We start from the raw sequence: 55,220 nt of genomic DNA, 5'->3' as shown, positions 1-55,220 counted from the left end.
AAGAACAGTTACGGCAAAATCCTCAAGACTGACTTGCGGCAGTGGCTGAAAGCAGCGAGTATCGCCGCGCTTCCCTAGACCCGTTTTTCATGGACAGAACATCAGACAAGGAGTCCCTTTGATGGGCAATCAAGCGCAAGACACGGTCCGCAAGCGGCGCCGTGCGTTTCTCGGTGCCACTTCCGGTCACTTGATCGAGTGGTACGACTACGGCGTCTACGGCTTTCTCGCCGTTTACATCGGCCAGGCCTTTTTCGTCTCCGATGACCCCACCACCAGCCTGTTGGCCAGCTTCGCGGCGTTTGCCCTAAGCTTTTTCATCCGGCCTCTGGGCGGGCTGTTCTTCGGTCCGCTGGCGGACAAGATCGGCCGCCGCAAAACCCTGATCATGGCGCTGGTGATGATGACCGGCTCCACCGTCATGCTCGGCCTGTTGCCCACTTATGCAACGCTTGGCATTGCTGCGCCGATGCTGCTGATTCTGGTGCGCTGCGTGCAGGGTTTCTCGGCGGGCGGCGAGATCGGCACAGTGACCAGCTTTATCTCCGAATACGCCGGCCCCGGCCGACGCGGCTTTGCCACGTGCTGGCTGATGGTCACCGCCGTGCTCGGCCTGCTGCTGGGCGGTGCCGTGGCTAACGGCATGACCTGGATCCTGGGCGCCGAAGTGATGCAGGAATGGGCCTGGCGCGTGCCGTTCCTGATCGCCGCACCGTTGGGTTTTATCTCCATGTACATCCGCCTCAAGCTGGAAGACAGCCCGGAGTTTCTCGCCTTGCAGCGCGCCGGGCAGACTTCCCGTGCACCGCTGCGCGAAGTCTGGCAGTGGAAGCGCGCGATTGCCCTGGTGTTTTTCATCATCACCTTGCACAGCTCGATCTTTTACCTGGTGCTGACCTTCGCCTCGACCTACATGGCCAAGATCCTCAAGTTCGACAGCGGCACCACGCTGCTCTATGTGTTCGTCGCGAGTTTCTCGGCTGCGTTCGTGATGCCGTTTGGCGGCGCGTTCACCGATAAATACGGACGTAAGCCGTTTCTGATGGTGATCGGCACCCTGGCCACGCTGGCGATGTTCTGGCTGTTCAAGTCGGCGCCAACCGCCACTGCCGCGTCGTTCTTCGCGCCATTGATGGCGGTGGCGATCCTGTTCGGGCTGTATGCCTCCTCGACCTATGCGCTGATGAGCGAGCTGCTGCCCACGCGCATTCGCTCCACCGGGATTGCCGTGGCGTACAACGTCCCGGTCGCAGTGTTTGGCGGCAGCGCGCCGCTGATCTCCACCTGGCTGATCAAGGTGACGGGCGACATCACTTCACCCTGGTATTTCTACGTGGCAACCGGTGTGGTGTCGTTGATCGCACTGGTGGTGCTGCGCAAGGAAGATTTCGTCGCCAGTGGCAGCCCGATGGTGGCGCCGGCGGGGGCCGTGTTGGCCCCGGCCGCCTGATCGACTGCGGTTTTCGCAAACCCGGCTACGCTGTTTCAGGTCTCATCATTGATCAACAAGAAAGACCTGACCATGAGTGAACTGCTCAACAGCGTTACCCCAAAAAGCCTGACACTCAGCGCTGCAGCACGCCACGAAACGTTGCACTCAACGCGCGCAACGTTTCGCGCGAGCGCGCATCACTGATCCGGCTATACAGCAGCACTTCACTGACGGGTAATGCGGGCAGGCCATATTGCTCGCTCACGTCCACCGCCCCGGCCGGGGCCACGCGGTGGGCGAGGGCGGCGACCCCCAATCCGGCGCTCACTGCCGCGCCTACCGCCATTACGCCACCGCCGACAAACACTTCGGTCCAGTCGATACGCGCGGCCTCCAATGCCCTCACCGCCAGGTGCCGAACGCCACAGGGCGCGGCCATGGTCGCCATGCGCAGCGGTGCGCCGGGGCTGTGTTGCCAGTGTGGCGCCGCGAACCAGCCAAAGCGTTCCACGGCCAGCACTTCGCCGTCCTGGCGATCGCCTTCGTTGCGCACGATCACCGCGTCCAGTTCATTGCGATCAAACGCGGCCACCAGGTCGCGGGACGAGGCGATGCGCACCTCGAGAATCACCAGCGGGTCGTAGGCCGCGAGTCGGCTGAGCCAGGTGGGCAAGTCCGGCCCGGCCACGTGGTCGCTGATACCAATCACTAAACGCCGAGGCGCGTGGGCGCCCAGGTCAGCCAGTGCGCGCTCATGGGCATTGAGCAGGGCACGCGCGGCCACGATGAAGCGCTCGCCCTGGGGCGACAGCTGCACATGGCGAGGCGTGCGTACCAACAGGCGATAACCGAGGCGTTCTTCCAGGCGCTTGAGCTTCAGGCTGATGGCGGCCTGGGACGTGTCGAGCGCCATGGCGGCGCGGGTGAAGCTGGCGAAATCAGCCACCAGCACAAAGGCGTGCACGGTGTCGATGTCGAGGGGTTTGAGCGAGTCAGTCATATCCAATCCTTATCGCACTTATATTCGGCCATATCTTGTTGAAATCATCGCCAGTGCGCAAGCTCTGTCCACATCTTGCACAGGAGCTTTGCCATGTTTGCCAAACAGTATTCACACCGCCTGCCTGCCGACTACGACATGGACGTGATACGCCGGCGCGCCGCGCAATTGGGGCCGTTGTGGGAGGACACGCAAGGGCTGCTGTTCAAGGCGTTTATCGCGCAGACGCGTGGGCAGGCGCCGGGCAATGTGTATGCGTCGGTGTACCTGTGGGCCGACCCGTTGCAGGCCGCCGACTTTCTACTCGGCGAGCGTTTTCAGAAAGTGCTCGACAGCTTTGGCCGTCCGCACATCGAAAGCTGGTTGCCGCTGGATGTGCAGCGTGGGGCCGCGCAGCACGCGTTGAGCCTGTACCGAGAGGAGTGGCCGCTGGTGCCGGGGGCGGATCGGGCGGGGATCGTCGCCGAGGAAAAACGGCGCAATCAGCAGTTGGCTGACAGCAGTGACACGTTTGCGGTATGCCTGGCGCTGGATGTGCAGGCGTGGCGGCTGGTGCGCATCACCTTGTCAAGCAAGGCGCTGGATGCGGCGCATCCCGGAACGGGCTATGAGGTGTTGTACCTGGCCCGCCCCGGGGTTCAGTTCAAGGGTTGAAGCGCGCTGTTGGCTGGCTGAGCTTGCGCTCGGCCACCGCGCCAAACACCAGGCCGAGGGTGGTCCACAGCACCAACTGGATACCCAGCGACGCTACGCGGAATTTCCACAGCAGCACGGCCGAAAACGCCTCCGGCACTTCGTTGATCACCGGGAACAGGCTGCCGGCCACCGACACAATCACGATGTACAACGCCACACCCAGGATCGCCCCGGCCCAGACGCCACGGCGGGCAATCAGCTTGCGCGCGGCGTTGATCGCAATCACCGCGGCCGCCACTGACACCAGCAGCATCAGGAAGAACAGCCTGGTGCGCTGCGCGATGGTTTCGGGGTCGCCCACCGAGGGCGGGTTGGCCGGGTACTTGAGCCCTGGCACCAGGGTAATTGCCACAAATGCCGCCAGTGCCAGCAGCGCCGCCAGGCCACGCGGGCCGACCTTGCCGATGCGGCCCAGAGCGTAAGCGAACACCAGGGCGAAGAGGCCGCCCAGTGACACGCTGTACACCACCACGCCGGTGAACAGGCCGAAGGTGCTTTGCACTTCGCGGCTCACCAGTTCCTCTTCCGGCGCATCGCCGTGCATCTGTGCCATGTGGTCTTCAAAGGCGATGGCCTTGTCGATCTGCGGTTCACCAAAGGTTTTGGCGAAGCCGAAAGCCAGCACGCCGGCGAGCAAGCCCACCAGCATCCCGCGCAGGAGTAAATGCCCTGTCATGTCGTGTCTCGCTTATCGGTTAATGGCAGGGGAAACCCAGCAGGTGGCGGCCGTCGTGCACAAACTCATGCACATACATGCCTTTGAACACCGCGGTGGCGCCTTGCTCGGCGCCGACAAAATAGAGCGCCAGCAGCAACAACAGGCCGCCGAAGATCGCCCAAGGCAGAATGTCGCCCAAGGGCAGGGTGGGTAAATGCACATCAGGATTCGTTGCAGCAGTGTTAGCCATGAAAACCTCCAGGGATGACGCGTCCCGAAATGGATTGCGATTGGGCTGAAACAGGGTCTGGCTTACGGCTAAAAGGCCGAATACAGTGGCGCGACCGCGCCGGATTCGAACCGGCTTCCTCTTTCATGTTCGTTGTAACATGTTGAAACAACTTTGCCAGTCTACGCCGACTGCGCGTCGAAACAGAGTGAATTGTGATGCAGGCCACCCGGTTGACCTTGATATGCCATGCCGCCACGCCGTTGCAAAAACAGGGGCGGTTTCCCGATGACGAATCGGTAGCGATGCAGTGGCAACCCGCGGCCCTGTCCCTGGCGGGTCGTTTCAAGAAAAGCCCGCGACTGGTGTGTGGGCCCGAGGCCAGAACCCGGCAAACCGCCGGCTTGTTCGGCGATAACGCGCAGGTCGAAGACGCGTTGCGCGACGGTGATTTCGGCGCCTGGAAAGGCCAGGCCATCGCCCAGCTCGACAGCCATGCATTGAGTGACTGGCTGACCAACAGCGCCAGCGCGCCTCACGGCGGTGAGTCGGTGGAGCAGATTTGCGTACGCGTCGCTGACTGGATGAAAAGTCTCGAAACCCAACCCGGGCACGTAGTGGCTATCACCCACCCGTTTGTGATTCGCGCCGCGATGCTGTACGTGTTGCAGTTCCCTGTCTCGATGTTCTACCTGATTGATGTCGAGCCGCTGTCCGCCACCGAACTGCGCTTTAACAAGGTGTGGCGCCTGCGTCTGGAAACTCACGCCTGAGCGCGTGAACATGGCAAAATCCACGCCCCGCAATGAGAGCAACCCATGAAACGCATCCTGATCATCGGCATTGGCGCCGGCAACCCTGACTACATCACGATGCAGGCCGTCAAAGCGCTGAACCGCACCGACGTGTTTTTCCTGATGGACAAGGGCCAAAGCAAAGACAAGCTGATCGACCTGCGCCGCGAGATCTGCGAAACCTACATCACCGAGCCTGGTTACCGTTTCGTCGAGGCCGACTGCCCCGAGCGCGTGCGCGGCGATATCGACTACACCACCGCCGTGCAGGACCTGAATCGCGACAAGCAGCAGACCTTCGAGCACATGATCAATGAGCAGATGGCTGACGGTGAAGTGGGCGCGTTCCTGGCCTGGGGCGACCCTGCGCTGTACGACAGCACCATCCGCATCCTGCAGGCGATCCTGGCCAGTGGCCGCAGCGTATTCGAGTTCGAAGTGATCCCCGGCATCACCAGCGTGCAAGCCCTGGCCGCCCAGCACAAGGTGCCGCTGAACCGCATAGGTCGCTCCATCGAGATCACCACCGGGCGCCGGTTGGCGGCGGGGCAGGCGAGTGATGCGGACACCTTGGTGGTCATGCTCGACGCCGAAGATTCCTACCGCTGCGTGGCCGATCAGGACATGGACATCTACTGGGGCGCCTATCTGGGCACGCCGGACGAAATCCTCATCAGCGGCAAAGTCAGCGAAGTGGCTGAGCAAATCCAACAGGTGCGCAAGGCGGCGCGTCTGGAAAATGGCTGGATCATGGACACTTACTTGTTGCGCAAACCCTGAGGTCACTTTCCCATGCTCAAACTGTTTGCCCTGGCACTGACCCTGATGGCCAGCGCCGCCCACGCCGACTCCACGCTGCACACCGATTTGCCCCTGTCTTATCTGGAACAGACCCAGAGCGATGCGCGCAATCAGCCGTTGGTGATTTTCCTGCACGGTTTTGGCAGCAACGAGGAAGACCTGTTTGGCATCAAGGACGCGCTGCCGTCCAACTGGACCTACCTGTCGGCACGTGCGCCGATGCCCGTGGACCCACAGGGTTATCGCTGGTTTACCAAGACGCCGGGTGACGGCGACTACAATGGCGAAACCGCCGACCTGCAACGCAGCGCCGCGCTGATCGAAGACTTTGTGGGCAAGGCCACTGCCAAATACCACACGCAAAGCGATCGGGTGTTTCTGGTGGGGTTCAGCCAGGGCGCGATCATGTCGTACGAGGTGGGCTTGCGAAAGCCCGCGTTGGTGCGCGGCATCGCGGCCTTGAGTGGCAGTGTATTGCCGGTGCTCAAGGCTGAACTCAAGCCCAGCGAATCATTGGGCAAATTGGCGATCTTTATCGGCCACGGCACTCTCGACCAGGCACTGCCGTATGCCTCGGCGACGCAGGCCAGTGAGGTACTGGTGGGCCTTGGATTGACGCCGGAGTTTCACGGGTATCCGGGCATGCCGCATACCGTCAGTGAGACCGAAGTGCAGGACCTTAAGGCCTGGCTGGAGAAAAGCCTGAAGTGAACTGGCGGGTGAGGGTTGCTGCGATGGTCATTTTCGTTTGGTGGCGTTGAATAACTGTCCGTTGCTGCACTAGTGGCTTTTCTGTGGGAGCGGGCTTGCCCGCGATGCGGGTGCCTCGGTACATCAGACATCCCCAGTCGATGCCATCGCAGGCAAGCCAGCTCCCACAATTTGACCGAGTTCAGCCGCCAGCACCGCACTGCTTGGCTTTTCTGTGGGAGCTGGCTTGCCTGCGATACAGGCACCTCGGTCCGTCAGGTACACCGGGTTGATGCCATCGCAGACAGGCCAGCCCACATTTGACCGAGTACAAACGACACCCATCTATCTAACGCACAGAGATCCAACTGTGGGAGCGGGCTTGCCCGCGAATGCGGTGGGTCAGTCAGCTCTTGTGTCACTGGCACACCGCATTCGCGAGCAAGCCCGCTCCCACAAGTTGACCGAGTTCAGCCTCCACCTCCGCACTGCTTTTGCTTTTCTGTGGGAGCTGGCTTGCCTGCGATGCAGGCACCTCGGTCTATCAGTGACACCCAGTTGATGCCATCGCAGGCAAGCCAGCTCCCACATTTGATTGAGTTCAGCTTCCAGAATCAGGTCGGCTGTCAGGCCGCCTCGGCTTCGCTTCTACCACTCAGGTCGGCTACTAGGCCGCCGTGCTGTAGATTTTGATCTTGATCTTAGGCGCCCCGTCAAACCACGCTGGCCGAACGCAGGTAGTACGGAGCGGGTAAACCGGCAGGACGCCGGTTTAGCCGCGACGGGGCAGGGACGGCCCGTCGCGGCGGCCCGCGGAGTAATGCCTGCGTGAGGGCACACCGAGCCTAGGCGAGGTGCCGAGTGGTGGGGCAAGAGCGTTTTGGTTACTTTTGCGCTTTTCAAAAGTGACCCGCTGTAAGAGCGGAACCGCTATCAGCCATCACCCCCACAACGGATATGTACCCGGTCCCCAGCACCCCCATCAACGCTCCATCACCCGCAAAACCAGACTACTTACCCCCAGTAATCTGCTTCACCAACTCCGCATGCCCCTTCACATCATCCGCCCGCGAAATCGCCTGAATCACCAGCAAGTGATTGCCCGAGCCACCCAGGAATGTCGAGTTCAAAGTCTTGCCGCCACCCTGGGTGGCCGTGCTGTCGACCTGACGCAGGCCAAGACCTTTGAAGGTCAGTTTCTTTTCGTTCTGCTTCTTGAAATCAGGCAGGGCAGCGCTCTGGTCCTTGACGAAATCAGCCACGGCGCCATCCAGAAACTGCGCGTCATTGTCTTTAATTGTGGCCCCGTCGTTGCGCACCGTTTCAGCCACGATCACCACACTTTTCGTGGTCGAGTTGGCGTACAGCGTGCCTTGGGTGTCGGCGGTGCCGTCCTCAGCCTTGCCGGTCGGCAGCGTGTCGGCGACATAGGCCTTGGGCAAGTTGAAGGTGAACTTGCCACCCAGCGTCGAGATGGTTTGTGTCGCGGTTGGCTTGGTTGCTGCAAACACGCCGCCGGCGGTAAGCGCCAGGGCCAGCAGCACGGCGGTCTTGGTGAAAGTGGCCATGAAGCGCTCCAGTGGATGAACGAAATTGCGGCGTATTCTGTCAGAAAACTCGCCAGATCGTTCATCCCTGTCCTCACACTTTGTCGGACTCTTCCTCAAGCCGGTCCATCTCAAACAGCCGCGCCAGTTCCGTACGCGCTTCCTGGGCGGTTTGCATGACCTTGGCGGCATCGTCATATACCGCGTGTTGCGCAGCGAGCACCTGCAGGTCGTGGTTTTTGAAACGGGTGATGCGCGCATCGGCCTGGGCCTGGCTCAAACCGAGACCCACCAGGGTGCGGCGGCTCATTTCCAGGCTGGAGTAAAACGTCTCGCGCACCGGTGACGCGTCCAGGTCGACCAGGCGGTGGACGTGTTGGCGGTTACGTGCACGGGCGATGATTTTCATGTGCGGGTAGAGGTTGCGCACCAGTTCGGCGGTCTTGATGTTGATCTCCGGGTCGTCCATGGCAATCACGAAGAACTCGGCCTGATCGACCTTGGCCGCGTGCAGGATTTCCGGGCGCTGCGGGTCGCCGTAGAACACCGGCATACCGCCGAAACTGCGGGTCAGTTCGATGGTTTCCACCGAGGTGTCGAGGGCGATAAACGAGATGTTTTGCGCACGCAGAATCCGCGCCACGATCTGGCCCATACGGCCCATGCCGGCAATCACCACACGCGGCGCATCGCTTTCGATGGCGCGGTATTCCTCCGGCACTTCCACCGGCTTGACCTTGGGCTTGAACAGCTTTGGGCACACCAACAGCAGCAGCGGCGTCACGGCCATGGACAGCGTGATGGTCAGCACCAGCACATCGTAGAGGTGCGGTTCGAACAGGCCCTGGTCGCGCCCGATCTTGAACACCACAAAGGCAAACTCACCGCCGGCGGCCAGCACCACGCCCAGGCGCAGCGCGCTCTCGCGATTGAGGTCGCCGACCATCCGGCCCACCGCATACAGCAGCGGCAGCTTCAAGCCGATCAACAGCAGCGTCAGGCCGATCACCACCAGCGGCGAACTGAGCAGCAGGCTGAGGTTGGCGCCCATGCCCACACTGATGAAAAACAGGCCGAGCAACAGGCCTTTGAACGGTTCGATCTGCGCTTCGAGTTCGTGGCGGTATTCGGAGTCCGCCAGCAGCAGCCCGGCGAGGAAGGCGCCGAGGGCCATCGACACGCCCACCAGCTCCATCAACCAGGCCGTGCCGATCACCACCAGCAGCGCGGTGGCGGTGGACACTTCGCGCAGGCCGGTCTTGGCGACAATACGAAACACCGGACGCAGCAGGTAGCGTCCGCCGATGATCACCACGGCGATGCTGCCGAGTATCTGCAACACGTGTTGCAAGCCCTGGGCTTCGGTGGTGGGGTGATCACTGCCGGCCAGCAGTGGCACCATCGCGATCAGTGGGATCGCGGCGATGTCCTGGAACAACAGAATCGCAAACGCCAGGCGCCCGTGCGGCTGATTCAGCTCTTTGCGTTCGGCCAGGCTTTGCAGCCCAAACGCGGTGGAGGACAGCGCCAGGCCCAGGCCCAGCACAATCGCACTGTTCCAGGCTTGGCCAAATAGCCACAACGCCACCACCGCCATCACCAGCCCGGTCAGCAACACTTGGGCCAGGCCAACGCCGAACACCGCCTTGCGCATCACCCATAAACGCTTGGGCGACAGCTCCAGACCGATGATGAACAGCAGCAACACCACGCCCAATTCAGAGAACTGCGCCACGCTTTGCGGGTTGCCGATCAGGCCCAGCACAGAGGGGCCGATGATCACCCCCGCGAACAGATAACCCAGCACTGCGCCCAGTTGCAGACGCTTGGCCAACGGCACGGTCAGCACGGCGGCGAGCAGGAACACCACGGCTGCTTGTAACAGGTTGCCTTCATGGGGCATTGCGAACTCCAGGATCTTTAAAGCCAATCAACAGGGCGCCATTAGAGCGCCTTTTTACATTTTGAAACTTGTATTTTTGATGCGACAGGCAATGGGTGTTGGCCGTAGTCCCGTTCTTCCCGGGCGCTTACGAAAGTATTAATACCATTTAATTCAATGACTTTTCTGTAGGTCTACTGCCGTTTCGACAAACTAAATCAGTTGTCACCACCGTCAGGTATTTCGAATTCGATGCGTGTGAGTCAATAGCGTTGGGCTTCTGCGCATTCATGGATGAAGGCTTGGACCACGAAGGAGTTGGACGTGGACAGAAGACTTGCTGCTGCACGCTCTTTGTGGCGAGCGGGCTTGCCCCGCGCTGGGTTGCGCAGCAGCCCCAAAGCCAAACGCTGCGGTACGCCTGACACACCGCATTTTCCTTGATGGGGCTGCTTCGCAACCCAACGCGGGGCAAGCCCGCTCGCCACGAGGGGGGGGCTATCTGGAAATAAGCGCCTGTTCCGCCAGCATCTGCAACAAATGCCGCTGCACGAGCTGCGCAAGGTTCCCGGATATCAGCATCGCCTTGGGGGCTTGCGGTAAAGCCCGACTGCCAAGCCAATAATAATCACAGCGATCGCGATCAGGTTGGGCAGGGACACGTGCTCGTCCAGCATCAGCACTGAACTGGCAATTCCAAATACCGGAATCAACAGCGACAGCGGCGCCACGGTCGATACGGGGTAGGCCTTGAGCAGGGAGTTCCAACCCCAGTAGGCAAAGTGTGTCGCCAGGTAAACCTGAAACAGGATCGACAACACGACGGTCAGGTCAAGGCGCTCGGGCAGGTGAGCGAAGGCGGCGTTGCCGTGCAGCCACCACGCCATGAGGAACAGTGGGATCGGCGGGAACAGGCTGGCCCATACCATGAACGAAAAGATTTCCTTCACCCCTGATGCCTTGATGATGACGTTGCCGATACTCCATGCCAGGGCACTGAACACAATGAACAAAACCCCGAGTACTGCGTGCTCGCCGGTCTGGCTGGCGATGATTCCTGCCAGGCCAATCAACGCGAGAAAAGCGCCGACCCACTGTGCAGCACGGATTTTTTCCTTGAACAGCAGGTAGCCCCAGCCGAGCGTGAAAAACACGCTGAGTTGAATGATCAGCGAGGCGAGCCCCGGGCTGACGCCGATATGGATGCCGTAGTTGATCACGCCCCACATGCCCAGCCCGAAGATCACGCCGTAAGCGGCCACGTAACGGAATGGGACGACGGGCCGCTTGATAATGAACACCAGCGGCAGGGCGGCCAGGGCAAAGCGGATGCCGGTGAGCGCAAAAGGGTCGATTGAGCGCAGGCCCAGTTTGGTAATGGGAAAATTCAGCCCCCAGACCAAGGTGACCAACAGGGCAAGCGCCAAGTGTTTCTTCTGCATGGACGTTCCTTTGAGCAGATTTCTTCAAAGGCGTGAATGCTAGGGCGCAGGGCGATGGCCCGCTTGCTTTGTCAGGTCATCCTTTGACAATATCGGGCCATGCTGCCGACCTTTGATGACAACGACCCCGAAGCGCTGGTCACTCTGCGTGAATACCCCTCTGGCACCGTGTTCACGCGGCATACACACCCGCGCGGGCAATTCGCCTATGCCTCCACCGGTGCGTTGAGGATGTTCACCGACCTCGGCAATTGGGTGGTGCCGCCGCAGCGGGCGATCTGGGTGCCGGGCGGCGTGCCCCATGAAATGCACATGCGCGGCGATGTGGTGATGCTCAATACCTACCTCGATGATCAGGCTGCCGAACGGGCAGGGCTGCGGGATCGTTGTCAGGTATTCGAGGTGTCGCCGTTGCTCAGGCATCTGTTGGAAGCGGCACTGGCTATCGCACCGTCGGCGGCGACCGCGGTCCGTCAGCAGTGCGTATTGACGCTGCTGATCGATGAAATAAGCGCCATGCCCGAAGTGCCCCTCAGCGCGCCGTTGCCTGCCGAGCCACGTCTGGCCCAGGCTTGCCAGCGTTTTCTGCAGGCTCCTGCGCAGACCATCTCCCTCGATCAGATGGCCCATTGGTCGAACATGAGCCGACGCACCTTCACCCGCCATTTTCACGAAGGCACCGGCATGACGTTTGTGGCCTGGCGTCAGCAGGTCTGCCTGCTTGAAGCCACTGCGCGGCTCAGTCATGGCGCCTCCATTACCGAGGTGGCGTTGGGGTTGGGTTTCAGCAGTTCCAGCGCCTTTACCGCGGTGTTCCGCCGAAACCTGGGAGAGGCGCCCGCGCGCTACCTGGCCAAATCCAGGGCGGCGTCAGCGTTCTGAAAACGGCACACGTCGGTCAGGATTCACCTTCCCCAGCGTCATGCTTTGTTACTATCGCCGTCCATCGTCACCAGGAGTCACCGGCCCATGCAACACCAGTGGGATGAAATGCACCGCACCCGCAAGCCCACGTTTGTACTGTGCGGCGAGCCTCAGGGGAATGTGCTCAATCTCTACGTTCACGGTTATTCGGCCTTCTTCAACCGCCAGCAACTGGGCAATTTCAAGCAGCAGCTGGCGAGCATCGAAGGCTCGACCAACCTGATGCTGTTCTGGCCGGCGGGGCATTTTCTCGAAAACCTGTTTGCGCCCTTCAAGGATGTGATCACCTCGATGCTCGGCGGTGGCGGCCTGGGCGCAGCGACGGTGGGCGTGGGCAAGGCGATTGCCTATTTCCTCGACCATTACAAAAGTGTCGAGGCGCGCGTCGATGAAGTGGCCAAGACCCTGTTGCCTGAACTGGCCAGTTACCTGCACGCCGAGTCGCTGCAGGTACGGCGCATCAACCTGATCGGGCATTCGCTGGGCGCGCGCATTCTGGTCAAGAGCGTGCTGGCCAGCCCCGAGGTGGCTCGTGAACTGCCGCTGAACAACTTGTTGCTGATGGGCGGGGCGATTTGTACGTCGAGCCCGTGGGATGAAGTATCGGCGCCGCTCAAGGGCCGGGTGATCAATTGCCACTCCAGCAAGGACTGGGCGCTGGCCATGAAACCGGACACCGAACGTTGCATTGGCCGTTATGCAATTGAGGTCACGCCGGCGCTCAAGGCCAAGGTCACCAATGTGCACCTGGCGACGTTCGACCATGCCGCCTACTGGCCGCAGCTGAAAACCGTGGTGCAATACACCGACCTGTTACAGGAACGGCGCGGCATGATTCGCGCCGATCAGCGCAGCACTGAAGTGCGCTTTGCCGAAGAGGACGTGGAGTTGTTCCCCGCGTTGGTGCAGGCGCGGCCGGACGAGTTGAAGTTCCTTGCCGAGTTGATGGCGCAAAAGCGCAGTGCGTCAATCGATGCCAGTGTGCGCGAACCGCTGAAACTGGCCATCGAGTTGCAGCGCATGGGCGGTGACAGCTTTATGAACGTTGCCCGTGGCCACGGCGTGAGTTACCGCCAGATCGCCGAAGATGTGGCGCAGCGGTTGGGGATCAAGTTCGATGAACCGGTTGAAACCGTGGCACTGGCGGACATTGAGGCGCTGGTTGCTGAGAGGTTGATCGAGCAATTCAAGGACAAACTCAGCCGTGCCGACCGGCAGGCCTTCGACGCCGAACTCAAGGCCGCCGCGCAAAAAGAACAGGGCGTGTTCAACCGTATCGATATCAGCCGCTCGGCCACCACCGCCTTGAGTGGTACGGCGTTGGCGGGGTTTACCGGTTTTATCGTGCGCCGTGGCGCCGCCTCAGCGATTCCGGTGGTGGGCCAGGCATTGGCGGCGGCGATGTTGCTCGTCACGGGTGTGCGAGCGTTCTCCGGCCCGGCGTACTCGATTACCACCTTGTCGGTGTTGATGATCGGCATGATTCGCCAGCGTATGGAACGCGAAGCGCTGAACCAGGAGCTGGACCTGGTGGTGCAAGTGGTCGACACCTTTGACCTGCCCCGGGAGACGGTGATGCGCACGGTCGTGTCGGACTGATAAGCTGCGGCTCTGACTTGTATGTTTGCCTGGGATACCGCGTGAAATTCAGCCTGCCGAAAATCGCTACCGCCCCATTCTGCCCGCCGGAAGTGGCCGGCTCCGTCATCGTTGACCCCAAGGCTTCGTTTTTCAAACGGGCGCTGATGTTCGCCGGCCCCGGTCTGCTGATCTCCATTGGCTACATGGACCCCGGCAACTGGGCCACGGCCATCGAGGCCGGTTCACGCTACGGCTACAGCCTGTTATTCGTGGTGCTGCTGGCCAGCCTGGCCGGCATGGCCGTGCAATGCCTGTGTTCACGGCTGGGCATCGCCACCGGCAAGGACTTAGCGCAACTGTGCCGTGAGCGCTACAGCAAACGCTCGGCCCGCACGCAGTGGGTGCTGGCGGAAATTTCGATCATCGCCACTGACCTTGCCGAAGTGCTCGGCTGCGCCCTGGCGTTTCACTTGCTGCTGGGTGTGTCGCTGACCACCGGTATTGTCATCACCGCCTTCGACACACTGTTGATCCTTGCCCTGCAAAACCGGGGCTTCCGCCGCCTCGAGGCGATCATGCTGGCGTTGGTTGCAACCATCGGCGTGTGCTTCTTCATCGAGCTGGTGCTGATCAAACCCTACTGGCCCGACGTACTGAGCGGTTTTACTCCGTCACTGTCGGCCATCAGCGATGCGGCGCCGTTGTACCTGGCCATCGGCATACTCGGCGCCACGGTCATGCCGCATAACCTCTACCTGCACACCTCGATTGTGCAAACCCGCCTGATCGGCAAAGACCTCGCCAGCAAACAGGACGCGGTGAAACTGGCGCGTATCGACACCATCGGCTCCCTGGCCCTGGCCTTGCTGGTTAATGCGGCGATCCTGGTGCTGGCCGCCGCCGCGTTCTACAAGACCGGCCACACCGACGTGGTCGAGATCCAGGATGCTTACCACCTGCTTGACCCACTGGTGGGCGGCGCGTTCGCCAGTATCCTGTTCGGTGTCGCGTTGCTGGCCTCCGGGCAAAGCTCGACGTTTACCGGCACGATCGCTGGGCAAGTGATCATGGAGGGTTATCTCAACCTGCGTATCCCTTGCTGGCAGCGCCGCCTGATCACCCGTGGCCTGGCACTGATCCCGGCATTTCTCGGGGTGTGGCTGATGGGCGACGATGCTATCGGCAAGTTGCTGATTCTCAGCCAGGTGGTGCTCAGCCTGCAGTTGCCGTTCGCGCTTTATCCGCTGATTCGCATGACCGATGACAAGCAATTGATGGGGCCGTTTGTTAACAGGCTGCCCACGCGGCTATTGGCGTGGTTTCTGTTTGCGCTGATCAGTGGGGCGAATGCGTGGTTGATTGGGCAGTGGTTGTTTTGATCAGAGTTCTGTTCATAAGCCTGCCTCAAACGCGTTCAGCAACTCGTCAGGCAGTGGCGCATCCAGGTCGTCCGGAATAACCAGTTTTCCTCTCATGGAACCGATTCGCTTCCCGTGAAATTGCCCGGCTGGCGCAGGCCGGGCAAGGGCACATCCATCCTCGGTAATAATGATGGTTTGGCCGGTACTGGCTTGATGAAACCGCTTTGAAAGATCGGCGCTGGCCTGGTCCGACGAGACAGGGATTGCGGTGCGCGGTGACTTCATGGTGTCTCTCCTGTACGGAAGTGACCAGAGTCTGGCGCAGCATACTGTGCCGGGGAATGGTGGCCCGCAAAATCAGAACAAGCCTACTTTTTCGCCGAGGAATTTTTACCTCCTAACCCCGAGCCAGCTCACCGATCCCAATACGGCACCGCGCCAAAACACTCGACAAAATAATCAATCACCGTGCGCACCTTCAGCGACAGCCGGCGGCTGCCGGGCCATAACGCGGCAATCTGCTGCGGCTCAAGCGTCGTGGCCACGTCGTACTCGCTCAGCACCGCCTGCAAGGTGCCTGCGCGCAAGCCTTCGCCGATCAGCCAGGACGGAAACACCACCAGCCCCAGGCCTTGTTCGGCGGCGTGGGTGAGGGTGTCGGCGTGGTTGCCGGTGATCGGGCCTTTGACGCTGTAGGGCGTCCAGTCGCCCTGGTCGCGGCGGAAAAACCAGCGTTGCTGGCCGGTGATGCCCTTGTAGGCCAGGCACTGGTGGTTGACCAGCTCATCGGGGTGGCGCGGTGTGCCATGCCGGGCCAGGTAGGCAGGGCTGGCGGCGATGCGAAAGCGCTGAGGCGCGAAGATGCGGGCCTGCATGCCGGAATCGTTGAGCACGCCGATACGAAACAGCAGGTCGGTGCCGTCTTGCAGTGGGTCGACGTAGGTGTCGGTTTGCTGGATATCCAGTTGCAGCTTGGGATAGCGCCGGCACAGCTCGCCCAGCCACGGCGAAAGATGACGCTGGCCGAACACCATCGGCGCGTTGATGCGTACCAGGCCGCTGGGTTCGCTTTCCTGTTCCTGCAACGCCTGGCCGGCTGTTTCCAGTTGTTCCAGCATCAAGCGCGCATGGTGCCCGAGCAGGCGCCCGGCCTCGGTAGGGCTCACGGCGCGGGTGTGGCGGTACAACAACTGTTGGCCGAGTGCCTGCTCCATCAACTGGATCTGCCGAGAAATGGAGGAGGGCGCCAGGCTTTCACGGCGCGCGACTTCAGAAAAGCTGCCGTGATCCAGCACGGCGACAAACAGGCGCAACGCCTTGAAACTCAATTCATTCAAGCCCTGCATCATGGCCTCCAAGCTGTGCGTTATGCGCAAAGGTGTTATCCGTATGCTCCCATTTATCGCACAGCACGGCCACCGGATAATGCGCGCCATGTTTTTATAAAGCGCAGGTGATGTATGCAGGCACGTTCGATCCAAGGTGTGGCCCAGGCCACTCCAAAGAAAAACCTTTTACGGTTGCTGTTGTTGCCGTTGGTGATCCTGGCAGGCATGGGCCTGTCGGTGGAGGCTGGGTTGCTCGGGCCGCTGGGCGTACAGGTGGGCCACTTGTGGGCGACCTTGAGCATCTTCGGCGTGGGCACGGCGATCCTGTTTTTACTGCTGCTGTTCAGCGGCCCGCAAACAGGCCCGGCGCTGACCGACCTGCCACGCTGGCAGTTGATCGGCGGCTTCCTGGGGCCGATGTACGTGGTGGTGCTGACGTTGGCCACGCCGCATATCGGTATCGCCATGACCATGATCGCGATCCTCTCGGGCCAGGTGGGCAAGAGTGTGTTGATCGACCATTTCGGCTGGTTTGGCACGGCGCGCAAGCGGGTCAACGGTGAGCGCTGGATTGCGTTGGCGCTGATTGTGGCGGCACTTGTTCTGATTGCACGAGGGTAAGGCGATGAATCTGATTCTGTTGTTGGTACTGGTGATTGCCGCCGGTGCGGTGCTGAGTGTGCAAGCGGCCATCAACGGCCGCCTGGGCCAGGCGGTGGGCGTATTGCGCAGCAGTCTGCTGACCTTTGCGGTGGGCGCAATCACCACGGCGCTGTTGATCTTCTTTTTTGAGCCGGCCCAGTCCGTCAGCCTGCTCGAGGTGCCCAAGTGGCAACTGACCGGCGCGCTGTTCGGTGTGGTGTACATGATGGTAATGGTCGGCGCGGTGCCCATCGTCGGCACGGCGGTGGCGACGGTGGCGGTGATCGTCGGGCAGTTGGGCATGGGCATGCTGATCGACAACTTCGGCTGGCTGGGTAACCCGGCGATCGAACTGTCGGGCAGCCGTATCGTGGCGATGCTCTGTCTGGCGCTGGCGCTGGTGTTCATGTACCGCAGCAATACCCGTCAGGCCGATTAATGTGCTGAACCTTGCTGCGTTGCCGGGAGTCATTGCTTAAGGTGTTGCGTTCGCAGCACTTGGACGACCATGAAAAGGAGTCTGACCATGCCAGATGAAACCTGTGCTTGCCCACACTGCAAATGTGTACTGGGCGCCGACGCGGTAATGAAGGACGGTAAAGGCTATTGCTGCCAAGGCTGTGCCGAGCACCATGCCCATGGTGAGCCGTGTATGGCGCCAACGGGCTGTGAGTGCGCCAAGTCGGCTCACGGCTAAGCGTGTCAGCGAGAGGCCGGTGTTACCGGCCTCTTTTTATTGGGGGTTGAGTTCGAACCTGACGCTGTGGTCGGCCATGCGCTGACGACCTTTGACCACCGCACTGATCCGCCGCCCCTCCAGCGCAAATACCACGGTTTGCGCCGCGTGCAGATCCTCCGGCAGCGGCTGGAACACCCGCAACACGGTGCGTTCCGGTGTGCGCTGAACACTCACTTGGCACTCGGCATGCTTGGCCATCGGGCCGAATAATGTGTCCTGGGTGTAGTCAATGCGCGCCTTGCCATTGACCGGTTCTGATCCGTCCATTGTTAGAGCTCCCTACTCTCAAGGTCTAAGCAAGTGATCGTTGCGGGCAGTAAAAATTCACTCGGATTGTGGCGCGGCGGTCATTACCATGGCGGCTCACCCTTGATGATGTGTAGCCCATGGCCCTGGCCGCGCCCCCCGACCTCAGTGATCACGCCGTGCCCGTGCAACCCTTGGCGCGCACCTACCCGCGTGGGTTGTATGTAGAACCGCACAGCCACGACTGGGGCCAGTTGCTGTACGCCATGAGCGGCGTGATGTGGGTCGAAACGCCTCGCGAAGCGCTGGTTGTGCCGCCCCAGCGTGCGGTGTGGCTGCCGCCGGGCGTGGAACATGGCATCCGCGTGGTCTCCGACCTGCAGATGCGCAATATCTACCTGCGCCCGGCCCTGGCGGCGACGCTGGACAGCCAGGTGCAGGTGATTGAAGTCGGCGGGCTGTTGCGCGAGCTGATCGTCACCTTGGTCGACCAGGGCGACAACGGCGATACGGCCTACTACGACGCCGTCGTCGGCCTGGCCCTGCTGGAATTGCAGCGGGCCCGTCGTTCGCAGATCCGCATCGCCATGCCGGTGGGCGCCGACCGTCGCTTGATCAACGCCTGCCAGGCGGTGATGGCGGCGCCGTCGCTGGAGATTCCGTTCGAGCAACACGCCGAGGCGGCCGGGGCCAGTGTGCGCACCCTGGCGCGGCTGTTCCAGAACCACTTGGGCATGGGCTTTGCCGAATGGCGCCGCCAGGTGCAACTGGCCACGGCGGTGGCGGAGTTGATCCAGGGCCAGTCGGTGAGTGGCATTGCGCGGTCTTTGGGCTATTCGCCGAGCAGCTTCAGCGATATGTTCCGGCGTGAGCTCGGCGTGGCGCCGTCGCACTACGCAGGTTGAGGGGTTGGCCGAAATCCTGAAGCACTTGGCCGATGCTTCAGGCAGGCGCTCACTACACTGAGCCCATCAACCTACAAGGCGCCGCCCCCATGAACTACCTGATTTCCCTCGCCATCGGCCTGTTTGTCGGCGTGATCTACGGCGCCTTGGACTTCCGCTCACCCGCGCCGCCTGCCATTGCCCTGGTGGGCCTGATGGGCATGTTGCTCGGCGAGAAACTCTGGCCCATGGGGCGCGAGTGGGTCAGCGGTTGGTTGTCCTGATTCCCTTTTTCCCTTCGATGGATATTGGCCATGAAAGCACTGCAATTTTCCGCCACCGGCGACCTCGCCGCCCTGGGTTTCGTTGACGTCGCCAAGCCGGTGCCGGCCGCCGGTGAAGTCCTGGTGCAGGTCAAAGCTGCCGGCCTGAACCCCAGCGACGTTAAGAACGTGCTCGGGCGTTTTCCCTACACCACGTTGCCACGGATTCCTGGTCGGGATTTCGCCGGGGTTGTGGTCGAGGGGCCGCAGGCACTGGTCGGTCAGGAGGTCTGGGGCACCGGGCGCGACCTGGGCTTTTTCGCCGATGGCTCCCACGCTCAATACCTCACCGTGTCGGCCAAAGGCGTGGCGCATAAGCCATCCCACTTGAGCTTCGCCCAGGCCGCCAGCCTTGGCGTGCCATACACCACCGCGTGGGATGCCCTGGAGCGCAGCGGTGTCGCCAAAGGCACGCGGTTGTTGGTGATCGGTGCCAATGGCGCCGTGGGCAGCGCGGCCTTGGCATTGGCGAAAATCCGCGGTGCGCAGGTGCTGGCGGCGGTGCGCAAGGCTGATCAGGCGGAGGTGCTGCAGGCTCAAGGGTTTGACGCGATTACCCTGGGCAAACCGGAAGAATTGGGTGCGCAGGTTAATGCCGTGTTCAAGGGCGGCGCGGATGTGATCTTCGACACCACCGGTTTCTGGTTGCCGGCGGCGGTCGCCGGTCTGGCGCCGTTCGGCCGCATTGCAATCATCGCCGCCCCGGTGGATGGGCATGTGCAACTGCCGGCGTTGGCGTTGTATCGCAAAGGCGGTTCGGTGGTGGGCATCAACTCGTTGCTCTACAACTGCGAGCAGTGTGCGGTGATGCTGGAGCAGTTTGGGCGCTTCTTTGATGAGGGTTCGTTGCCGCTGCCCACCGGCTTGCGCGAAGTAGCGTTGGCGGATGGCGTGCAGTGCTACGAAGAAGTGAACAAGGGCAGTGCGGACAAGATCATCTTCCTGCCTTAATGCGCTGATAAAGGGTGGGAGCTGGCTTGCCTGCGATGGCATCAATTGGTTATGGCTGATGTACCGAGTTGTCTGCATCGCAGGCAAGCCAGCTCCCACATTTGACCGAGTACACACATTTACCTGATGTGCTGAGCTCCAAATGTGGGAGCGGGCTTGCTCGCGAATGCGGTGGGCCAGTGACAAATAAGCTGACTGACGCACCGCCATCGCGGGCAAGCCCGCTCCCACAGTTTGATCTTCATCAGGCTTTGGGAACGGGTTTGGTTCGGACGTTTCCCACAAGGGTTTCAGGTTGTCGCTCGGAAGGGCGCTGACTAACCTCACTGCCGTCGCTGCCAATTCAGCGACCGGATTTGACCGTCCGACCTTGTTAACGAAACGCTACGCCCTGTACCTATCTCAGGCGTTTTTTTTATGCCTGAGGTATTGTGTCGCGGCAGTTGTGCGCGGGATACCTTTGGGTATGCCGGGTTCGTTGACAACCGGTCGGTCAACCCGCGTACAGCTGCCACCTTAACTCGCTTGACCGCGAGCGTTGGCAGCTCCACTTGTCGACGGAGTTCCACCATGATCAAAGACAGCCCAAATCCCCCCGGCCAACCCGACTTCGATACCAGCACCCTGCACGAAGTGGCCTACCGCGCGATCAACCACTACCTCAACCCCGCAAAACCCATCCCCGAACCCACCGACGGGCTCTTCACCGTGCGCGCCGACCTGGGCACGGAAACCTTGCTGGTCAATGCTTCCCAGGATTTGGCGTCCATCAGCCAGATTGCTAACCATATGGCGTTTGAAATCGAAGGGTCGCAACGTAATGTCGCGCTGGGCATCTGCCGAATGCTGGAAGGGGTGCAACTGTTGGTGGATAAGGCGCTGAATGTGGCCCATCCGGCGGCATAAGGATTGTTAACACGGTCAAAAAATGTGGGAGCTGGCTTGCCTGCGATGGCGGCGGATCAGTCAATAACTCGCTGACTGACAGATCGCTATCGCGGGCAAGCCCGCTCCCACAGTTTGATTTTCACTAGGCTTCGGGGACGCCTTTTTCCCAGGCGGACCAGTTTTTCAGGATCGCTTGAACCAGCGGATTGCCGGTGCGATACAGGTTCTCCAACGCCGGCACGAACCCGCCTTGGTCAGCGTATTTCAGCAAATTGTCCACTTCGCTGTAGCCAGGGTACGGCCGGTCGAAATCGGACCCGGCACGCACCACCGCCAGGCGCTGGATATCCACCAACCCTTCGCGACTGGCGCGCAGCAGGGCTTCATAGGTGGAGTTGTCTTCCTGCTGGGTGGTGCAGTACTCGCCTTTGTTGTCGGTGAGCAGCTTGGTCCAGACTTCGGCGCGCTCGCTCAGGCGGGTGCCGGAGAACCAGGTGTTGCCCGCCAGGGTGTCACACTGGGTGACTTGCGGCGGCTGGTTGGCCGGGGCGGCCGGGTAGTGTTTGCGCCAGGCGCTGGATTCCTTGCTTTCGCTCAGCTCAACCTTGTGCGACAGGGCAAATGCCTTGGCTTGCAGCTTGGGGTTGAGCTCGAACACTTCGGTCTTGTAGTCCAGCGGCGGTTTTTCGTTGGGGCCTTTGGTGTTGATGCCGATGTAACCGGTCGGCCAGTCTTTAGGCGCATCGCGCGAATCCAGCTCCCACTGGGTGCCGAACTCCACCAGGTAATGCGCCCAGGCGGCGGTGCCGATGGTGCCGTGTTTGGGGCTGATGCCGGCAATCCCTGCAATCAGGAAATAGCTCTGGTGCAGGTCGAACTTGGGTGACAGGGCCAGGGCAAGGGTCGAGGCGGCAGCGTTGGTCTGGCCCATGCCGGTGACCAACAGGCACACGTCCTGGGTGTTGCAGCGAATCACCGGGTATTCGGCGGAAAGGCCGGGCACGCGTACTTCCTGCTTGAGTTCCAGGCGATCGATCCAGGTTTGCGCTTCGGGGGCGAACATGGTGATCAGCATCACTTTAGGCTTGATCGGCGCGGTGTCCGCGAGCACCACGTGGGGCAACACAGCCAGGCCGACGGCCAGCGAAAGACGGGTTAATACGTTCATCTAATACTCCTTGATCAGAATTGGTAGCCGACACCGGCGTAGTAGCCCCAGCCATCCGAGCGGGCGCGGAAGTTGCCTTCGCCGAAGTTCAGCTCGCTGCCGTCCTCCCAGTTGCCGCCGTTGTGAAAGTAACGGCCAACCAGGGTGAAACGCAGGTGGGTGAACGAGTACAGCAGCACGTTAGTGGCCACCACGGAATTGGCGGTGCGTGCCGGGTTGTCCTTGTGCAGGTCCGAGCCGAAGTCGTAGTTGGTAAAGCCGATGTAGGTCAGCGACGCGCCGTTGTCGAACTTGCTGATGGGCACGATGTACTTCATTTGCGCGCGGTAGCCGTCCCACTGGTATTCATTGCTCGCCCCATAGTTTTCCCACTGGTAACGCCCATAGAAGTTGGCCGACAGGTTGACCCGCGAGTGCGTGTCGATGTCGGTGCCCAAGCCGCTGTACAGGGTGTTGGCGCGGTTCGCCTTGTTGCTACCGTGGTCGTAGATCCAGTCAAACGCCACATACCATTCCTTGAACGGCCCGATGGCCAGGCTGCGACCGGCCAGGTAGTCGATGGAGATGCGCGGCTCGTGCTCCATGAACACCGGCGAGCCATGGTCCCACGCGCCTTTGTCATTACTGTTACCGATGCCGAGAATTTTCGGCACGTCGATATAGCCGTACAACTCGAACGGGCCTTTACGACCGAAGTACTCGTATTCCAGGTACACGTCATCTTGCGGCTTGGGGCCGAAGCTGATGTCTTTGCTGCCGATCAGCGTCAGGTCCTGGTTGAACCATTCCGACAGGTACGCGCCTTTTTTCGTCGGGCTGGCTTCCGGGGCCAGGGTTTCGCCCTGTGCTGAATCATCGGCGGGTTTTTCCTGCGCCAAAATGGGTGCGCTGAGTACTCCCGTAACGGCGGCCAGTAGCAAGGAAACACCAAGGGAAGCAGGACGCCTTGAGGTGGGGAGCATTGAAAATCCCTATTCGTACGCGGTTAGACCCGATTCCTCGGGTTAAGGAGAACTTGCCTACCAAGTTCGTTCCGCAAACGTTTGCACAGGCTGTACCAACTTTGCTCAATGGCTTGAATAAAAGGGAAAAAACCGAAATTAATCGACGGTTTGATCAAAAATGACTGGGTGTCATTTTCTCGATGCGGTTAAACAAATGCATCGCCGTCTCCCGCCGATACTCACTCGGCGTCTGGTTCATCTCGATCCGAAAATGCCGGTTGAAGTTGGACAGGTTGGCGTAGCCCACTTCAAAACAGATATCTGCCACCGACATGTCGCTTTGCAGCAACAGCCGGCAAGCGCGCTGTACGCGGAATTTGCGCATCAGGTCGATAAACCCATGACCGGTGTTGCGCTTGAAGAAGCGCGAGAAGCCCGGCTCGCTCATGTCCAGGCGTTGCGCGATGACCGACAGGCGCAGGTCGCCGGTCAGTTCCGTCATCAGGTAATCGAAGGCTTTGTTGATGCGCTCGGCACTGCGCGCATCCAGGGTGGGTGCGTAGCAGGGGCTGGCCAGCGCCTGCACGTTTGGCGTCGGGGCGTTTTTCAGGGTGTCGAGCAGTTGCAGGAACAGGATCAGCCGTTGCAGGCCATGGGCGTTGCCGATGTCTTCGAGCAAACGTGCGGCGTGCACGGCGGTGTCGCCGCTGAATTGCAGGCCGCGCCGGGCGTGTTCGAACAGCGGCTGCAAGTCGCCAAGTTCCGGCAGGGTTTTGCGCAGGGCGAGAAGGGCGGCGCCGTCGAATTGCAGCACCACGTCGCGCCCGGTCAGGTACTCGCCGGGGGCCAGCTCGCCGATCCAGTCGTGGGGCAAGTCCGGACCGATCAGCGCGACATGCCCGGCACTGAATGCGCCGATGTAGTCGCCGGCCACCAGCTTGCCGCTGCCCTGGCGGATCAGGTGGATTTCGAACTCGGGGTGGTGGTTCCAGCGCGCCAGGTCATACGGGTAATCGTGTTCGAACCAGCGGAAGCAGTGGTCCGGCTCAGGCAGGATGACTTCCAGTTCGGCAGGGCGATGCTCGAACAGCTTGGCGCGGTTGATGGGCATGGTGATGCCTCTTTTACTTATGGAATCTCTGCAAAATACGCCGGTTGACAACAGGCACGCTACCCCCGGTTTCGCTTGGCACTGATACTTTTTTGATCCGCGAGCCCAGGTTAAAAAAGTATCGGCCGAGCATTCGCCATGCGTTTGTGAGGGGCTGGCCAAGCTGCTGTAATCGGCGCTCTACAACAAAAACAACAGGTGGAAACCGCCATGTTCAAGCTTCCGCAAGCGCTTTTCCTGCTGTCCGGCCTGGCCTTGGCCCTGCCCAGCTATGCCGCCGACACTGTCACCATCGCCACCGTCAACAACAGCGACATGATCCGCATGCAACGCCTGTCCAAGGTCTTCGAGGCCCAGCACCCGGACATCAAGCTCAACTGGGTGGTACTGGAAGAAAACGTGCTGCGCCAGCGCCTCACCACCGATATCGCCACCCAGGGCGGCCAGTTCGACGTGCTGACCATCGGCACCTACGAGACGCCATTATGGGGCGCCAAGCACTGGCTTGAACCCCTGACCCAACTGCCGGCTGACTACGACGCCGAGGATATTTTCCCATCGGTGCGCCAGGGCCTGTCGGTCAATAACACCCTGTACGCCTTGCCGTTCTACGGCGAAAGCACGGTGACCTACTACCGCACCGACCTGTTCAAGCAAGCCGGGCTGAGCATGCCCGCGCACCCCACCTGGACCCAGCTCGGTGAGTTCGCCGCCAAACTCACGGCCAAAGACAAGGGCCAATACGGCATGTGCCTGCGCGGCAAGGCCGGCTGGGGCGAGAACATCGCGCTGCTCAGCACCATGGCCAACGCCTTCGGCGCGCGCTGGTTCGACGAACAGTGGAAGCCGGAACTGACCAGCCCCGAGTGGACCGCCGCCGCCAACTATTACGTCAACACCCTGAAAAATTACGGCCCGCCCGGTGTTTCCAGCAATGGCTTCAATGAAACCCTGGCGTTGTTCAACAGTGGCAAGTGCGCGATCTGGGTGGACGCCAGCGTCGCCGGCTCCTTCACCACCGACAAAAGCCAAAGCAAAGTCGCCGACGACGTAGGTTTTGCTGCGGCACCCACCGAGGTCACCGACAAAGGCTCCTCCTGGCTGTACGCCTGGTCCCTGGCGATCCCGGCGACCTCCAAGCACAAAGACGCTGCCAAGGCCTTCATCACCTGGGCAACGTCCAAGGACTACATCCAACTGGTCGCCGACAAAGAAGGCATCACCAACGTGCCGCCGGGTACCCGCCAGTCCACCTACAGCGAGGCTTACCTGAAGGCCGCGCCGTTTGCCCAGGTGACCCTGGAAATGATGAAGCACGCCGACCCCGCGCACCCGTCGGCCAAGCCGGTGCCGTACGTGGGCATTCAGTACGTGACCATTCCTGAGTTCCAGGCCATCGGCACCTCCGTCGGCAAGTTGTTTTCGGCGGCGCTTACCGGCGGTATGACGGTTGATCAGGCGCTGCTCGACGCTCAGTCCACCACCGAGCGCGAGATGAAACGCGCCGGCTACCCGAAATAATTTCTACAGGACAGCCCCATGAAACGACTCGAAGGTAAGAGCGCGCTGATCACCGGATCGGCGCGCGGCATCGGTCGCGCCTTTGCCCAGGCGTGTATCGCCGAAGGCGCAACGGTTGCCATCGCCGACATCAACCTGCAACGCGCCCAGGCCACCGCGGCTGAGTTGGGCCCACAGGCGTATGCCGTCGCGATGGACGTCACCGACCAAGCCTCAATCGACGCCGCGCTTGCCGCCGTGGTGTCCCATGCCGGCAAGCTCGATATCCTGATCAATAACGCTGCACTGTTCGACCTGGCGCCCATCGTCGACATTACCCGCGACAGCTACGAGCGGCTGTTCTCGATCAACGTCGCCGGCACGCTGTTCACCCTGCAGGCCGCCGCCCGGCAGATGATCAGCCAGGGCCACGGCGGCAAGATCATCAACATGGCCAGCCAGGCCGGGCGGCGAGGCGAGCCGTTGGTGGCGATCTATTGTGCGACCAAGGCGGCGGTGATCAGCCTCACCCAATCGGCGGGGCTGAACCTGATCAAGCAGGGCATCAACGTCAACGCCATCGCCCCCGGCGTGGTGGACGGCGAGCACTGGGATGGCGTGGACGCGTTGTTTGCCCAGCATGAGGGCTTGGCGCCGGGCGAGAAGAAGAAGCGGGTGGGAGCCGAAGTGCCGTTTGGGCGAATGGGCACGGCGGAGGACTTGACCGGGATGGCTATCTTCCTGGCTTCCAAAGACGCCGACTATGTGGTCGCCCAGACCTATAACGTCGATGGCGGTAATTGGATGAACTAAAGCCCTACACAAATTAAAAATGTGGGAGCGGGCTTGCTCGCGAAAGCAGTGTGTCAGTCGCCGGATGTACTGGCTGACCCACCGCATTCGCGAGCAAGCCCGCTCCCACATGGGATCTTCATTGTTGGTAAATACCGGTCACTCAGCAAAACTGCGATCAAAAAAATACACTTCCCCAGGCTTCAGGTTCTCCACCGTCGCCTGGGGCCGGCCGCCTTCGCCATTCTTCTTGCGCCCCGTCTCACGCAAATACCCCGCCTCAGTCAGCTTCAACAAACGCTGGCGGATACTGGTCTTCAACACCGGCCGCGCCAGCACCAGCGAAAAGATCGTGGTCGCTTGAGGCGCGCTGAATTCGTTGCCCAAAAACATCAACGGCAAGTTGCTGTACAGCGACTTGGAAAACAGCCGCTCCTGCACGGCGGCGACGATCAGGTTGTGATCGAAGGGCAGTTTGATACTGCCATCGGCCACTGCATTCAGCGAAAACCAGGCCTGATGCTCACCCAACGCCACGTCATCGGCCACGATCGCCAGGTAGTAGGTGGACGACGACCAGCAGCGCGGGTCGCGAAACGCATCGCCCACCGTGCCGACCTGCTCACTCCAGGCCAAATCAAAACCGACCTTGTCGCTCGCCCGCAAGCGCTCCACGGCATCCTTGAGGCTCAGATCTTGCACGCCGCCATTGACCACCACGCCCGGTAACGCCCAATGGCCGGCAAAGGGCTCGGCTTCGCGCTTGTTCAGCAGCAGCTTCAATTCTCCGGCGGCACGGCAATAGAACAACACGCACAGGTCGACGGTGTGGAGGTAGGCACTGAGTGGCATGGGAAATCCTTCTGAACAGCGGTGGGGCACAGTCTAACGGATCGAACAGCTATGTCATGTACTTGCTCCAGCATAGATAACTAAATGTTTCTTGCAATGAAAGTACATGACGTGTACTTTTGTTTCCAGGCCACCGGAGAATCACTATGACCCTCGTGAAAACTGCCATTGCTTCATTCGACGTCGACGCCCAGAAGAGCTTCACGCCGCTGTGCCCCAACGAATTGCCGGTGGTTGGCGGAGACCAGATCGGTGCCGAACTCAACTACATGGCCAGCCTTGCCGGCCACCGTGTCGGCAGCAAAGACGCGCACACCCCGCACGCCCCGTGGGTGGTCACGCAGCACAGTGAGATGCTGCAACCCACCGGCCTGGCCCACGCCGACGTCACCTGGGTCAGCCACTGCGTGCCGGGCACCGAGGGTTTTACGCTGCTGGACGAACTGCCCACGCCGTATGACTACGACTACTTCATCTGGAAAGGCGTCGAACCCGACCTGCACCCCTACGGTGCCTGCTACCACGACCTGCACGACAAACTGTCCACTGGCGTCATCGAGTATTTGAAAGCCCAAGGCGTGCGCCGCGTGATCGTCGGTGGCCTGGCTCTGGACTACTGCGTCAAGACCACCGCGCTGCAACTGCTCAAGGCCGGGCTGGAGGTGGTCCTGCACTTGCCGGCCTGCCGAGGTATCAGCCAGGAGGGCGGCGTTCAGGCGGTGAATGAGTTGCTCAAGGCCGGTGCTGTCATCAGCAGCACCCGCGAAGAACTGGCCGCGATGGCCACGCGCTAAGGAGAAACACCATGGAAAGTGCCTACGACTACGAATCCCCGGTCATCCAGGGCTTGCTCGACACCGACTACTACACCTTCACCATGATGCAGGCCGTGCTGCACCAGCACCCGAATGTCGACGTGGAGTACAACTTCATCGTCCGTTCCAAAGAAAAACTCGGCCACCTGATCCCGCAATTGCGCGACGAGCTGGAGAAACTCGCCGGCCTGCAGATGCGCGAAGGCGAACTGCGCTTTTTGTTCAACCCACGCTTTCGCGAATACCTGACCCCGGACTACGAGCGCTTCCTGGGCCTGTTCCGCTTCAACCTGCGCTACATCCACGTCAGCGAAGTCGACGGCCAACTGAACATCCGCGTGGTCGGGCCGATGCTGCACTGCATCATGTTCGAACAGCCGGTGCTGGCGTTGGTCAGTGAGCTGCGCAACCGCGACAAATACCCCGACGTGAGCCTGGAAGATGTCACCCGCAAGCTCTACCAGAAGTTCGACTGGCTGGAGAAAAACCTCAGCCGTGAAGAGCTGGCCGACCTGCGCGTCTCGGACTTTTCCACACGCCGGCGCCTGTCGTTCAAGGCCCAGCGCGAAGTGGTGGACATCATGCGCCGCGACTTCCCCGGGCAGTTCATCGGCACCAGCAACGCGCACCTGGCCTACGAATTCGACTTGCCGCTGATCGGCACCATGGCCCACCAATGGCTGATGGTGCACCAGCAACTGGGGCGCCTGCGCGAGAGCCAGAACGCCGCATTGGAAAACTGGGTGCGCGAATACCGCGGCCGCCTCGGCATCGCCTTGACCGACTGCATCAGCACCGATTTTTTCCTCAAGGATTTCGACCTGTACTTCGCCAAGCTCTACGACGGCCTGCGTCAGGACTCGGGTGACCCTATCGCCTGGGCCGACAAAGTCCTGGCCCGCTACAAACAGCTGGGCATCGACCCGATGACCAAGGACCTGATGTTCTCCGACGGCCTGAATTTCGAAAAATGCCTGCCGATCCTGCGGCACATCCGTGGCAAGGCCAAGTTCGGTTTCGGCATGGGCACCAGCCTGGCCTGCGACGTGGAGGGTGTGGAACCGCTGAGCATCGTGATGAAGCTGGTGCGCGTACACGGCGAGCCGGTGGTGAAGTTTTCCGATGACCCGATCAAGAACGTCTGTGAAGACGCCTCGTTTTTGCAGTACGCGGCAAAAGTGTTTTCGGTGGGAGGGGGCTTGCTTCCGAAAGCGGTTGATCAGCACTGACGGTGTTGACTGACACGCCGTCTTCGCGGGCAAGCCCGCCCCCACAGGTCAATCCAAGTCATAGAGAGAGGTGTGATATGCAAACCCAGGCACGTATCGCCCAGGAACTGAACATCAACCGCGCGCTGGTCAAGGGCGGCGAACCGCAGGAGATTCAGCGGCGCATCAATTTCATCAAAAGCACCTTGCGTAGCTCCGGCTGCCAGGCGCTGGTGTTGGGCATCAGCGGCGGTGTCGATTCCCTGACGGCGGGGCGCTTGTGCCAATTGGCGGTGGAGCAGTTACGCAGCGAAGACTACGCTGCGCGCTTTATCGCCATGCGCCTGCCGTACAAAACCCAGGCCGATGAAAGCGATGCTCAGGCCTCCCTGGATTTCATCAAGCCGGACCACATCGACACCTTGAATATCGCCGCCAGCGTCGACGGCCTGATGGCCAGCCTGACCGCGACTGAAGCCAGCGCGGCGCATGTCGACTTCATCAAGGGCAACGTCAAGGCCCGCACGCGGATGATCGCGCAATACGCCGTGGCCAACCTGCACAACGGCCTGGTGGTCGGTACCGACCATGGTGCCGAAGCGTTGATGGGGTTCTTCACCAAATTCGGCGACGGCGCCTGCGACCTCGCGCCACTGTCGGGCCTGACCAAGACCCAGGTGCGTCTGCTGGCCAACGCCCTCGGCGCGCCGGGCAACCTGGTGCACAAATTACCGACCGCCGACCTCGAAGAATTGGCGCCGGGCAAGGCGGATGAGCAGGCCTACGGCTGCACTTATGAAGAAATCGACGCCTACCTGATGGGCGAGCCGGTGAGTGAGCGGGTGCGCGCGATTGTTGAAGGGGCCTACCGCAAGACAGCGCACAAACGTGCGCTGCCCGTGATCCCCGACTAAGTCGGGGATTACTCGTTATCTAGATTTTGATATTTTCGCGAATGTTCCAGCCGAACCGGACAGGTCCACCCTCCTTGCCGCCATCGGCGTTCTGCGGCTGGTAACTGACTTCAACCTTGGCAAAGTTAAGGCTGATTTCCTCTGTCAGTACATCATTGGTTGCTGCTGCGCGCGTCTCATAGGAGGCCACCATGACGTCCCTCAAGGTGATCACCAGATACTCCACATTGCTGGCGCCTCCCGCTTTGCGCACCACAATTCGGGCTCCCGGATAGTGCTTGCCCGTTGCGCAGGCCATCATCAGATTCGGCGTGGATTTATCCAGGGGCTTTTCGATAGCGATATTGCCCATATCAACCTTGCCGGCTCCGCCGCCAGTTCCGCTGTGCATCGACCCTGCTTGCGTGATCCTCCAACCCCAGCGCGATATATCGATTTCATCACGATGCGCCTGGTCGTTGGACTCGCCCTTGATATCGCCAAGCTTTAAAAACATATCCGTTGCCATGCTCGCCCCATGTCTGATCATTCGCCGGAACTGGCGCGGGCGTACTTTTCCGATTCCTACGATTGTCCACAAGGCTCCAAGGTGACAACAGGAAGCGGCCTTCTGGAAAAAGGAAACTTTCCGACATTCTTGGCAGATACGCTCTGCGCTCTTGCGAAATCAGGAGCAAAAACGGAATGGCTTCCAGTGTATTCAAGGACGGTTTCCCCAGCGCCCACCGCACCACCCGTGAGCGGGTAGAAAGCAGCATGGACCTGCGTCGGCTGTTTGCCGCCATTGATGCCGACCCGGCGATTGCCGGGGCAGGGGTGGTGTATCTCGATTCACAGTTGTGGCCGGTGACGTTGCGTGAGTTTCAGCCGATTTGCAGTGTGCTGCCCAAGCGCGTGATTTTGCGCGAGATGCCGGCGTCGATGGCACGCTTAGATTTTGTGCGGCGGTTGGAGCATGAGCCGCGGGAGTCGCAGCTGGTATTTGAAGCGATCAATGCATCCTTGTCTTGCGGTGCTGCAGTGTTGGGCTGGCTTGTTGTACTGAGTGGCTCAGTGGGCAGTGCGTTGGGGCTGATTGGGAGCTATCGAAATGGCCATGGCAGCACGACGACCATTGCTGTGGGCTTATACGAAGAAGTTGCAGAATGAGTGAGTCAGTTGCCGGTTTTCTCATCCGTTACTTTCCAGTGTTCATGGGCACAATATTCATGGGCCTCTTCGCAGGCGCTATGGTCACTGTCCTGGTGGACACAATCTATTTGCGTAGCCTGGAGCCATCGCTGCAAGCTGAAGTGTCTGGTTGGAGTCTACTGTCGATGACTGTTTTTTTAGTGTTTGCCAACTTCATGATTGCGAGAGGTCGCAAATGGGCCGCTAGCGTGTTGATGGGCTATTTCGCGTTCTCCCTGATGCTGGTGCTACCAATGATTCAATACCGTCCGCACACCGTGGCGTTTTCTCTGGGGGTCGCGTTTCCGCTTTTCGGGTTGCTGCTGCTCAATACGCACCGCCATCGAGAGATGCGGCAAAAGCTTTTTGAAATCCACATCCAACGGAATGCGGCGAGAGCGATCTACGAAACATACTCAAATCAGCTCAAGGCCAAGGCACGCGGGGCCAGGGCTAAGTGACGTTAGCTCCCACACAAATGCGTGGGAGCAATCCGCTATTTCAGGTTAGCGCTCAATCGAGCGACTCCACCGCGCATTCCACTCCGGCCGCGCCTGGTTCACCTGGTCCCAATCAATCGAAATCGCCGTCTGCAAGTAACCCTGCATGGCCTCCACCCGCGCGCGGGTTTTATCGGTGGTCGGCGTGGTTGGGTTCGACGGAATCTGGTCACCTTCCTCCAACGCCGGTGCCTGGGCTTGCGCGGTCAGCAAGAAGGCTGCGAGTTTCTGCGCCAGCTCCGGCTGGTCGTTACGCGCGATCACGCACTCGGCCACGTTCAACACCACCGCGCCTTCCTTGGGTTGCGCGTATTCCATCGGGATGCCGAGCAATTTCTGCGTGGTGACCTGGGTTGGGGTCAAGGGGAAAATCGCAGCCTCGTCGGTTTGCACCATCTCGGAGATCTTCGCCGAGCTGGCGATGTATTCCAGCACGTTGGGGCCGATGGTTTTTGGCCAGGCCTTGAAGCCCGGTTCCACATCTGTTTCGGAGCCGCCCTGGATGCGGTTGAACATCAGGAAACCGTGCAGGCCGAAGGTGGAGGAGGCCAGGGACTGGAACACCACCTTGTCTTTGAAGCGCGGGTCGGCCAGGTCCATCCACGAGGTGGGCGCGGCCCAGCCTTTTTCCTTGAACATCTTGGCGTTATAGCCAAGGCCCGTCACGCCCAGGGTCACGGCCACGGCTTCGTCCTTGATTTTGGCCTTGGCCGGGATCTGGTCCAGAGGCGCGCTCGGTGCGAGTTTGTCGCACAGGCCCATGGAGATGGCGCGGTACATGATGCCGTCATCGAGGAACATCACGTGCATTTGCGGGTTGTCTTTGTTGGCCTGGACCTTGGCAAGGATGTCCGACGAGGTGCCGGGCACGATCACCACCTTGACGTTGTTGGCCTTTTCGAACGCGGGCAGCACCTTGTCGGCGTACACCCGTTCCATGGTGCCGCCGTTCATGCCCAGGTACAGCGTGGGCGCGGCATGCGCGGTGGAGGCGAGCAACGCGAGGGACAAGCAGGACAGCGCGATACGTGTGTGCATGGGTGTTTTTCCTCTCAGGCTTGGAAACGACGGATGGAAAACGCTTCGATGGGCTGCCGGCTGGCCCCGCTGCAGACGATCTCTGCCAGGGCTTCACCGACCGCAGGGCCGAGCTGGAACCCGGCGCCGGCAAAGCCGAAACCGTGGAGCAGGCCAGGTTGGGTGCTGCTGGGGCCGATCACCGGTTCGTGATCGGGTAAGTAACCTTCGGTGCCGCTCCAGGTACGTATCGCCTGGGCACCTTTGAGAAACGGGTACAGTTCGCCTGCGTTGCGCAAAATCTCCAGCACCGCCGCCTGCCCCGGACGCGCCGTCAGCGGGCCGAGGGCAAAGCCCCGGCCGCCGCCAAGAATGCAATTGCCACGGGCGACCTGGCGCGCATAAATGCCGCCGCCTTCAACGCCGGTACTCACGTTCATCACCACCGGCAACGGTTCGGTGACCAGCATCGCCGGGTGCGCCGACGTCATCGGCACCGGTTCGCCGAATTGCGCGGCGACGGCCCCGGCCCAAGCGCCGGCGCAGTTGAGCAGCCACGGTGCTTGCAGGTGCAGACCGTTGGCACAGTGCACCTGGAACTGCTGGCCAGCGTGTTCGATGCGCATCACTTCGGCCTGCTCGTATACCTCAGCACCCTGGCGCTGCGCGGCGCTGGCAAACGCGGGCGAAACCAGGCGCGGGTTGGCGTGCCCGTCTTCAGGGCACAGCGAAGCGCCGACCGCGATATCGCCGACCCAAGGGAACCGCGCGCGCAGTTCAGCGTGATCCAACACCTGCAAACCCAATCCAAAGCCACGAGTTTGCTCGGCGTAGGCCTGCAGCGCGTCGAGGTCCGCATGACTGCGCGCCAACTTCAAATGCCCGGAGCGCACGTACTCGCCGTCGATGCCGATCAGCCCCGGCAAGTCGGCCCACAACTGATGGGCGCGCTGCGACAGCGGCAACTGATGCAACGGCCGCCCCTGACGGCGCACGCCACCGTAGTTCACACCGCTGGAATGCGAGCCGCAAAAATCGCGCTCTACCAACGCCACGCGCTGACCTTTTTGCGCCAGCATCAAGGCCGCCGAAGCACCGACGATACCGCCGCCCAACACGATCACGTCGATCATGGCTGCACCTCGACGCCAAACGGCAGCGGCTTGATCGGCGCCTGGCCGCGCAGGCGGCCGACGTGTTCAATCCCGCGACCACTGCGCTCGGCGACAATTTCCGCGGCTGCCAGCCCGCACATGCGGCCCTGGCAGCGGCCCATGCCGACGCGGCAATGCGCCTTGACCCGATTGATTTCCCAGTGGCCTTCATCCACCACCGCGCGCACTTCGCCGACGCTGACTTCTTCGCAGCGGCACAGCATCAGTTCATCCGGCGCCTGCGCGGCCCAGTGTTCGGGGAAGGGGAATGCGGTTTCCAGGCCGTGGCGAAAGCGCTGGATGCTCGCCAGTTGCTGTTCCAGGACGGCCGTGCGGCGAGGGTCGACGGCAATGCCTGAGTCTTCCAGCACCGCCAGCGCCGCGCGCTCGCCGGCCATGTGCGCCGCGTCGGCGCCTATGATCCCGGCGCCATCGCCTGCCAGGTACACGCCGTGCACACTGCTGCGCCCGGCGCGGTCGCGCGCGGGCAACCAGGCGCGGTTCAAGCTGTTCCAGGCAAACTCGCAGCCGAGCAAATCCGCCAGCTGTGTCTCGCTGCGCAAGGCATGGGCGAAGGCCACGGCATCGCAGTCCAGCGTGTGCTCGCCCCAACGAATACCGTTGACCCGTTGTTCGCCGTCGATCTGCGTGAGCGTCGCGCCCTGGTGTACGGGAATGCCATGCGCCGTGAGCCAGGCGCGGTAATACACACCCTTGGCCAGCGTCGCCGGTTGCCTGAGCAATGCAGGCAAGGCGCGGCATTGCGCGCTGAACGGCGCGCTGTCGAGCACCGCCACCACCTTGGCCCCAGCCTTGGCGTATTGATAAGCCACCAGATACAGCAACGGCCCGCTGCCGCAAAACGCCACGCGCTCACCGATGGCGCAGCCTTGATACTTCAAGGCGATCTGCGCCGCGCCCAGGCTGTAGACGCCGGGCAAGGTCCAGCCGGGCACCGGCAGAATGCGGTCGGTGGCGCCGGTGGCGACGATGAGCTGCGCGTACTCGATGCTCTCGGCGTGGCCGCGATTCAACAGGTCCAGGCGACGGTCCTCGGCGTTCCACACCAGGGTTTCCGGCCGATAGTCGACCAAAGGCGCCAGCTCATCCATGGTGCGGTGCACGGCCTCGGCCTTGCTGGCTTCAAACCCGTAAAGCTGCTTGGCCGAGCGCTGAAAGTTGGCCGGTTGGCGCCGGTAAATCTGCCCGCCGCCGCGCAGGCTTTCATCCACCAGGCACGGCGTGACGCCGTGGTCGAGCAGGGTGCGCGCCGCACTGATGCCGGCCGGGCCTGCGCCCACAATCACTGTTGGCTTCATGCTTGGCGCCCCGGGTCACGGCTGATCGCCTGGCCTTCTTCCAATAACGTCGCACAGGCGCGTACGCGGCGCCCATCTGCCAGGCGCACCCAGCAATCCTGGCAGGCGCCCATCAGGCAGAACCCGGCCCGGCGTTCGGCGCTGAAATCGCTGCCGCGCAGGTGCTCGGCACAGGTCAGCACGGCGGTCAGTAACGTGTCGCCGAGCAAGCCCGTAGCGGGTTGCCCATCCAGGGTGAAGGCCACAGCCGGGCGCTGGGTTTCGGCCAATCGTTTGAACAACGCCATCAATGTTTCCCCACCAGCACGCGGTCCAGGCCGTAGACCCGGTCGAGCAGAATCATGGTTGCTGCGGTCAGTGCAATCACCAGCGCCGACACCGCCGCCATCATCGGGTCGATGGACTCGGTGGCGTACACGTACATGCGCACCGGCAGGGTTTGCGTGGCCGGCGAGCTGACGAAGATCGACAGGGTCACCTCATCGAAACTGTTGATGAACGCCAACAACCAGCCGCCGGCCACACCGGGCAGAATCATCGGCAAGGTGATCTGGCGAAACAGCGTAAAGCGGCCGGCCCCCAGCGACTCCGCCGCCTGTTCGGCGCTGCGGTCAATGCCGATTGCCGCCGCCAGCACCAGGCGCAGCACGTACGGGGTGATGATCACCACGTGGGCGAGCATCAGCCAGGTGAAGCTGCCATTTACGCCCATCAGCGCGAACAAACGCAGCATCGCCACGCCCAGCACCAGGTGCGGGATGATGATTGGCGAGAGGAACAACGCACTGAAAAAGTTGCGCCCCGGGAACTGATAACGGCTGATCGCCAAGGCCGCCGGCACCGCGATCAGCGTGGCCAAGGTGGCGGCGGTAAACGCCAGGATCAGGCTGTTATAGAACGCCTGGATAAAGTCGGCACGCTCGAACACTGCGCGAAACCAGCGCAGGGAGAAGCCCGATGTGGGCAGGCTCAAGGTGTTTTCCGGGGTGAAGGCCACCAGGCACACCACCACCAGCGGCGCCATCATGAACAGCACCACCAGGCCGTGAAAGCCGAGGGCCAAAGGACCGTTTCTGGACATGCGCTTAAACCCCCAGGGACTTTTTGTAGCGGCTTTCAACCATGCGGTTCCAGCTCAGCATGATCAGCAGGTTGACCAACAGCAGCACCACCGCGATGGTCGCGCCCATGGGCCAGTTGAGTTCCGAGAGGTACTGGTCGTACACCACCGTGGCGACCATTTTCAGGCGGCGCCCGCCGAGCAGGCCGGGGATCGCAAACGAGCTGGCCGCCAGCCCGAACACAATCAACGTGCCCGACAGCACGCCGGGCATGACCTGCGGCAACACGATCTTGCGCATCACCGTGGCCTGGCTGGCGCCGAGTGACAGCGCCGCCTGTTCTGCCGACGGGTCGAGTTTTTGCAGCGAGGTCCACACCGGAATGATCATGAACGGCAGCATCACGTGCACCAGTGCGATGATCACCGCAAACGGCGTATACAGCAGCTTTACCGGACGCCCGCCGAGGGCCTGGATCACCTGGTTGACCAGCCCGTCGGCGCCGAGCAACAGGCTCCAGCCGAAGGCGCGCACCACCACCGAAATCAGTAGCGGCGTGAGGATCAGGATCAGGAAGATCGAGCGCCACGGTGTACCCATGCGGCTCAAAATGTAAGCCTCGGGCACGCCGATCACGACGCACAGCAAGGTCACCAGCGCGCTGATCCAGAAGGTGCGCCAGAAGATTTCATAGAAGTACGCATCACTGAACAGCGACAGGTAATGGGCGAAGGTCCACTCATCCGCCTTCACGCCCACCTGGTAGTCGAACACGTTGAACGACAGCACCAGCGTCATGATCAGCGGCAAAATCAACAGCCCGGTGAACAGCGCCAGGGCCGGCAACGACAACAGATAACCGCGACTCATGCGTGCACCTCATCTGCCGCCAACACGCGCAGCAAGCCGGCGTGCCAGTCCAGGCCGACGGCCGCGCCGCAACCGAGCGGCGCGCTGCCATCGTTGCTGCGCACCACGGTAATGTCGCCAAGCGAGGTATGGACGCGGTACAGCCACTGGCTGCCGAAGAAGTAGCTGTCGAGCACCTTGCCTTGCACGCGCCCGCTGCCTGCGGCCACCAAGGTGATTTTTTCCGGGCGCAGGCTCAGGGTCAGCTCGCCGTCGCCGCTGGCGTGGCGCACTTGTGGGATGCCAAGTTCGTCGTAGTCGCCCGGCAGCAGGTTGGCCTTGCCGACGAAGTCCGAGATGAAGCGCGTGCGCGGGTGTTCGTAGAGCGTGTACGGTGCGTCGATCTGCGTGACGCGTCCGGCCTGCATCACCACCACGCGGTCGCTGATCGACAGTGCTTCGGCCTGGTCGTGGGTGACCATCAAAGTGGTGATGCCCACCGCGCACTGGATGCGGCGGATTTCAAACTGCATCTCTTCGCGCAGGTTGGCGTCGAGGTTGGACAACGGTTCATCGAGCAGCAGCACCGGCGGCTCGATCACCAGCGCGCGGGCCAGCGCTACACGCTGGCGCTGGCCGCCGGAGAGTTCACGCGGGTAGCGCTCGGCGTGCGGCGCCAGGCGCACCAGTTCCAGCACGGTTTTGACCTGGCTGGCGATTTCGGCGGCCGGCACTTTGCGCATCTTCAAGCCGAAGGCGACGTTGTCGCGCACGGTCATGTGCGGGAACAGCGCGTAGCTCTGGAACACCACGCCCAGGCCACGGCTGGCAGGTTTGGCGTGGGTGATGTCGCGGCCATCGAGCAGGATCTGCCCGCCGCTCACGTCGACGAAGCCGGCGATCATTTGCAGGGTGGTGGTTTTGCCGCAGCCCGAGGGACCGAGCAGGGAAACGAACTCGCCTTTTTCTACCGCAAGGTCAGTGGCGACCACCGCATCGACGGCGCCGTAGCGTTTGCTCAAGGCGTTGAGTTGGAGAAAAGCCATGTCTGCGTTCCACCTTTTTGAGTCGCGTCGAAACGCGCTTTTTTGTTTTGGGCAGATGCGAAAAGAGTGCTGCGGGTGCGGTGGCGCTCGATCTCGAGTCGGCTGCCGTTTGTTGTTCATTTCGCCCCTGTGGACGCAGATTAGGACGAAGACTAGGATGGGCGTAAGATAGAATTTCACTCAACGAACTATTATTTTCCAATTTATTCATTCAGCAGAATTTACGCCGAGATTATGTGATATGGATTCCACTGATCGGAATGGCAGCGACAAAGAAGTGGGTTCGGGCAGCGTGTCGCGGGTGTTCGCGCTGTTGCGTGCTTTGGGCGAGGTGCCCGAAGGCGGCGAACGCGTGACGCAACTGGCGCAGCAGGTGGGGCTGTCGCAGCCCACCACCCACCGCCTGTTGCGCAGCTTGATGGACGAGGGGATGGTCGAGCAGGACGCGCGCAGCAAGCGCTATCGCCTGAGCCTGGAGTTCTTCGCGCTGGCGGCGAACGCGGGCAAGACCGGCAACCTGCGCGACCTGGTGCGGCCGAGCATGTTGCGCTTGAGTGCGTCGTTGGGTGATTCGTTGTTTTTGCTGGCACGCAGTGGTTTTGATGCGATCTGCCTGGACCGCAGCGAGGGGCCGTACCCGATCCGCACCTTTACCGGGGATATTGGCGGGCGTGTGGCGTTGGGTGTGGGGCAGGGCAGTTTGGCGATTCTGGCGTTCTTGCCGGAGGAGGAGCGTGAGACGGTGATTCGCTACAACTTGCCTCGGCTCAAGGATTTTCACCTGTATGACGAGGTGCTGCTGCGGTCGGAAGTGGAAAATGTGCGCAGCCTGGGGTATGCCGCGCGCAACACCGGAGTGCTGGAAGGCATGGCGGGGTTGGCGGTGCCGATTTTGAATCGGGAGGGGGTTGCGGTGGCGGCGTTGAGTGTGGCGACTATCAGTGATCGATTGGGGCCGAGCCGGTTGCCGATGGTGGTGGAGTTGCTCAAGCGTGAGGCGGCGGCGATCGGGCCGAGGATCAATCCGTTTGATCCGACGTTGCGTCGGCCTTCGCAGGCTTTTGGTGGGTAGCTTGTGTGCTGTTGCGCTATGGCCGTCTTTGGACGGGCGCTTCTGTTGGTAGATTTGAGTACATATCCGTTGCTGCGGTAACGGCGGCTGGCGGTTCCGCTCTTACAGCGGGTCACTTTTGGCAAACGCCCCAAAAGTAACCAAAAGGTCTTTGCCCCACCACTCGGTGCCTCGCTTAGGCTCGGCATGCCCTCACTCCGGCTTGAATCCGTGGGCCGCCGCGACGGGCCATCCATGGCCCAACGCGGCTAACCCGGCGTCCTGCCGGGTTACCCACGGATTCAAGCCTGCGTTCGGCCAGCGTGGTTGACGGGGCCTGTCAGATCAAAAGCAAGATCAAGAGCACGGCGGCCTGAAAGCCGACCTGAGTGGTAGAAGCAAAAGCGGATCAAAAACACAGCAACACACCTCTATCTGATGCACTGAGCTCCAAATGTGGGAGCTGGCTTGCCTGCGATTCAGGCACCTCGGTGTGTCAGGCATAACCAGTTGATGCCTTCGCGGGCAAGCCCGCTCCCACAAGTTGACCGCGTTCAGCCGCCAGCACCGCGCCGCTTTGCTTTTCTGTGGGAGCTGGCTTGCCTGCGATGCAGGCACCTCGGTGTGTCAGGCATAACCAGTCGATGCCATCGCAGGCAAGCCAGCTCCCACATTGACCGAGTACAGCCTGAGGTTTCAGGGCAATGCAGATCTGCACAGTCTCTACTTGATGTATTGAGACCCATACAAGCACCACACACATTCAGATCGCGGCCAGTGCAACTGAGGTCGCGGCTGTTCGAGTCTCCACGCCGAGCTTCACATACACATGCTCCAGATGCTTGTTTACCGTCCTGGGGCTCAGCCCCAGAATGTCGCCGATGTCCCGATTGGTTTTCCCACACGCCACCCAACGCAGCACTTCCACCTCACGCTCGGTCAGTTGAAACCGCGCGGATAACAGTCGTTGCGCCGGGGCGTCCTCCAGGGTCAGCACGCTCGGCTGCGTGGCGGCACGCGCCGAGAGCAGGATTCGTGAGGTGCGTAAATGCGCTGCCACCCGCGCCAACACCTCATCCGTCTGGATCGGCTTGGTCACGTAGTCGCTGCCACCCACCTCAAAACCCTGCACCACGTGCTTGCTGTCGGTCAGCCCGGTCATGAACACCACCGGGATGTCCGCACTGGCCGGTTGCGCCTTGAGCCGGCGACAGGTTTCGAAACCGTCCAGCCCCGGCATCATTGCGTCCAGCAGAATCAGGTCCGGGCGCAGGCGTTGCACGCGGTTCAACGCGCTGAGGCCGTCCAGCGCCACCAGCACCATGTAGCCCGCGTCATCAAGGGCGTCGGACAGCATGGCGAGGTTGTCCGGGGTGTCATCGACGATCAGCACCACGCCAGGTTCAGTGCTGCGGGTGAGCGCATTCATCTTCGGCCTCCTTTAAGGTTCGGTTGAGTTCATCCAGGCGGAAACCCTTGAGCAGCCCGCGCACTTTGGTGATAAAAGGCGCGGCGTCCGGGCGATGTTCCAGGATGGTGTCGAGTTTTTCATGCAAGCCGCGCACGTAGCCGATGGCGCTGAGTTCGGCGAGGGCGGCGAGGTCTTCGGGGCAGGGCAATACGCTGGGCGGTGCAGGCGGCGTGGACGTTCGGGTGCGCCGCAACCACTGCAGATCCAGGTGCTGTTGCAGGCGCCCGAGCAGTTCCGGGGTGCGCACCGGTTTGGCCAGGTAGTCGTTGCAGGCGGCGGCGATGCTGCGTTCACGGTCGTCGGTAAAGGCGTTGGCCGAGATCACGATGATCGGCGCGCTGGACAGCGCATTGCGGCGGATCAGGCGGCTGGTTTCCCAGCCATCCAGGGTCGGCATCGACAGGTCCATCAGGATCAGGTCCGGCGCCAGCAGCGCCACCTGGCGGATCGCGTCCTGGCCATTGCTGGCCTGGATCACCTCAAACCCCAGCGGTGTGAGCATGCCACTGAGCACCTTGCGATGGTCCACATGGTCGTCCACCACCAGGATGCGTCGGCGCACACCGTGATAACCGATGATGTCGTGCTCCACGTGCACCACCGCCTGCGGCGCGCGCACCTGGGAGAGGAACAGCCGCACCTGGAAACACGTGCCCTTGTCCAGCTCACTGGTGACGCGCAACTCGCCGCCCATCAGCGAGGTGAGCATGCGCGTGATGGTCAGCCCCAGGCCCACGCCCTTGTCCTGGCGCATCAGATCGCCGCGCTCGAACGGCTGGAATATCCGCTCGATTTGCCCAGGGTCAATGCCGATGCCGGTGTCGATGATTTCAAAATTGGCGGTTTCGCGCATGTAGCTGACCCGCAGGCGCACCTCGCCGCTGTCGGTGAAATTCACCGCGTTGCCGAGCAGGTTGATCAGGATCTGACGCACGCGCTTTTCATCGCCACGCACCACGGCCGGGATCTTGCCCACGCAGTCCAGGCGAAAGCGCAGGCCCTTGTCCTGGGCTTGTGGGGTGAACATCTGTTCCAGGTCGTGGAGCAACTCGGGGAAGGGGATTTCCGTGAGTTCCAGGCGCAGTTTGCCCGCCTCGATCTTGGCCACGTCGAGCAGGCCATCGATCAGCGACAGCAGGTGCGAGCCGCTGCGCAGGATGGTCGCCAGCGCGTCCTGATGCTGCTCGGGCATGGCGTTGTCGCGCTGCAGGATCTGGGTAAAACCAAGGATGCTGTTCAGCGGCGTGCGCAGCTCGTGAGACAGTCCGGTGACGTAACGGCTTTTGGCGGCGTTCGCGGCTTCGGAGGCCTCTTTGGCTTGTTGCAGGGCTTGGTCGGTGAGGCTGTGGGCGTCGATTTCCTGCATTAAAAGCAGGGTCTGGCGGTCGGATTCTTCCTGGGCGACGCGGCGGCTTTCGCGGGTCAGCACCACCCACCACGCGAGCACGGCGGCCAGCACCGACAGGGTCAGGAAAGCCTTGAAGAACGCCTGATACAAGGTCTCGGAATGCGGCAACCCTTGGGCGGCCTGCACGTAAATCAACGCCAGCGCGCCTGCGAGCAGCAGCACCAGCACCAATAACAATCCCAGGTAATGCGCCAGCCGCGTATGCAGGCGCGGCATCAGGGTGGTGGGCAGCAGCCAGCGCAATACGCCTTCGAACTGCGTGACCAGGCGCGCATGGTCACCGCAACGCGCATCCAGCGAGCAGCACAGCGAACAGATGGGCGTGCTGTAGGCCGGACAAAACGCCATGTCGGCGGTTTCGAACGGGTTGCTGCACAGCCCGCACACCGTATGGGTGGCGGGGGCCACCGGGTGAATCAGGGTCACGTCGCTGGTACGCGCGATGTAGTACTTGCCTTGGGTCAGCCAGGCCAACAGTGGCGCCATGATCAGCGCTGTGCCCAGCGCGACAAAGGGCGGCGCGGCCTGGGCCAGGGCACCGAACAGGCCGAAGTGGGCGAGGATCGACAGCAACGAGGCAATCAGCATCGAGCCGACGCCCACCGGGTTGATGTCGTAAAGGTGCGCGCGCTTGAACTCGATGTGTCTGGGCGACAGGCCCAGCGGCTTGTTGATCACCAGGTCGGCCACCAGCGTGCCGATCCAGGCAATCGCGATATTCGCGTAGAGCCCCAGCACCTGGTCGATCACATCAAATACGCCCAGCTCCATCAACATCAGCGCGATGGCCACGTTGAACACCAGCCACACCACGCGGCCGGGGTGGCTGTGGGTCACGCGGGCAAAGAAGTTCGACCAGGCCAGGGAGCCGGCGTAGGCGTTGGTCAGGTTGATTTTCATCTGTGAGATGAACACGAACAGCACCATCGCGCCGAGCGCCCATTCCGGCGAGCTGAACACATAGCGGAATGCAACGAGGTACATCTGCGTGGGCTCGGCGGCGCGCTCCATGGGGATTTCATGTTGCAGGGCGAGAAACGCCAGAAACGCCCCGGCGAACATTTTCAACGCGCCGGGGATGATCCAGCCGGGCCCCGCGCAGAGCAGGGCGGCCCACCAGCGTTTGCGGTTGGCGGCGGTCTTTTCCGGCAGGAAGCGCAGGTAGTCGACCTGTTCGCCGATCTGCGTGACCAGCGACAGCGCCACGGTGCAGGCGGCGCAGAACGACAGCAAATTAAACCCGCCGCCGTCGCCACTGCGTCCGACAAAGCTGGTCCAGTCGCTGAAGACGTCGGGGTTTTTCCACCAGACAAAGCCGTAGGGCAGCACCAGCAACAGCAGCCAGAGCGGTTGCGTCCACAATTGCAGGCGGCTGATCAGGGTCACGCCGTAGGCCACCAGCGGAATCACCAGCAATGAGCAGATCACATAGGCGATGGCCAGCGGAATGTGGAAATACAGCTCCAGGGCCAAGGCCATGATTGCCGCTTCCAGCGCGAAGAACAGGAACGTGAAGCTGGCATAAATCAACGAGGTGATGGTCGAGCCGATGTAGCCAAAGCCGGCGCCGCGGGTCAGCAGGTCCATGTCCACGCCATAACGGGCGGCGTAATAACTGATGGGCAGGCCGGTGAGGAAAATCACCAGGCTGATCGCCAGGATCGCCCAGAACGTGTTGGTGAAGCCGTAGCTCAAGGCGAGCACGCCGCCGATGGCTTCCAGCGCCAAAAAGGACACGGCGCCCAGGGCGGTGTTGGCGATGCGCAGTTCCGACCATTTGCGAAAGGATTTGGGCGTGTAGCGCAGGGCGTAGTCTTCCATGGTCTCGTCGGCGACCCAGGTGTTGTAGTCGCGGCGAATCTTGACGATGCGCTGGGTGCCGGATGTGGGGTGCACGGTGGAGGACTCCGCAGAAGGGCGAGATTGAATGAGCAACTTCCATGCCCTGACAGGTGCCGCAGGTCCAAATGCGGGAGCGGGCTTGCTGTGGCGAGCGGGCTTGCCCCGCGTTGGGCTGCGTAGCCGCCCTGAAACCAGACAACACTATTTAATTTACCTGGAAAAATGCGCTGTTCTTAACAGGGCCGCTTCGCAGCCCAACGCGGGGCAAGCCCGCTCGCCACAACTTGCCCTGAAACAGTGCGCAACGGCATACGTCAAATGACGTACACCGTTACGTCAGGCTGCGTATACCCGCGATGGCTCGCTGCCGCCATGCTGAACCCCTCATTGCAGAGGAGTCGCCCCATGGCACCACGATTGATCCGCTCCACACCGTTGTTGGCCTTGTCCTTACTGGCGGCCGCTCTGTTCAGCCAGGGCGTGCTGGCCGATAACGAAGGCCTGGCCGTGACCCCTACCGAAGTCACCGTCGGCCAGTTGCACTCGGCCACCGGCACCATGGCGATTTCCGAGACCGGCTCGATCCAGGCTGAGCGCCTGGCCATCGAACAGATCAACGCTTCGGGCGGGATCCTGGGACGCCAGATCAAAGTGATCCAGGAAGACGGCGCCTCCGACTGGCCGACCTTTGCCGAAAAAGCCAAGAAGCTGCTGGTCAACGACAAGGTCGCCGCCGTGTTCGGCTGCTGGACGTCGGCTTCACGCAAAGCCGTGCTGCCGATCTTCGAGAAAGAAAACGGCTTGCTCTACTACCCGACCTTCTATGAAGGCCTGGAACAGTCGAAAAACGTCATCTACACCGGCCAGGAGGCTACCCAGCAAATCCTCGCCAGCCTCGACTGGATCGCCAAGACCAAGGGCGCCAAGACCTTCTACCTGGTCGGCTCGGACTACATCTGGCCACGCACCTCAATGAAGATCGCGCGCAAGCACATTGAAAACGTGCTGCACGGCACCGTGGTTGGCGAAGACTACTACCCGCTGGGCAACACTCAGTTCGGCTCGTTGATCAACAAGGTCAAGCTGAAGAAGCCGGACGTGGTGTTTGCGGCCGTGGTCGGCGGCTCCAACGTGGCGTTCTACAAGCAACTCAATGCGGCGGGTGTGAATTCGTCCAAACAAACCCTGCTGACCTTGTCGGTCACCGAAGACGAGCTGCTCGGCATCGGCGGCGAAAACATGGCCGGTTTCTACGCCTCGATGAAGTACTTCCAGAGCCTGGACAACCCGAACAACAAAGCCTTCGTCGAAGCCTTCAAGGCCAAGTACGGCAAGGACGCGGTGATCGGCGATGTGACCCAGGCGGCGTACCTCGGCCCTTGGTTGTGGAAAGCGGCGGTGGAGAAAGCCGGCAGTTTCGACGTGGATAAAGTCGTGGCGGCAAGCCCTGGCATCGAGCTGAAAAACGCGCCGGAAGGCTACGTGAAGATCCACGAGAACCATCACCTGTGGAGCAAGTCGCGCATCGGCGAAGTGCAGCCCAACGGGCAGTTCAAGGTGATCTACGAGTCGGATCTGATCGAGCCGAACCCGTTTCCAAAGGGTTACCAATAACCCCCAGGCACACGGAGTTTCAAACTGTGGGAGGCGGCTTGCCCCCGATAGCCGTGGGTCAGTCACAGCTTTATAAGCTGACCCACCCTCATCGCGGCAAGCCCCTTCCCACATAAGGCAAAACGGCACAAGCCTGCATTTCATCTCTCTGTAGGAGACCATCATCATGGAATGGCTATCGGAATTTGGAGCCATCGCGGCGATGCAGGGGTTCAACGGTTTGTCCGTGTTCTGCGTGCTGTTGCTGATGGCATTGGGGCTGGCGATCATCTTTGGCCAGATGGGCGTGATCAACATGGCCCACGGCGAGTTCCTGACCATCGGTGCCTACACCACCTACGTGTGTTCCAGCCTTACCGCGCACTTTGCGCCAAGCTTTCAACCCTATTACTTCTTCGTTGCCATTGCCCTGTCATTCCTCGTTGCCGGTGCCATTGGCTGGCTGGTGGAGTGGGCGATGATCAGCCGTTTGTACAAGCGTCCGTTGGACACCTTGCTCGCCACCTGGGGGTTGTCCCTGGTGATGCAGCAAACCTTTCGCTCGGTGTTCGGGGCACGTGAAGTCAGCGCCGAACCGCCGGCTTGGCTGATGGGCTCGGTGAACTTCACCGATGCCATCGAGATCCCGCGCAACGGCCTGTTCATGATGGGCCTGACCCTGCTGCTGACCGCCGCGATCTTCCTGATGCTGTACCGCTCGCGCTGGGGCCTGCAGGTGCGCGCCACGGTGCAGAACCGCCTGATGAGCCGCGCGGTGGGCATCAATACGCGCAAGGTCGACCGCATGACCTTCGCCCTCGGCTGCGGCGTGGCCGGTGTCGCGGGCGCGGCGTTTACCACCATTGGCTCCACCGGGCCGACGGCGGGTTCGCAGTACATCGTCGATACCTTCCTGGTGGTGGTATTCGGCGGCGCGCAGAGCCTGTTCGGCACCATCGCCTCGGCGTTCGTGATCGCCCAGACCCAATCGCTGTCGGAGTTTTTCCTCAGTGGCTCGATGGCCAAGGTACTCACGTTGTCCTCGGTCATTCTGATCCTGATGCTGCGCCCGCAAGGGTTGTTCTCCATCAAAGTGCGCAAGTAGAGGCGAGCAGATGAAGGCTTTAGACAAGCTGCTGGGCGGCCAGCAAAACCTGATCGGTATCGTGTTGTTGGCGTTGCTGGTACTGGTGGTATTTCCCCTGACCCTGGACGCGTTCCGCCTGAACATGGTCGGCAAATACCTGACCTACGCGTTCGTCGCCGTGGGCCTGGTGCTGTGCTGGGGCTATGGCGGCATTCTCAGCCTGGGGCAGGGCGTGTTCTTCGGCGTCGGCGGTTACTGCATGGCGATGTTCCTCAAGCTGGAAGCCTCCGACCCCGAGAGCACCAAGATCCAATCCACACCGGGCATCCCGGACTTCATGGACTGGAACCAGATCACCGAATTGCCCTGGCTGTGGCAGCCGTTTCACAGTTTCAGCTTCACGCTGGTAGCGGTGATTGCGGTGCCGGTGCTGCTGGCGTTCATCATCGGTATGGCGCTGTTCAAGCGGCGCGTGGGCGATGTGTATTTCTCCATCGTCACCCAGGCGATTGCGCTGATCCTTACCGTGCTGATCGTCGGCCAGCAAGGGCTGACCGGTGGCGTCAACGGCATCACCGACCTCAAGACCCTGCTGGGCTGGGACCTGCGCACCGACAGCGCGAAAATGATCCTGTACTTCATCAACGCCGGCTTGCTGTTCGGCTGCATCTTTATCGGCCGTTTTATTCTCGCGTCCAAGCTGGGCCGGCTGCTGATGGCGATGCGCGACAAAGAAGAGCGCGTGCGGTTTTCCGGCTACGACGTGGCCAGTTTCAAGATCTTTGTGTTCTGCGTAGCCGCCGCGTTTTCGGCGATTGGCGGGGCGATGTTTGCCTTGCAGGTGGGCTTTATGTCGCCGTCGTTCGTGGGCATCGTGCCGTCAATCGAGATGGTGATTTTCGCCGCGGTGGGCGGGCGCATGTCACTGCTCGGCGCGGTGTATGGCGCGCTGCTGGTGAACTACGGCAAGACCTACTTTTCCGAGTCCTTTCCTGAATTATGGCTGTACCTGATGGGCGGGCTGTTTATTGCCGTGGTCATGTATTTCCCCAATGGCCTGGCCGGGTTGTGGGACAGCCACGGTCGCCAGGCATTGGCCAGACTGCTGCGGCGCAAACCCGTGGCGGCGCCCCCGGTGAGTCCGGCGGTTAAACCCAAGGCTAAAAGCAACATCCTGGAGACCCAGCCATGAGCGCCGTCGGCTTTGAAATGAAAAAACCGGTGTTGGCCATTGAAGGCCTCACCGTGTCGTTCGACGGCTTCAAGGCGGTCGACAACCTCAACCTGTACATCGACCGCAATGAAGTGCGCGTGGTGATCGGTCCCAATGGCGCCGGCAAGACCACGGTGCTCGACCTGATCTGCGGCAAAACCCGCGCTACCAGCGGCAGCATCCAGTTCGACGGCCAGGAACTGACCAAGATGCGCGAGTACAACATCGTGCGCGCCGGCGTGGGGCGCAAGTTCCAGAACCCGTCGATCTACGAAAACCTCACGGTGTTTGAAAACCTCGAGATGTCTTATCCCGCCGGGCGCAAGGTGTGGGGCGCGCTGTTTTTCAAGCGCAGCGCTCAGGTGGTTGCGCGGGTGGAAGAGGTGGCGCGGGAAATCTTCCTGGGTGATTTGCTGCAACAGCAGGCCGACCTGCTGTCCCACGGGCAAAAGCAGTGGCTGGAAATCGGCATGCTGCTGATGCAGGACCCGGAGTTGCTGATGCTCGACGAGCCGGTGGCAGGCATGAGCGTGAATGAGCGCGCGCAAACCGCCGAATTGCTCAACCGCATCAGCCAGGGCCGCTCGGTGCTGGTGATCGAGCACGACATGGAGTTCGTCAAAAGCATCGCGCATAAAGTCACGGTGCTGCACCAGGGCAAGGTGCTGGCCGAGGGCAGCATGGAGTCGGTGCAAAGCAACCCGAAAGTCATTGAAGTGTATTTGGGCCACTGAGGAATCCGGCATGTTCAAGATCGACCAGTTGTCCTGTGGTTACGGGCAGAGCCAGATCCTGCACGATCTGCAACTGAACGTGGCCAAGCGCGAGATCGTCGCGGTGATGGGCCGCAATGGCATGGGCAAGACCACGCTGTTCAAGAGCCTGATGGGCATTCTGCCGCAGTGGCAAGGCCAGGTCAGTGTGGACGGGCACGATGTGTCGGCGCTGGAAACCCATGAGCGGGTGGCGCGCGGGATTGCCTATGTGCCCCAGGGCCGCATGATTTTCCCGAGCATGACGGTGCTGGAAAATATCCAGACCGGGTTACCGGCGTCGGCCCGCGGCAAGGTGCCGGAGGATTTGTATGCGCTGTTTCCGGTGCTGCATGACATGCAGTCGCGCAAGGGCGGCAACCTGTCCGGCGGGCAGCAACAGCAACTGGCGATTGCCCGGGCGCTGGCGACCAACCCCAAGGTGTTGTTGCTCGACGAGCCGACGGAGGGCATCCAGCCGTCGATCATCAAGGACATTGCGCGCACGCTCAAAGAGATTCGCAACCTGCGCGATTTGACCATCGTGGTGTCCGAACAGGTGCTGTCGTTCACCCTGGAGATTGCCGACCGCTTTCTGGTGATCGAGAAGGGCCGCTTCGTGATCGAAGAGACCCGCGACCGCGTGGATGAAGCGACCATCAGCCGCTACCTGTCCGTCTAAAACAACACAGTTCTAATGTGGGAGCGGGCTTGCTCGCGAAAGCGGTGTACCAGTCGACTTATCTGTTAACTGACACACCGCTTTCGCGAGCAAGCCCGCTCCCACAGTTGTTTTGTGTCTGCTTTGAAAATCTCATACGTCATCCAACGTATTTCCGGTTTTCCCTGGCTCCCCGAGACTGGATTCCACGCACCAGACCATCCGCCCAGGAGCCAGTCCATGACCGAAACGCTGATCAAAGTCGACCTCAACCAGCCCGTCACTGAAAACGAAAATATCCATAACCGCTGGCACCCGGATATCCCGATGGCGTGCTGGGTGAAGCCCGGCGATGACTTCATTCTGGAAACCTACGACTGGACCGCCGGCGCGATCAAGAACAACGATGACGCCAGTGACGTGCGCGACGTGGACCTGTCCACCGTGCATTACCTGTCAGGCCCGGTGGGTGTGCACGGCGCCGAGCCGGGTGATTTGTTGGTGGTGGACTTGCTCGATATCGGCGCCAAGGCGGATTCGCAGTGGGGCTTCAACGGCTTCTTCTCACGGCAGAACGGCGGCGGCTTTCTCACCGATCATTTCCCCAGCGCACAAAAAGCCATCTGGGATTTCAAAGGCATGTTCACCCGTTCTCGGCACATTCCGGGGGTTAACTTTGCCGGCCTGATCCACCCCGGCCTGATCGGCTGCCTGCCCGACCCGGTGATGCTCGCCGACTGGAACCGCCGCGAGCAGGAACTGATCGACACCAACCCGACCCGCGTGCCACCGCTGGCCAATGCGCCACTGGCCGCCACCGCGCACATGGGCAAGCTCAAGGGCCAGGCCCGTGACGATGCGGCTGCGACCGGCGCGCGCACGGTGCCGCCGCGTGAGCATGGCGGTAACTGCGATATCAAGGACCTGTCGCGCGGTTCGAAGATTTTTTTCCCGGTCTATGTCAACGGTGCCGGGTTGTCGGTGGGTGACCTGCACTTCAGCCAGGGCGACGGCGAGATCACCTTTTGCGGCGCCATCGAAATGGCCGGCTGGGTGCACATGAAGGTCGAGCTGATCAAGGGCGGCATGGCCAAGTATGGGATCAAGAACCCGGTGTTCAAGCCCAGCCCGATCACACCGAACTACAAGAATTACCTGATCTTCGAAGGCATCTCGGTGGACGAACAGGGCCAGCAGCACTACCTGGACGTCAACGTCGCCTACCGCCAGGCCTGCCTGAATGCGATCAACTACCTGACCAAGTTTGGCTACTCGCCGGCCCAGGGCTATGCCTTGCTCGGCTCGGCGCCGGTGCAGGGGCATATCAGCGGTGTGGTGGATATTCCGAATGCCTGCGCGACCTTGTGGCTGCCGACGGAAATCTTCGAGTTCGACATCAACCCCAATGCCAACGGCCCCACCCAGTTCCTCGACGGCAGCGTCGACCTGCCCATTGCCCCGGACCTGTAGCCATGCCGACTTACGAATATGCCTGTGACACCTGCGGCACGTTCACGATGTTGCGGCCCATCGCCCAACGCAACGAGCCCAGCCAGTGCCCGTACTGCGAAGGGCCGGGCGGCCCGCTCAGGGTCTCGGCCCCGGCACTGCAAACGCTGTCGGCCAACCAGCGCAAGGCTATCGCCGGCAACGAGCGCAGCGCCCATGCGCCGCAAACCGTCGGCGAATACCAGCAAAGCCGCAAACATCCGGCCGGTTGCAGCTGCTGCGGCACCCGCAAAAAAGTCGAGCCGAGCAAGGCCAACCCCTTGGGCCTCAAGACCAGGACCGGGCCACGGCCGTGGATGATCAGTCACTAGACCAGGAGTGATGTTATGCGTCATGGCGATATTTCCAGCAGCCCAGACACCGTCGGTGTCGCGGTGGTGAACTACAAGATGCCGCGCCTGCATTCCAAGGCCGAGGTCATCGACAACGCGAAGAAAATCGCCGGGATTATCCTCGGCATGAAGCAGGGCTTGCCCGGCATGGACCTGGTGGTGTTCCCCGAATACAGCACCATGGGCATCATGTACGACCACGACGAGATGATGGCCACGGCCGCGAGCATCCCCGGCGAAGAGACGGCGATCTTCTCGGCAGCGTGCCGCCAGGCCAACACCTGGGGCGTATTTTCCCTGACCGGCGAGCGCCACGAGGAGCACCCGCACAAGGCGCCGTACAACACGCTGGTGCTGATCAATAACCTCGGCGAAATCGTGCAGCGCTACCGCAAGTGCATCCCGTGGTGCCCCATCGAGGGTTGGTATCCGGGTGACCGCACCTATGTGTGCGATGGGCCCAAGGGCATGAAGATCAGCCTGATTATCTGCGACGACGGCAATTACCCGGAGATCTGGCGCGACTGCGCGATGAAGGGCGCCGAGTTGATCGTGCGCTGTCAGGGTTATATGTACCCGGCCAAAGAGCAGCAGGTGCAGATGTCCAAGAGCATGGCCTGGGCGAATAACTGCTATGTGGCAGTGGCCAACGCGGCGGGGTTCGATGGGGTGTATTCGTACTTCGGCCACTCGGCGATCATCGGCTTTGACGGGCGCACCCTGGGTGAGTGCGGCGAGGAAGAGATGGGCATCCAGTACGCGCAACTGTCGGTGTCGCAGATTCGCGATGCGCGGGCCAACGACCAGTCGCAGAACCACCTGTTCAAGTTGCTGCACCGTGGCTATACCGGCATGCATGCCTCGGGCGATGGCGACAAGGGCGTGGCGGACTGCCCGTTCGAGTTCTACCGCACCTGGGTGCTGGACGCGCAAAAGGCTCAGGAGAATGTCGAAAAAATCACCCGCAGCACCGTGGGTGTCGCCGAGTGCCCGGTGGGGCAACTGCCCCATGGCGGCAAAGAAAAAGGGGTGGAGTAGGGCATGCGGTTTACCTTTGAACCGGCGCAGGTGATGGCGCTGTTGCGCAGTCGCATCGTTGGCCAGGAGGCGGCGCTGGCGCAGGTGGAGCGGCTGCTCAAGGTGGTCAAGGCCGACATCGGCGAGCGCGATCGGCCATTGAGCGTCAACCTGTTCATGGGCCCGACCGGCGTTGGCAAAACCGAAATCGTGCGCCTGCTGGCCCAGGCGCTGCATGGCCGGGCCGACGGGTTTTGCCGCATCGACATGCACACCCTGGCCCAGGAGCATTACGCCGCCGCGCTGACCGGCGCGCCGCCGGGGTACGTGGGCAGCAAGGAAGGCATCAGCCTGTTCAACAGCGAATTGATCCAGGGCAGCTACAGCCGCCCTGGCATCGTGTTGTTCGATGAACTGGAAAAAGCCAGCCAGGAGGTGGTGTGCAGCCTGCTGGGCATTCTTGAAAACGGCCAACTGACCCTGGCGGGTGGCACGCGCACCCTGGATTTTCGTAACAGCCTGATTTTCATGACCAGCAACATCGGCGCGCACCAGGCGCGTCGTCATCGCCAACGCTTCGCTCAGGGCTGGCGGCGGCTGCTGCGGGTATTTGTGCGGGGCGAAGCGGCGGTGTTGGAAGAGGCGTTGCACGGGCATTTCGAGCCGGAGTTTCTCAACCGCATCGACCGTATCCTGATGTTCGAACCCCTCGACAAGCGCTGGCTTGATGCGCTGCTGGACGTGGAGCTGGAGAAGCTCAACCAGCGTCTGGCGGCGCACCAGCGCTCATTAAGCATGGATGCGTCGGCGCGGGCATGGTTGTGTCGCCAGCACGACGCACGGTTTGGCGCGCGTGCGCTGGGCCGCCGTGTACGGGTGGAGCTGGAGCCGGCGATCGCGGAGTGCTTGCTGCGCGATCCTGCTGTGCAAGGGATGCGAGTAACGGTGCGGGGTGAACACTTGGACGTTTCGCGACAATAGCCTTGCATGCTCACCAATTAGGGCTAATATGATCCGGGTAAAACAAATAACATCCGGGTAATAAGCCATGTCTACGCAACACACACCGCTGTGCACTGCCTTCTTCCGTCACCAGCGCGTGGCGGCCGGCGCCTATTCGGCGGTGGCCGAAACCCTGGCAGGGCTGGACCTGACAGCCGGCACCTTCCTGGTCTTTGATGACGCCACCGGCGCCCAAGTCGATTACCCATGGCCTGGCGGTTATGTGCCCGAGCAACCCGCAGACACAGCAATCGACGAAGAGCTTCCCGCAGCCCCAACGGTGGGCCGCCCGAAGCTGGGTGTGGTCGCGCGGGAAGTCACGCTGCTGCCGCGCCACTGGGAATGGCTGGGCCAACAACCCGGCGGCGCCTCGGCGGCCTTGCGCCGGTTGGTGGATGAAGCGCGAAATGCCAGCGCTGGCCGTGATCAGGCGCGCCAGGCCAAGGAAGCCAGCTATCGTTTCATGAGTGCCATCGGCGGCGACCTGCCTGGGTTTGAAGACGCCTCGCGGGCATTGTTCGCTGAAGATGCGGCGGCCTTTGCGAGCAAGATCGGGCACTGGCCGAGGGATGTGCAGACGTACCTGGCCTGGCTGTCGCGCAATGCTTTCCCCGTCTAACAATAATTCCGGGACTCGAACGACCATGGAAGTCACTCAGCAACGGCCGTTGTGGCAGATCTACCTGATTTTTTTGGCACCGATGGTGCTGTCCAATTTTCTGCAAAGCTTTTCCGGCACCCTCAACGGCATCTATGTCGGGCAAATGCTCGGCACCCAGGCGCTGGCGGCGGTGTCGGGGATGTTTCCCATCGTGTTTTTCTTTATTGCCCTGGTGATCGGCCTGGGGGCGGGCGCTTCGGTGCTGATCGGCCAGGCCTGGGGCGCGCAGGAAACCGGCATGGTGAAGGTGATCACCGGTGCGACGCTGACCCTTGGCGCGCTGGTAGGCCTGATCGCGGCGGTGCTCGGCAGCCTGTTCGCGCGCCCGGCCCTGCAGGCGCTGGGCACCCCGATGGATGTGCTCGACGATGCCGTGGGTTATGCCCAGGTGATGATGCTGATCATGCCGCTGCTGTTGGTCTTCATCCTCTATACCCAATTGCTGCGCGGCGTCAGTGACACGATCTCGCCGCTGCTGGCGCTGATGGTCTCGACCCTGATCGGCCTGTTGCTGACGCCGGCGCTGATTCGCGGCTGGATCGGCCTGCCGCCCATGGGCATCCAGAGCGCGGTGTACGCGGGGCTGGTCGGTAATGCCTCGGCGATGCTGTTTTTGATCCTGCGCCTGCGCCACAAGAACCATGTGATGGCGCCGGACCGTGAATTGCTGGCTGCCTTGCGCCTGGACCGGGCGATCCTCGGCAAAGTGCTGCGCATCGGCTTGCCGACCGGCTTGCAGATGGTGGTGTTGTCGCTGTCCGAATTGGTCATTCTTGCGCTGGTCAACAGCCACGGTTCCCAGGCCACGGCGGCGTATGGCGCGGTGACGCAGATCGTCAATTACGTGCAGTTCCCGGCGCTGTCGATTGCCATTACCGCTTCGATCCTCGGTGCCCAGGCGATTGGCGCCGGGCGCCTGGAGCGAATCGGGCCGATCCTGCGCACCGGCCTGTTGATCAACACCTGCCTGACCGGTGGATTGATTGTGCTCGGCTACCTGTTGTCGCACTGGCTGCTGGGGCTGTTCATCACCGACGACGCCGCGCGGCTTAATGCCGAGCACCTGCTGCACATTATGCTCTGGAGCGTTTTGGTCTTCGGCTTTCAGGCGGTGGTGGGCGGCATCATGCGCGCCAGCGGCGTGGTGCTGATGCCGGTCGCCA

Annotated in this window: 56 protein-coding genes, 2 pseudogenes and 1 riboswitch (2 of these 59 only partly in view); of the genes and pseudogenes, 35 read left to right on the top strand and 23 right to left on the bottom strand. The window is 61.5% G+C overall.

Annotated elements, in window-relative coordinates; genetic code table 11:
* On the top strand, positions 1-78 hold the final stretch of the coding sequence (locus tag ACP7B3_RS04260) for a class I adenylate-forming enzyme family protein (RefSeq protein ID WP_426178061.1). Its footprint begins 1,458 nt before the window's first position; only the last 78 of its 1,536 coding nucleotides appear in the window; its start codon lies beyond the left edge, outside the window; the stop codon is at positions 76-78.
* 43 nt (positions 79-121) lie between these two features.
* On the top strand, positions 122-1,450 hold the full coding sequence (locus ACP7B3_RS04255) for an MFS transporter (RefSeq protein ID WP_404483166.1): 1,329 nt from the start codon (positions 122-124) through the stop codon (positions 1,448-1,450).
* A 115-nt stretch (positions 1,451-1,565) separates the two neighbouring features.
* On the opposite strand, the gene ACP7B3_RS04250 is transcribed toward ACP7B3_RS04255, so the two are convergent.
* Positions 1,566-2,432, bottom strand: a complete 867-nt coding sequence (locus ACP7B3_RS04250) for a LysR family transcriptional regulator (protein ID WP_426178059.1) — start codon at positions 2,430-2,432, stop codon at positions 1,566-1,568.
* Positions 2,433-2,525: 93 nt separating this feature from the next.
* Between ACP7B3_RS04250 and ACP7B3_RS04245 the strand changes: the two genes are divergently transcribed.
* A complete protein-coding gene (locus tag ACP7B3_RS04245; RefSeq protein WP_426178057.1) occupies positions 2,526-3,086 on the top strand; it encodes a DUF4865 family protein in 561 nt (186 codons plus the stop codon).
* On the opposite strand, the gene ACP7B3_RS04240 is transcribed toward ACP7B3_RS04245, so the two are convergent.
* Entirely contained in the window at positions 3,076-3,804 is a 729-nt protein-coding gene (locus tag ACP7B3_RS04240) for a CbtA family protein (protein WP_426178055.1), read from the bottom strand. The genes ACP7B3_RS04245 and ACP7B3_RS04240 overlap by 11 nt on opposite strands.
* 19 nt (positions 3,805-3,823) lie before the next feature.
* Positions 3,824-4,036: a CbtB domain-containing protein gene (locus tag ACP7B3_RS04235; protein WP_145164912.1), complete on the bottom strand. Its 213-nt coding sequence runs from the start codon at positions 4,034-4,036 to the stop codon at positions 3,824-3,826.
* A 46-nt stretch (positions 4,037-4,082) separates the two neighbouring features.
* Positions 4,083-4,162, bottom strand: a riboswitch (adenosylcobalamin (AdoCbl) riboswitch).
* Between the two features lie 71 nt (positions 4,163-4,233).
* Between ACP7B3_RS04235 and ACP7B3_RS04230 the strand changes: the two genes are divergently transcribed.
* The 3 genes from ACP7B3_RS04230 to ACP7B3_RS04220 are packed head-to-tail and all read left to right on the top strand — an operon-like array spanning position 4,234 to position 6,321.
* Complete coding sequence (locus ACP7B3_RS04230; protein WP_416365116.1) at positions 4,234-4,788, top strand: histidine phosphatase family protein; 555 nt, start codon at positions 4,234-4,236, stop codon at positions 4,786-4,788.
* Between the two features lie 45 nt (positions 4,789-4,833).
* Complete coding sequence (cobF, locus tag ACP7B3_RS04225) at positions 4,834-5,589, top strand: precorrin-6A synthase (deacetylating) (protein WP_426178052.1); 756 nt, start codon at positions 4,834-4,836, stop codon at positions 5,587-5,589.
* Between the two features lie 12 nt (positions 5,590-5,601).
* Entirely contained in the window at positions 5,602-6,321 is a 720-nt protein-coding gene (locus ACP7B3_RS04220) for an alpha/beta hydrolase (RefSeq protein WP_426178050.1), read from the top strand.
* Positions 6,322-7,310: 989 nt separating this feature from the next.
* Here ACP7B3_RS04220 and ACP7B3_RS04215 read toward each other — a convergent pair.
* The 3 genes from ACP7B3_RS04215 to ACP7B3_RS04205 form a co-directional block, all read right to left on the bottom strand.
* Positions 7,311-7,868 (bottom strand): hypothetical protein, encoded by a 558-nt coding sequence (locus tag ACP7B3_RS04215; protein ID WP_426178048.1) that lies wholly within the window; start codon positions 7,866-7,868, stop codon positions 7,311-7,313.
* 73 nt (positions 7,869-7,941) lie between these two features.
* Positions 7,942-9,750, bottom strand: coding sequence for a monovalent cation:proton antiporter-2 (CPA2) family protein (locus ACP7B3_RS04210; protein WP_145166083.1), 1,809 nt, complete (start codon positions 9,748-9,750; stop codon positions 7,942-7,944).
* A gap of 554 nt (positions 9,751-10,304) precedes the next feature.
* Positions 10,305-11,171: an EamA family transporter gene (locus tag ACP7B3_RS04205; RefSeq protein ID WP_426178046.1), complete on the bottom strand. Its 867-nt coding sequence runs from the start codon at positions 11,169-11,171 to the stop codon at positions 10,305-10,307.
* Between the two features lie 99 nt (positions 11,172-11,270).
* Between ACP7B3_RS04205 and ACP7B3_RS04200 the strand changes: the two genes are divergently transcribed.
* The 3 genes from ACP7B3_RS04200 (at position 11,271) to ACP7B3_RS04190 (ending at position 15,055) form a co-directional block, all read left to right on the top strand.
* The gene (locus ACP7B3_RS04200; RefSeq protein WP_145166085.1) at positions 11,271-12,053 is read left to right on the top strand and encodes an AraC family transcriptional regulator; all 783 of its coding nucleotides are present in this window, start codon (positions 11,271-11,273) and stop codon (positions 12,051-12,053) included.
* 87 nt (positions 12,054-12,140) lie between these two features.
* Positions 12,141-13,694 carry a DUF726 domain-containing protein gene (locus tag ACP7B3_RS04195; RefSeq protein ID WP_426178044.1) on the top strand — a complete coding sequence of 518 codons (1,554 nt, stop codon included), beginning with the start codon at positions 12,141-12,143 and terminating at the stop codon, positions 13,692-13,694.
* Positions 13,695-13,735: 41 nt separating this feature from the next.
* Entirely contained in the window at positions 13,736-15,055 is a 1,320-nt protein-coding gene (locus tag ACP7B3_RS04190; protein WP_426178042.1) for an Nramp family divalent metal transporter, read from the top strand.
* A gap of 12 nt (positions 15,056-15,067) precedes the next feature.
* On the opposite strand, the gene ACP7B3_RS04185 is transcribed toward ACP7B3_RS04190, so the two are convergent.
* Positions 15,068-15,322, bottom strand: coding sequence for a type II toxin-antitoxin system Phd/YefM family antitoxin (locus ACP7B3_RS04185; RefSeq protein ID WP_145166088.1), 255 nt, complete (start codon positions 15,320-15,322; stop codon positions 15,068-15,070).
* A 128-nt stretch (positions 15,323-15,450) separates the two neighbouring features.
* On the bottom strand, positions 15,451-16,383 hold the full coding sequence (locus ACP7B3_RS04180; RefSeq protein WP_242198470.1) for a LysR family transcriptional regulator: 933 nt from the start codon (positions 16,381-16,383) through the stop codon (positions 15,451-15,453).
* A gap of 114 nt (positions 16,384-16,497) precedes the next feature.
* Between ACP7B3_RS04180 and ACP7B3_RS04175 the strand changes: the two genes are divergently transcribed.
* The 3 genes from ACP7B3_RS04175 to ACP7B3_RS04165 all read left to right on the top strand — a co-directional run bounded on the left by ACP7B3_RS04175 (position 16,498) and on the right by ACP7B3_RS04165 (position 17,704).
* Positions 16,498-16,986 (top strand): DMT family transporter, encoded by a 489-nt coding sequence (locus ACP7B3_RS04175; protein WP_426178038.1) that lies wholly within the window; start codon positions 16,498-16,500, stop codon positions 16,984-16,986.
* Between the two features lie 4 nt (positions 16,987-16,990).
* Positions 16,991-17,446: a DMT family transporter gene (locus ACP7B3_RS04170; protein WP_145166091.1), complete on the top strand. Its 456-nt coding sequence runs from the start codon at positions 16,991-16,993 to the stop codon at positions 17,444-17,446.
* 87 nt (positions 17,447-17,533) lie between these two features.
* A complete protein-coding gene (locus ACP7B3_RS04165) occupies positions 17,534-17,704 on the top strand; it encodes a metallothionein (RefSeq protein WP_145166092.1) in 171 nt (56 codons plus the stop codon).
* 36 nt (positions 17,705-17,740) lie between these two features.
* Here ACP7B3_RS04165 and ACP7B3_RS04160 read toward each other — a convergent pair whose 3' ends face one another.
* Entirely contained in the window at positions 17,741-18,013 is a 273-nt protein-coding gene (locus ACP7B3_RS04160; protein WP_426178035.1) for a hypothetical protein, read from the bottom strand.
* Between the two features lie 119 nt (positions 18,014-18,132).
* Between ACP7B3_RS04160 and ACP7B3_RS04155 the strand changes: the two are divergent.
* The 4 genes and pseudogenes from ACP7B3_RS04155 (at position 18,133) to ACP7B3_RS04140 (ending at position 21,056) form a co-directional block, all read left to right on the top strand.
* Positions 18,133-18,917, top strand: a pseudogene (locus ACP7B3_RS04155) (AraC family transcriptional regulator).
* 69 nt (positions 18,918-18,986) lie between these two features.
* The gene (locus ACP7B3_RS04150; RefSeq protein WP_145166095.1) at positions 18,987-19,160 is read left to right on the top strand and encodes a DUF1427 family protein; all 174 of its coding nucleotides are present in this window, start codon (positions 18,987-18,989) and stop codon (positions 19,158-19,160) included.
* A 30-nt stretch (positions 19,161-19,190) separates the two neighbouring features.
* Complete coding sequence (locus ACP7B3_RS04145) at positions 19,191-20,150, top strand: quinone oxidoreductase family protein (RefSeq protein WP_426178033.1); 960 nt, start codon at positions 19,191-19,193, stop codon at positions 20,148-20,150.
* Between the two features lie 570 nt (positions 20,151-20,720).
* Positions 20,721-21,056, top strand: a complete 336-nt coding sequence (locus ACP7B3_RS04140; protein ID WP_145166097.1) for a DUF6124 family protein — start codon at positions 20,721-20,723, stop codon at positions 21,054-21,056.
* 124 nt (positions 21,057-21,180) lie between these two features.
* Here the strand turns inward: ACP7B3_RS04140 and ACP7B3_RS04135 are convergent, their stop codons facing one another.
* The 3 genes from ACP7B3_RS04135 to ACP7B3_RS04125 form a co-directional block, all read right to left on the bottom strand.
* Positions 21,181-22,206, bottom strand: coding sequence for a purine-nucleoside phosphorylase (locus ACP7B3_RS04135; RefSeq protein ID WP_426178031.1), 1,026 nt, complete (start codon positions 22,204-22,206; stop codon positions 21,181-21,183).
* A gap of 14 nt (positions 22,207-22,220) precedes the next feature.
* Positions 22,221-23,168, bottom strand: a complete 948-nt coding sequence (locus ACP7B3_RS04130; RefSeq protein ID WP_426178029.1) for a nucleoside-specific channel-forming protein Tsx — start codon at positions 23,166-23,168, stop codon at positions 22,221-22,223.
* A 154-nt stretch (positions 23,169-23,322) separates the two neighbouring features.
* A complete protein-coding gene (locus tag ACP7B3_RS04125) occupies positions 23,323-24,261 on the bottom strand; it encodes a helix-turn-helix domain-containing protein (protein WP_426178027.1) in 939 nt (312 codons plus the stop codon).
* A 210-nt stretch (positions 24,262-24,471) separates the two neighbouring features.
* On the opposite strand from ACP7B3_RS04125, the gene ACP7B3_RS04120 reads away from it, so the two are divergent.
* Both ACP7B3_RS04120 and ACP7B3_RS04115 read left to right on the top strand, forming a co-directional pair.
* On the top strand, positions 24,472-25,782 hold the full coding sequence (locus ACP7B3_RS04120) for an ABC transporter substrate-binding protein (RefSeq protein ID WP_416363270.1): 1,311 nt from the start codon (positions 24,472-24,474) through the stop codon (positions 25,780-25,782).
* A gap of 18 nt (positions 25,783-25,800) precedes the next feature.
* Positions 25,801-26,574, top strand: a complete 774-nt coding sequence (locus ACP7B3_RS04115) for an L-iditol 2-dehydrogenase (RefSeq protein ID WP_426178024.1) — start codon at positions 25,801-25,803, stop codon at positions 26,572-26,574.
* A 138-nt stretch (positions 26,575-26,712) separates the two neighbouring features.
* Here the strand turns inward: ACP7B3_RS04115 and ACP7B3_RS04110 are convergent, their stop codons facing one another.
* Positions 26,713-27,405 (bottom strand): NUDIX hydrolase, encoded by a 693-nt coding sequence (locus ACP7B3_RS04110; RefSeq protein ID WP_426178022.1) that lies wholly within the window; start codon positions 27,403-27,405, stop codon positions 26,713-26,715.
* 146 nt (positions 27,406-27,551) lie between these two features.
* On the opposite strand from ACP7B3_RS04110, the gene ACP7B3_RS04105 reads away from it, so the two are divergent.
* The 3 genes from ACP7B3_RS04105 to nadE all read left to right on the top strand — a co-directional run bounded on the left by ACP7B3_RS04105 (position 27,552) and on the right by nadE (position 30,342).
* A complete protein-coding gene (locus ACP7B3_RS04105) occupies positions 27,552-28,199 on the top strand; it encodes a nicotinamidase (RefSeq protein ID WP_426178020.1) in 648 nt (215 codons plus the stop codon).
* Between the two features lie 11 nt (positions 28,200-28,210).
* Positions 28,211-29,449, top strand: coding sequence for a nicotinate phosphoribosyltransferase (gene pncB, locus ACP7B3_RS04100; protein ID WP_145166105.1), 1,239 nt, complete (start codon positions 28,211-28,213; stop codon positions 29,447-29,449).
* 77 nt (positions 29,450-29,526) lie between these two features.
* Entirely contained in the window at positions 29,527-30,342 is an 816-nt protein-coding gene (gene nadE / locus ACP7B3_RS04095) for an ammonia-dependent NAD(+) synthetase (protein ID WP_426178018.1), read from the top strand.
* 19 nt (positions 30,343-30,361) lie between these two features.
* On the opposite strand, the gene ACP7B3_RS04090 is transcribed toward nadE, so the two are convergent.
* On the bottom strand, positions 30,362-30,850 hold the full coding sequence (locus ACP7B3_RS04090; RefSeq protein WP_426178016.1) for an Hcp family type VI secretion system effector: 489 nt from the start codon (positions 30,848-30,850) through the stop codon (positions 30,362-30,364).
* Between the two features lie 176 nt (positions 30,851-31,026).
* Between ACP7B3_RS04090 and ACP7B3_RS04085 the strand changes: the two are divergent.
* Both ACP7B3_RS04085 and ACP7B3_RS04080 read left to right on the top strand, forming a co-directional pair.
* Positions 31,027-31,395: pseudogene (locus ACP7B3_RS04085) on the top strand (NAD synthetase); the annotation flags it as partial.
* A 92-nt stretch (positions 31,396-31,487) separates the two neighbouring features.
* Positions 31,488-31,973: a hypothetical protein gene (locus ACP7B3_RS04080; protein WP_426178014.1), complete on the top strand. Its 486-nt coding sequence runs from the start codon at positions 31,488-31,490 to the stop codon at positions 31,971-31,973.
* A gap of 45 nt (positions 31,974-32,018) precedes the next feature.
* Here ACP7B3_RS04080 and ACP7B3_RS04075 read toward each other — a convergent pair whose 3' ends face one another.
* From ACP7B3_RS04075 to ACP7B3_RS04045, 7 genes are read right to left on the bottom strand one after another with little or no spacing between them, the layout of a single operon-like run.
* Positions 32,019-33,050 (bottom strand): ABC transporter substrate-binding protein, encoded by a 1,032-nt coding sequence (locus tag ACP7B3_RS04075; protein ID WP_119736011.1) that lies wholly within the window; start codon positions 33,048-33,050, stop codon positions 32,019-32,021.
* Between the two features lie 14 nt (positions 33,051-33,064).
* Entirely contained in the window at positions 33,065-34,162 is a 1,098-nt protein-coding gene (locus tag ACP7B3_RS04070; RefSeq protein ID WP_426178012.1) for an NAD(P)/FAD-dependent oxidoreductase, read from the bottom strand.
* A complete protein-coding gene (locus ACP7B3_RS04065; RefSeq protein ID WP_426178009.1) occupies positions 34,159-35,502 on the bottom strand; it encodes an FAD-dependent oxidoreductase in 1,344 nt (447 codons plus the stop codon). Before ACP7B3_RS04065 ends, ACP7B3_RS04070 begins: the two co-directional genes overlap by 4 nt.
* Positions 35,499-35,789 (bottom strand): (2Fe-2S)-binding protein, encoded by a 291-nt coding sequence (locus ACP7B3_RS04060; protein WP_145166111.1) that lies wholly within the window; start codon positions 35,787-35,789, stop codon positions 35,499-35,501. Before ACP7B3_RS04060 ends, ACP7B3_RS04065 begins: the two co-directional genes overlap by 4 nt.
* Complete coding sequence (locus tag ACP7B3_RS04055) at positions 35,789-36,583, bottom strand: ABC transporter permease (protein ID WP_065932095.1); 795 nt, start codon at positions 36,581-36,583, stop codon at positions 35,789-35,791. Before ACP7B3_RS04055 ends, ACP7B3_RS04060 begins: the two co-directional genes overlap by 1 nt.
* A gap of 4 nt (positions 36,584-36,587) precedes the next feature.
* A complete protein-coding gene (locus ACP7B3_RS04050) occupies positions 36,588-37,433 on the bottom strand; it encodes an ABC transporter permease (RefSeq protein WP_159957352.1) in 846 nt (281 codons plus the stop codon).
* Complete coding sequence (locus tag ACP7B3_RS04045; RefSeq protein WP_426178006.1) at positions 37,430-38,458, bottom strand: ABC transporter ATP-binding protein; 1,029 nt, start codon at positions 38,456-38,458, stop codon at positions 37,430-37,432. The genes ACP7B3_RS04050 and ACP7B3_RS04045 overlap by 4 nt, the downstream gene beginning before the upstream one ends.
* 241 nt (positions 38,459-38,699) lie before the next feature.
* Between ACP7B3_RS04045 and ACP7B3_RS04040 the strand changes: the two genes are divergently transcribed.
* Positions 38,700-39,530: an IclR family transcriptional regulator gene (locus tag ACP7B3_RS04040; RefSeq protein WP_426178004.1), complete on the top strand. Its 831-nt coding sequence runs from the start codon at positions 38,700-38,702 to the stop codon at positions 39,528-39,530.
* 742 nt (positions 39,531-40,272) lie between these two features.
* On the opposite strand, the gene ACP7B3_RS04035 is transcribed toward ACP7B3_RS04040, so the two are convergent.
* Positions 40,273-40,938, bottom strand: coding sequence for a response regulator (locus tag ACP7B3_RS04035; protein ID WP_426178002.1), 666 nt, complete (start codon positions 40,936-40,938; stop codon positions 40,273-40,275).
* Positions 40,913-44,284 carry an ATP-binding protein gene (locus ACP7B3_RS04030; RefSeq protein WP_426178000.1) on the bottom strand — a complete coding sequence of 1,124 codons (3,372 nt, stop codon included), beginning with the start codon at positions 44,282-44,284 and terminating at the stop codon, positions 40,913-40,915. The genes ACP7B3_RS04035 and ACP7B3_RS04030 overlap by 26 nt, the downstream gene beginning before the upstream one ends.
* Before the next feature lie 351 nt (positions 44,285-44,635).
* On the opposite strand from ACP7B3_RS04030, the gene urtA reads away from it, so the two are divergent.
* From urtA to ACP7B3_RS03975, 11 genes are all read left to right on the top strand, one after another.
* Positions 44,636-45,844 (top strand): urea ABC transporter substrate-binding protein, encoded by a 1,209-nt coding sequence (gene urtA, locus ACP7B3_RS04025; RefSeq protein WP_369303273.1) that lies wholly within the window; start codon positions 44,636-44,638, stop codon positions 45,842-45,844.
* Between the two features lie 166 nt (positions 45,845-46,010).
* The gene (gene urtB / locus ACP7B3_RS04020; protein WP_177410123.1) at positions 46,011-46,928 is read left to right on the top strand and encodes an urea ABC transporter permease subunit UrtB; all 918 of its coding nucleotides are present in this window, start codon (positions 46,011-46,013) and stop codon (positions 46,926-46,928) included.
* Between the two features lie 10 nt (positions 46,929-46,938).
* On the top strand, positions 46,939-48,102 hold the full coding sequence (urtC, locus tag ACP7B3_RS04015; protein WP_426177997.1) for an urea ABC transporter permease subunit UrtC: 1,164 nt from the start codon (positions 46,939-46,941) through the stop codon (positions 48,100-48,102).
* A complete protein-coding gene (gene urtD, locus ACP7B3_RS04010; protein WP_242198409.1) occupies positions 48,099-48,857 on the top strand; it encodes an urea ABC transporter ATP-binding protein UrtD in 759 nt (252 codons plus the stop codon). The genes urtC and urtD overlap by 4 nt, the downstream gene beginning before the upstream one ends.
* A 10-nt stretch (positions 48,858-48,867) precedes the next feature.
* On the top strand, positions 48,868-49,557 hold the full coding sequence (gene urtE / locus ACP7B3_RS04005; protein ID WP_145165737.1) for an urea ABC transporter ATP-binding subunit UrtE: 690 nt from the start codon (positions 48,868-48,870) through the stop codon (positions 49,555-49,557).
* A gap of 219 nt (positions 49,558-49,776) precedes the next feature.
* A complete protein-coding gene (fmdA, locus tag ACP7B3_RS04000) occupies positions 49,777-51,006 on the top strand; it encodes a formamidase (RefSeq protein ID WP_145165736.1) in 1,230 nt (409 codons plus the stop codon).
* Between the two features lie 2 nt (positions 51,007-51,008).
* On the top strand, positions 51,009-51,356 hold the full coding sequence (locus ACP7B3_RS03995; RefSeq protein ID WP_145165735.1) for an FmdB family zinc ribbon protein: 348 nt from the start codon (positions 51,009-51,011) through the stop codon (positions 51,354-51,356).
* Between the two features lie 15 nt (positions 51,357-51,371).
* Positions 51,372-52,415: an aliphatic amidase gene (locus tag ACP7B3_RS03990; protein ID WP_242198407.1), complete on the top strand. Its 1,044-nt coding sequence runs from the start codon at positions 51,372-51,374 to the stop codon at positions 52,413-52,415.
* Between the two features lie 3 nt (positions 52,416-52,418).
* Entirely contained in the window at positions 52,419-53,375 is a 957-nt protein-coding gene (locus ACP7B3_RS03985; RefSeq protein ID WP_426177993.1) for an AAA family ATPase, read from the top strand.
* 67 nt (positions 53,376-53,442) lie between these two features.
* Entirely contained in the window at positions 53,443-54,015 is a 573-nt protein-coding gene (locus ACP7B3_RS03980) for a DUF2239 family protein (RefSeq protein WP_242198402.1), read from the top strand.
* A 25-nt stretch (positions 54,016-54,040) separates the two neighbouring features.
* Positions 54,041-55,220 carry the 5' portion of an MATE family efflux transporter gene (locus tag ACP7B3_RS03975; RefSeq protein ID WP_242198400.1) on the top strand. The gene runs 176 nt beyond the window's last position, so only the first 1,180 of its 1,356 coding nucleotides appear in the window; it begins with the start codon at positions 54,041-54,043; its stop codon lies beyond the right edge, outside the window.

It is taken from the genome of Pseudomonas sp. TWRC1-2 (assembly GCF_049896685.1).
In the GTDB taxonomy this organism is placed as follows: domain Bacteria; phylum Pseudomonadota; class Gammaproteobacteria; order Pseudomonadales; family Pseudomonadaceae; genus Aquipseudomonas.
The sequence above is the reverse complement of the archived record's forward strand: the minus strand, read 5'-3'. Positions and strand labels throughout refer to the sequence as shown.

Coding starts and splice junctions, on each gene's coding strand:
- ACP7B3_RS04255 (WP_404483166.1), top strand. CDS start 122: ATGGGCAATCAAGCGCAAGACACGGTCCGCAAGCGGCGCCGTGCGTTT.
- ACP7B3_RS04250 (WP_426178059.1), bottom strand. CDS start 2,432: ATGACTGACTCGCTCAAACCCCTCGACATCGACACCGTGCACGCCTTT.
- ACP7B3_RS04245 (WP_426178057.1), top strand. CDS start 2,526: ATGTTTGCCAAACAGTATTCACACCGCCTGCCTGCCGACTACGACATG.
- ACP7B3_RS04240 (WP_426178055.1), bottom strand. CDS start 3,804: ATGACAGGGCATTTACTCCTGCGCGGGATGCTGGTGGGCTTGCTCGCC.
- ACP7B3_RS04235 (WP_145164912.1), bottom strand. CDS start 4,036: ATGGCTAACACTGCTGCAACGAATCCTGATGTGCATTTACCCACCCTG.
- ACP7B3_RS04230 (WP_416365116.1), top strand. CDS start 4,234: ATGCAGGCCACCCGGTTGACCTTGATATGCCATGCCGCCACGCCGTTG.
- cobF (WP_426178052.1), top strand. CDS start 4,834: ATGAAACGCATCCTGATCATCGGCATTGGCGCCGGCAACCCTGACTAC.
- ACP7B3_RS04220 (WP_426178050.1), top strand. CDS start 5,602: ATGCTCAAACTGTTTGCCCTGGCACTGACCCTGATGGCCAGCGCCGCC.
- ACP7B3_RS04215 (WP_426178048.1), bottom strand. CDS start 7,868: ATGGCCACTTTCACCAAGACCGCCGTGCTGCTGGCCCTGGCGCTTACC.
- ACP7B3_RS04210 (WP_145166083.1), bottom strand. CDS start 9,750: ATGCCCCATGAAGGCAACCTGTTACAAGCAGCCGTGGTGTTCCTGCTC.
- ACP7B3_RS04205 (WP_426178046.1), bottom strand. CDS start 11,171: ATGCAGAAGAAACACTTGGCGCTTGCCCTGTTGGTCACCTTGGTCTGG.
- ACP7B3_RS04200 (WP_145166085.1), top strand. CDS start 11,271: ATGCTGCCGACCTTTGATGACAACGACCCCGAAGCGCTGGTCACTCTG.
- ACP7B3_RS04195 (WP_426178044.1), top strand. CDS start 12,141: ATGCAACACCAGTGGGATGAAATGCACCGCACCCGCAAGCCCACGTTT.
- ACP7B3_RS04185 (WP_145166088.1), bottom strand. CDS start 15,322: ATGAAGTCACCGCGCACCGCAATCCCTGTCTCGTCGGACCAGGCCAGC.
- ACP7B3_RS04180 (WP_242198470.1), bottom strand. CDS start 16,383: ATGCAGGGCTTGAATGAATTGAGTTTCAAGGCGTTGCGCCTGTTTGTC.
- ACP7B3_RS04175 (WP_426178038.1), top strand. CDS start 16,498: ATGCAGGCACGTTCGATCCAAGGTGTGGCCCAGGCCACTCCAAAGAAA.
- ACP7B3_RS04170 (WP_145166091.1), top strand. CDS start 16,991: ATGAATCTGATTCTGTTGTTGGTACTGGTGATTGCCGCCGGTGCGGTG.
- ACP7B3_RS04165 (WP_145166092.1), top strand. CDS start 17,534: ATGCCAGATGAAACCTGTGCTTGCCCACACTGCAAATGTGTACTGGGC.
- ACP7B3_RS04160 (WP_426178035.1), bottom strand. CDS start 18,013: ATGGACGGATCAGAACCGGTCAATGGCAAGGCGCGCATTGACTACACC.
- ACP7B3_RS04150 (WP_145166095.1), top strand. CDS start 18,987: ATGAACTACCTGATTTCCCTCGCCATCGGCCTGTTTGTCGGCGTGATC.
- ACP7B3_RS04145 (WP_426178033.1), top strand. CDS start 19,191: ATGAAAGCACTGCAATTTTCCGCCACCGGCGACCTCGCCGCCCTGGGT.
- ACP7B3_RS04140 (WP_145166097.1), top strand. CDS start 20,721: ATGATCAAAGACAGCCCAAATCCCCCCGGCCAACCCGACTTCGATACC.
- ACP7B3_RS04135 (WP_426178031.1), bottom strand. CDS start 22,206: ATGAACGTATTAACCCGTCTTTCGCTGGCCGTCGGCCTGGCTGTGTTG.
- ACP7B3_RS04130 (WP_426178029.1), bottom strand. CDS start 23,168: ATGCTCCCCACCTCAAGGCGTCCTGCTTCCCTTGGTGTTTCCTTGCTA.
- ACP7B3_RS04125 (WP_426178027.1), bottom strand. CDS start 24,261: ATGCCCATCAACCGCGCCAAGCTGTTCGAGCATCGCCCTGCCGAACTG.
- ACP7B3_RS04120 (WP_416363270.1), top strand. CDS start 24,472: ATGTTCAAGCTTCCGCAAGCGCTTTTCCTGCTGTCCGGCCTGGCCTTG.
- ACP7B3_RS04115 (WP_426178024.1), top strand. CDS start 25,801: ATGAAACGACTCGAAGGTAAGAGCGCGCTGATCACCGGATCGGCGCGC.
- ACP7B3_RS04110 (WP_426178022.1), bottom strand. CDS start 27,405: ATGCCACTCAGTGCCTACCTCCACACCGTCGACCTGTGCGTGTTGTTC.
- ACP7B3_RS04105 (WP_426178020.1), top strand. CDS start 27,552: ATGACCCTCGTGAAAACTGCCATTGCTTCATTCGACGTCGACGCCCAG.
- pncB (WP_145166105.1), top strand. CDS start 28,211: ATGGAAAGTGCCTACGACTACGAATCCCCGGTCATCCAGGGCTTGCTC.
- nadE (WP_426178018.1), top strand. CDS start 29,527: ATGCAAACCCAGGCACGTATCGCCCAGGAACTGAACATCAACCGCGCG.
- ACP7B3_RS04090 (WP_426178016.1), bottom strand. CDS start 30,850: ATGGCAACGGATATGTTTTTAAAGCTTGGCGATATCAAGGGCGAGTCC.
- ACP7B3_RS04080 (WP_426178014.1), top strand. CDS start 31,488: ATGAGTGAGTCAGTTGCCGGTTTTCTCATCCGTTACTTTCCAGTGTTC.
- ACP7B3_RS04075 (WP_119736011.1), bottom strand. CDS start 33,050: ATGCACACACGTATCGCGCTGTCCTGCTTGTCCCTCGCGTTGCTCGCC.
- ACP7B3_RS04070 (WP_426178012.1), bottom strand. CDS start 34,162: ATGATCGACGTGATCGTGTTGGGCGGCGGTATCGTCGGTGCTTCGGCG.
- ACP7B3_RS04065 (WP_426178009.1), bottom strand. CDS start 35,502: ATGAAGCCAACAGTGATTGTGGGCGCAGGCCCGGCCGGCATCAGTGCG.
- ACP7B3_RS04060 (WP_145166111.1), bottom strand. CDS start 35,789: ATGGCGTTGTTCAAACGATTGGCCGAAACCCAGCGCCCGGCTGTGGCC.
- ACP7B3_RS04055 (WP_065932095.1), bottom strand. CDS start 36,583: ATGTCCAGAAACGGTCCTTTGGCCCTCGGCTTTCACGGCCTGGTGGTG.
- ACP7B3_RS04050 (WP_159957352.1), bottom strand. CDS start 37,433: ATGAGTCGCGGTTATCTGTTGTCGTTGCCGGCCCTGGCGCTGTTCACC.
- ACP7B3_RS04045 (WP_426178006.1), bottom strand. CDS start 38,458: ATGGCTTTTCTCCAACTCAACGCCTTGAGCAAACGCTACGGCGCCGTC.
- ACP7B3_RS04040 (WP_426178004.1), top strand. CDS start 38,700: ATGGATTCCACTGATCGGAATGGCAGCGACAAAGAAGTGGGTTCGGGC.
- ACP7B3_RS04035 (WP_426178002.1), bottom strand. CDS start 40,938: ATGAATGCGCTCACCCGCAGCACTGAACCTGGCGTGGTGCTGATCGTC.
- urtA (WP_369303273.1), top strand. CDS start 44,636: ATGGCACCACGATTGATCCGCTCCACACCGTTGTTGGCCTTGTCCTTA.
- urtB (WP_177410123.1), top strand. CDS start 46,011: ATGGAATGGCTATCGGAATTTGGAGCCATCGCGGCGATGCAGGGGTTC.
- urtC (WP_426177997.1), top strand. CDS start 46,939: ATGAAGGCTTTAGACAAGCTGCTGGGCGGCCAGCAAAACCTGATCGGT.
- urtD (WP_242198409.1), top strand. CDS start 48,099: ATGAGCGCCGTCGGCTTTGAAATGAAAAAACCGGTGTTGGCCATTGAA.
- urtE (WP_145165737.1), top strand. CDS start 48,868: ATGTTCAAGATCGACCAGTTGTCCTGTGGTTACGGGCAGAGCCAGATC.
- fmdA (WP_145165736.1), top strand. CDS start 49,777: ATGACCGAAACGCTGATCAAAGTCGACCTCAACCAGCCCGTCACTGAA.
- ACP7B3_RS03995 (WP_145165735.1), top strand. CDS start 51,009: ATGCCGACTTACGAATATGCCTGTGACACCTGCGGCACGTTCACGATG.
- ACP7B3_RS03990 (WP_242198407.1), top strand. CDS start 51,372: ATGCGTCATGGCGATATTTCCAGCAGCCCAGACACCGTCGGTGTCGCG.
- ACP7B3_RS03985 (WP_426177993.1), top strand. CDS start 52,419: ATGCGGTTTACCTTTGAACCGGCGCAGGTGATGGCGCTGTTGCGCAGT.
- ACP7B3_RS03980 (WP_242198402.1), top strand. CDS start 53,443: ATGTCTACGCAACACACACCGCTGTGCACTGCCTTCTTCCGTCACCAG.